The 55,645-nt window shown below is 63.9% G+C and carries 56 protein-coding genes and 1 pseudogene (2 of these 57 running past the window's edge); 29 read left to right on the forward strand and 28 right to left on the reverse strand.

Going from position 1 to position 55,645, the window contains the following annotated elements; all coding sequences use genetic code 11:
• The 6 genes from ACVMIM_RS29230 to ACVMIM_RS29255 form a co-directional block, all read right to left on the reverse strand.
• Nucleotides 1-471: the 5' portion of a DUF4142 domain-containing protein gene (locus ACVMIM_RS29230; protein ID WP_476116183.1), read on the reverse strand. Its footprint begins 90 nt before the window's first position; 471 of the gene's 561 nt are visible here — the first part of the coding sequence; the start codon lies at nt 469-471; its stop codon lies beyond the left edge, outside the window.
• Between the two features lie 79 nt (nt 472-550).
• Nucleotides 551-1,375 (reverse strand): carbohydrate ABC transporter permease, encoded by an 825-nt coding sequence (locus ACVMIM_RS29235; RefSeq protein ID WP_476116185.1) that lies wholly within the window; start codon nt 1,373-1,375, stop codon nt 551-553.
• Between the two features lies 1 nt (nt 1,376).
• Complete coding sequence (locus ACVMIM_RS29240; protein ID WP_476116187.1) at nt 1,377-2,291, reverse strand: carbohydrate ABC transporter permease; 915 nt, start codon at nt 2,289-2,291, stop codon at nt 1,377-1,379.
• Between the two features lie 23 nt (nt 2,292-2,314).
• Entirely contained in the window at nt 2,315-3,583 is a 1,269-nt protein-coding gene (locus ACVMIM_RS29245; RefSeq protein WP_476117408.1) for an ABC transporter substrate-binding protein, read from the reverse strand.
• A gap of 367 nt (nt 3,584-3,950) precedes the next feature.
• Nucleotides 3,951-4,505: a GNAT family N-acetyltransferase gene (locus tag ACVMIM_RS29250; protein WP_476116189.1), complete on the reverse strand. Its 555-nt coding sequence runs from the start codon at nt 4,503-4,505 to the stop codon at nt 3,951-3,953.
• Nucleotides 4,506-4,543: 38 nt separating this feature from the next.
• Entirely contained in the window at nt 4,544-5,551 is a 1,008-nt protein-coding gene (locus ACVMIM_RS29255; protein ID WP_476116190.1) for a transglycosylase SLT domain-containing protein, read from the reverse strand.
• A gap of 165 nt (nt 5,552-5,716) precedes the next feature.
• Between ACVMIM_RS29255 and ACVMIM_RS29260 the strand changes: the two genes are divergently transcribed.
• On the forward strand, nt 5,717-6,286 hold the full coding sequence (locus ACVMIM_RS29260; protein WP_476116192.1) for a methylated-DNA--[protein]-cysteine S-methyltransferase: 570 nt from the start codon (nt 5,717-5,719) through the stop codon (nt 6,284-6,286).
• A 108-nt stretch (nt 6,287-6,394) separates the two neighbouring features.
• On the opposite strand, the gene ACVMIM_RS29265 is transcribed toward ACVMIM_RS29260, so the two are convergent.
• The gene (locus ACVMIM_RS29265) at nt 6,395-6,721 is read right to left on the reverse strand and encodes a hypothetical protein (protein ID WP_476116194.1); all 327 of its coding nucleotides are present in this window, start codon (nt 6,719-6,721) and stop codon (nt 6,395-6,397) included.
• A 267-nt stretch (nt 6,722-6,988) separates the two neighbouring features.
• Here ACVMIM_RS29265 and ACVMIM_RS29270 point away from each other — a divergent pair, with 267 nt between their 5' ends.
• Nucleotides 6,989-7,201: a cold-shock protein gene (locus ACVMIM_RS29270; RefSeq protein WP_040996745.1), complete on the forward strand. Its 213-nt coding sequence runs from the start codon at nt 6,989-6,991 to the stop codon at nt 7,199-7,201.
• A gap of 322 nt (nt 7,202-7,523) precedes the next feature.
• Here the strand turns inward: ACVMIM_RS29270 and ACVMIM_RS29275 are convergent, their stop codons facing one another.
• The 3 genes from ACVMIM_RS29275 to ACVMIM_RS29285 all read right to left on the reverse strand — a co-directional run bounded on the left by ACVMIM_RS29275 (nt 7,524) and on the right by ACVMIM_RS29285 (nt 10,030).
• On the reverse strand, nt 7,524-8,132 hold the full coding sequence (locus tag ACVMIM_RS29275; protein WP_476116196.1) for a glutathione S-transferase family protein: 609 nt from the start codon (nt 8,130-8,132) through the stop codon (nt 7,524-7,526).
• A 123-nt stretch (nt 8,133-8,255) separates the two neighbouring features.
• Entirely contained in the window at nt 8,256-9,134 is an 879-nt protein-coding gene (locus ACVMIM_RS29280) for an EAL domain-containing protein (RefSeq protein WP_476116198.1), read from the reverse strand.
• Entirely contained in the window at nt 9,131-10,030 is a 900-nt protein-coding gene (locus tag ACVMIM_RS29285) for an EAL domain-containing protein (protein ID WP_476116200.1), read from the reverse strand. The genes ACVMIM_RS29280 and ACVMIM_RS29285 overlap by 4 nt, the downstream gene beginning before the upstream one ends.
• A 219-nt stretch (nt 10,031-10,249) precedes the next feature.
• On the opposite strand from ACVMIM_RS29285, the gene ACVMIM_RS29290 reads away from it, so the two are divergent.
• Nucleotides 10,250-11,452 (forward strand): pyridoxal phosphate-dependent aminotransferase, encoded by a 1,203-nt coding sequence (locus tag ACVMIM_RS29290; protein ID WP_476116202.1) that lies wholly within the window; start codon nt 10,250-10,252, stop codon nt 11,450-11,452.
• Between the two features lie 66 nt (nt 11,453-11,518).
• Here the strand turns inward: ACVMIM_RS29290 and ACVMIM_RS29295 are convergent, their stop codons facing one another.
• A complete protein-coding gene (locus ACVMIM_RS29295) occupies nt 11,519-11,914 on the reverse strand; it encodes a (R)-mandelonitrile lyase (RefSeq protein ID WP_476116204.1) in 396 nt (131 codons plus the stop codon).
• 290 nt (nt 11,915-12,204) lie between these two features.
• Between ACVMIM_RS29295 and ACVMIM_RS29300 the strand changes: the two genes are divergently transcribed.
• The 3 genes from ACVMIM_RS29300 (at nt 12,205) to ACVMIM_RS29310 (ending at nt 17,190) form a co-directional block, all read left to right on the forward strand.
• Nucleotides 12,205-13,734: a putative bifunctional diguanylate cyclase/phosphodiesterase gene (locus ACVMIM_RS29300; protein WP_476116206.1), complete on the forward strand. Its 1,530-nt coding sequence runs from the start codon at nt 12,205-12,207 to the stop codon at nt 13,732-13,734.
• A 221-nt stretch (nt 13,735-13,955) separates the two neighbouring features.
• Complete coding sequence (locus ACVMIM_RS29305) at nt 13,956-16,004, forward strand: elongation factor G (RefSeq protein WP_476116208.1); 2,049 nt, start codon at nt 13,956-13,958, stop codon at nt 16,002-16,004.
• Between the two features lie 688 nt (nt 16,005-16,692).
• The gene (locus ACVMIM_RS29310; RefSeq protein ID WP_476116210.1) at nt 16,693-17,190 is read left to right on the forward strand and encodes a methyltransferase family protein; all 498 of its coding nucleotides are present in this window, start codon (nt 16,693-16,695) and stop codon (nt 17,188-17,190) included.
• A 216-nt stretch (nt 17,191-17,406) separates the two neighbouring features.
• Here ACVMIM_RS29310 and ACVMIM_RS29315 read toward each other — a convergent pair whose 3' ends face one another.
• Both ACVMIM_RS29315 and trxB read right to left on the reverse strand, forming a co-directional pair.
• On the reverse strand, nt 17,407-18,303 hold the full coding sequence (locus ACVMIM_RS29315) for a LysR family transcriptional regulator (protein ID WP_040996765.1): 897 nt from the start codon (nt 18,301-18,303) through the stop codon (nt 17,407-17,409).
• A 72-nt stretch (nt 18,304-18,375) separates the two neighbouring features.
• Entirely contained in the window at nt 18,376-19,350 is a 975-nt protein-coding gene (gene trxB, locus ACVMIM_RS29320) for a thioredoxin-disulfide reductase (RefSeq protein ID WP_476116212.1), read from the reverse strand.
• Nucleotides 19,351-19,625: 275 nt separating this feature from the next.
• On the opposite strand from trxB, the gene ACVMIM_RS29325 reads away from it, so the two are divergent.
• Nucleotides 19,626-20,102 carry an Lrp/AsnC family transcriptional regulator gene (locus ACVMIM_RS29325; protein WP_476116214.1) on the forward strand — a complete coding sequence of 159 codons (477 nt, stop codon included), beginning with the start codon at nt 19,626-19,628 and terminating at the stop codon, nt 20,100-20,102.
• 68 nt (nt 20,103-20,170) lie between these two features.
• Here the strand turns inward: ACVMIM_RS29325 and ACVMIM_RS29330 are convergent, their stop codons facing one another.
• From ACVMIM_RS29330 to rfaE1, 3 genes are read right to left on the reverse strand one after another with little or no spacing between them, the layout of a single operon-like run.
• Nucleotides 20,171-20,803 carry a D-glycero-alpha-D-manno-heptose-1,7-bisphosphate 7-phosphatase gene (locus ACVMIM_RS29330; protein ID WP_476116216.1) on the reverse strand — a complete coding sequence of 211 codons (633 nt, stop codon included), beginning with the start codon at nt 20,801-20,803 and terminating at the stop codon, nt 20,171-20,173.
• Nucleotides 20,796-21,368, reverse strand: coding sequence for a D-sedoheptulose-7-phosphate isomerase (locus tag ACVMIM_RS29335; RefSeq protein WP_476116218.1), 573 nt, complete (start codon nt 21,366-21,368; stop codon nt 20,796-20,798). The genes ACVMIM_RS29330 and ACVMIM_RS29335 overlap by 8 nt, the downstream gene beginning before the upstream one ends.
• Before the next feature lie 7 nt (nt 21,369-21,375).
• The gene (gene rfaE1 / locus ACVMIM_RS29340) at nt 21,376-22,860 is read right to left on the reverse strand and encodes a D-glycero-beta-D-manno-heptose-7-phosphate kinase (RefSeq protein WP_476116220.1); all 1,485 of its coding nucleotides are present in this window, start codon (nt 22,858-22,860) and stop codon (nt 21,376-21,378) included.
• A gap of 265 nt (nt 22,861-23,125) precedes the next feature.
• Between rfaE1 and rfaD the strand changes: the two genes are divergently transcribed.
• From rfaD to waaC, 3 genes are read left to right on the forward strand one after another with little or no spacing between them, the layout of a single operon-like run.
• Complete coding sequence (gene rfaD / locus ACVMIM_RS29345; protein ID WP_476116222.1) at nt 23,126-24,076, forward strand: ADP-glyceromanno-heptose 6-epimerase; 951 nt, start codon at nt 23,126-23,128, stop codon at nt 24,074-24,076.
• The gene (gene waaF / locus ACVMIM_RS29350; protein ID WP_476116224.1) at nt 24,049-25,056 is read left to right on the forward strand and encodes a lipopolysaccharide heptosyltransferase II; all 1,008 of its coding nucleotides are present in this window, start codon (nt 24,049-24,051) and stop codon (nt 25,054-25,056) included. The genes rfaD and waaF overlap by 28 nt, the downstream gene beginning before the upstream one ends.
• Nucleotides 25,053-26,048 carry a lipopolysaccharide heptosyltransferase I gene (gene waaC / locus ACVMIM_RS29355; RefSeq protein ID WP_476116226.1) on the forward strand — a complete coding sequence of 332 codons (996 nt, stop codon included), beginning with the start codon at nt 25,053-25,055 and terminating at the stop codon, nt 26,046-26,048. The genes waaF and waaC overlap by 4 nt, the downstream gene beginning before the upstream one ends.
• Here the strand turns inward: waaC and greA are convergent.
• Nucleotides 26,041-26,514 (reverse strand): transcription elongation factor GreA, encoded by a 474-nt coding sequence (gene greA / locus ACVMIM_RS29360; RefSeq protein ID WP_040996779.1) that lies wholly within the window; start codon nt 26,512-26,514, stop codon nt 26,041-26,043. The two genes, waaC and greA, sit on opposite strands and share 8 nt — an antisense overlap.
• A 258-nt stretch (nt 26,515-26,772) precedes the next feature.
• The gene (locus ACVMIM_RS29365; protein WP_476116229.1) at nt 26,773-27,315 is read right to left on the reverse strand and encodes a tetratricopeptide repeat protein; all 543 of its coding nucleotides are present in this window, start codon (nt 27,313-27,315) and stop codon (nt 26,773-26,775) included.
• A 180-nt stretch (nt 27,316-27,495) separates the two neighbouring features.
• Here ACVMIM_RS29365 and ACVMIM_RS29370 point away from each other — a divergent pair, with 180 nt between their 5' ends.
• From ACVMIM_RS29370 to ACVMIM_RS29385, 4 genes are all read left to right on the forward strand, one after another.
• Nucleotides 27,496-27,921 (forward strand): DUF3775 domain-containing protein, encoded by a 426-nt coding sequence (locus ACVMIM_RS29370; protein ID WP_476116231.1) that lies wholly within the window; start codon nt 27,496-27,498, stop codon nt 27,919-27,921.
• Nucleotides 27,922-28,035: 114 nt separating this feature from the next.
• The gene (locus tag ACVMIM_RS29375) at nt 28,036-29,043 is read left to right on the forward strand and encodes an extensin-like domain-containing protein (protein ID WP_476117410.1); all 1,008 of its coding nucleotides are present in this window, start codon (nt 28,036-28,038) and stop codon (nt 29,041-29,043) included.
• Between the two features lie 138 nt (nt 29,044-29,181).
• Nucleotides 29,182-30,009: an extensin-like domain-containing protein gene (locus tag ACVMIM_RS29380; protein WP_476116233.1), complete on the forward strand. Its 828-nt coding sequence runs from the start codon at nt 29,182-29,184 to the stop codon at nt 30,007-30,009.
• Nucleotides 30,010-30,132: 123 nt separating this feature from the next.
• Nucleotides 30,133-30,840 carry an LssY C-terminal domain-containing protein gene (locus tag ACVMIM_RS29385; RefSeq protein WP_476116235.1) on the forward strand — a complete coding sequence of 236 codons (708 nt, stop codon included), beginning with the start codon at nt 30,133-30,135 and terminating at the stop codon, nt 30,838-30,840.
• A 15-nt stretch (nt 30,841-30,855) separates the two neighbouring features.
• On the opposite strand, the gene ACVMIM_RS29390 is transcribed toward ACVMIM_RS29385, so the two are convergent.
• Nucleotides 30,856-31,878, reverse strand: a complete 1,023-nt coding sequence (locus ACVMIM_RS29390) for a zinc-dependent alcohol dehydrogenase family protein (RefSeq protein WP_476116236.1) — start codon at nt 31,876-31,878, stop codon at nt 30,856-30,858.
• Nucleotides 31,879-32,001: 123 nt separating this feature from the next.
• Between ACVMIM_RS29390 and ACVMIM_RS29395 the strand changes: the two genes are divergently transcribed.
• The 5 genes and pseudogenes from ACVMIM_RS29395 to ACVMIM_RS29415 all read left to right on the forward strand — a co-directional run bounded on the left by ACVMIM_RS29395 (nt 32,002) and on the right by ACVMIM_RS29415 (nt 35,766).
• The gene (locus ACVMIM_RS29395; RefSeq protein ID WP_476116238.1) at nt 32,002-32,916 is read left to right on the forward strand and encodes a LysR family transcriptional regulator; all 915 of its coding nucleotides are present in this window, start codon (nt 32,002-32,004) and stop codon (nt 32,914-32,916) included.
• 75 nt (nt 32,917-32,991) lie between these two features.
• A pseudogene (locus ACVMIM_RS29400) lies at nt 32,992-34,303 on the forward strand (hemolysin family protein).
• Nucleotides 34,304-34,352: 49 nt separating this feature from the next.
• On the forward strand, nt 34,353-34,529 hold the full coding sequence (locus tag ACVMIM_RS29405; protein WP_476116240.1) for a hypothetical protein: 177 nt from the start codon (nt 34,353-34,355) through the stop codon (nt 34,527-34,529).
• 128 nt (nt 34,530-34,657) lie between these two features.
• Nucleotides 34,658-34,852 carry a hypothetical protein gene (locus ACVMIM_RS29410; protein WP_476116242.1) on the forward strand — a complete coding sequence of 65 codons (195 nt, stop codon included), beginning with the start codon at nt 34,658-34,660 and terminating at the stop codon, nt 34,850-34,852.
• Nucleotides 34,853-35,541: 689 nt separating this feature from the next.
• Nucleotides 35,542-35,766: a hypothetical protein gene (locus tag ACVMIM_RS29415; RefSeq protein ID WP_476116244.1), complete on the forward strand. Its 225-nt coding sequence runs from the start codon at nt 35,542-35,544 to the stop codon at nt 35,764-35,766.
• 261 nt (nt 35,767-36,027) lie between these two features.
• Here the strand turns inward: ACVMIM_RS29415 and ACVMIM_RS29420 are convergent, their stop codons facing one another.
• Complete coding sequence (locus ACVMIM_RS29420; protein ID WP_476116246.1) at nt 36,028-36,393, reverse strand: avidin/streptavidin family protein; 366 nt, start codon at nt 36,391-36,393, stop codon at nt 36,028-36,030.
• 196 nt (nt 36,394-36,589) lie between these two features.
• On the reverse strand, nt 36,590-37,195 hold the full coding sequence (locus tag ACVMIM_RS29425) for an NADPH-dependent FMN reductase (RefSeq protein ID WP_278049372.1): 606 nt from the start codon (nt 37,193-37,195) through the stop codon (nt 36,590-36,592).
• A gap of 90 nt (nt 37,196-37,285) precedes the next feature.
• Here ACVMIM_RS29425 and ACVMIM_RS29430 point away from each other — a divergent pair, with 90 nt between their 5' ends.
• Nucleotides 37,286-37,654, forward strand: a complete 369-nt coding sequence (locus tag ACVMIM_RS29430) for a winged helix-turn-helix transcriptional regulator (protein WP_476116248.1) — start codon at nt 37,286-37,288, stop codon at nt 37,652-37,654.
• A 169-nt stretch (nt 37,655-37,823) separates the two neighbouring features.
• Here the strand turns inward: ACVMIM_RS29430 and ACVMIM_RS29435 are convergent, their stop codons facing one another.
• Complete coding sequence (locus ACVMIM_RS29435; RefSeq protein ID WP_476116250.1) at nt 37,824-38,015, reverse strand: hypothetical protein; 192 nt, start codon at nt 38,013-38,015, stop codon at nt 37,824-37,826.
• A gap of 130 nt (nt 38,016-38,145) precedes the next feature.
• Nucleotides 38,146-38,541, reverse strand: coding sequence for an acyl-CoA thioesterase (locus tag ACVMIM_RS29440; RefSeq protein WP_042646168.1), 396 nt, complete (start codon nt 38,539-38,541; stop codon nt 38,146-38,148).
• A gap of 189 nt (nt 38,542-38,730) precedes the next feature.
• Here ACVMIM_RS29440 and ACVMIM_RS29445 point away from each other — a divergent pair, with 189 nt between their 5' ends.
• The 3 genes from ACVMIM_RS29445 to ACVMIM_RS29455 are packed head-to-tail and all read left to right on the forward strand — an operon-like array spanning nt 38,731 to nt 42,475.
• Complete coding sequence (locus ACVMIM_RS29445) at nt 38,731-40,347, forward strand: GMC family oxidoreductase (RefSeq protein ID WP_476116254.1); 1,617 nt, start codon at nt 38,731-38,733, stop codon at nt 40,345-40,347.
• Nucleotides 40,344-41,555, forward strand: coding sequence for a mandelate racemase/muconate lactonizing enzyme family protein (locus ACVMIM_RS29450; protein WP_476116256.1), 1,212 nt, complete (start codon nt 40,344-40,346; stop codon nt 41,553-41,555). Before ACVMIM_RS29445 ends, ACVMIM_RS29450 begins: the two co-directional genes overlap by 4 nt.
• The gene (locus tag ACVMIM_RS29455) at nt 41,552-42,475 is read left to right on the forward strand and encodes an NAD(P)-dependent oxidoreductase (protein ID WP_476116257.1); all 924 of its coding nucleotides are present in this window, start codon (nt 41,552-41,554) and stop codon (nt 42,473-42,475) included. Before ACVMIM_RS29450 ends, ACVMIM_RS29455 begins: the two co-directional genes overlap by 4 nt.
• 71 nt (nt 42,476-42,546) lie before the next feature.
• On the opposite strand, the gene ACVMIM_RS29460 is transcribed toward ACVMIM_RS29455, so the two are convergent.
• Complete coding sequence (locus ACVMIM_RS29460; protein ID WP_476116259.1) at nt 42,547-43,485, reverse strand: diacylglycerol/lipid kinase family protein; 939 nt, start codon at nt 43,483-43,485, stop codon at nt 42,547-42,549.
• Between the two features lie 837 nt (nt 43,486-44,322).
• Here ACVMIM_RS29460 and ACVMIM_RS29465 point away from each other — a divergent pair.
• Together ACVMIM_RS29465 and ACVMIM_RS29470 are read left to right on the forward strand one after the other, a co-directional pair.
• Complete coding sequence (locus tag ACVMIM_RS29465; RefSeq protein WP_476116261.1) at nt 44,323-44,838, forward strand: hypothetical protein; 516 nt, start codon at nt 44,323-44,325, stop codon at nt 44,836-44,838.
• A gap of 168 nt (nt 44,839-45,006) precedes the next feature.
• Complete coding sequence (locus ACVMIM_RS29470) at nt 45,007-45,489, forward strand: YegJ family protein (protein WP_476116263.1); 483 nt, start codon at nt 45,007-45,009, stop codon at nt 45,487-45,489.
• Nucleotides 45,490-45,492: 3 nt separating this feature from the next.
• Here ACVMIM_RS29470 and ACVMIM_RS29475 read toward each other — a convergent pair whose 3' ends face one another.
• The 3 genes from ACVMIM_RS29475 to ACVMIM_RS29485 form a co-directional block, all read right to left on the reverse strand.
• Complete coding sequence (locus tag ACVMIM_RS29475) at nt 45,493-46,218, reverse strand: DUF3137 domain-containing protein (RefSeq protein WP_476116265.1); 726 nt, start codon at nt 46,216-46,218, stop codon at nt 45,493-45,495.
• The gene (locus tag ACVMIM_RS29480) at nt 46,194-46,463 is read right to left on the reverse strand and encodes a hypothetical protein (RefSeq protein WP_476116267.1); all 270 of its coding nucleotides are present in this window, start codon (nt 46,461-46,463) and stop codon (nt 46,194-46,196) included. Before ACVMIM_RS29480 ends, ACVMIM_RS29475 begins: the two co-directional genes overlap by 25 nt.
• An 81-nt stretch (nt 46,464-46,544) precedes the next feature.
• Nucleotides 46,545-47,588 (reverse strand): CapA family protein, encoded by a 1,044-nt coding sequence (locus ACVMIM_RS29485; protein WP_476116269.1) that lies wholly within the window; start codon nt 47,586-47,588, stop codon nt 46,545-46,547.
• Nucleotides 47,589-47,725: 137 nt separating this feature from the next.
• On the opposite strand from ACVMIM_RS29485, the gene ACVMIM_RS29490 reads away from it, so the two are divergent.
• Nucleotides 47,726-48,976 (forward strand): hypothetical protein, encoded by a 1,251-nt coding sequence (locus ACVMIM_RS29490; RefSeq protein WP_476117412.1) that lies wholly within the window; start codon nt 47,726-47,728, stop codon nt 48,974-48,976.
• 15 nt (nt 48,977-48,991) lie between these two features.
• Here the strand turns inward: ACVMIM_RS29490 and ACVMIM_RS29495 are convergent, their stop codons facing one another.
• A complete protein-coding gene (locus tag ACVMIM_RS29495; protein WP_476116271.1) occupies nt 48,992-50,215 on the reverse strand; it encodes a clavaminate synthase family protein in 1,224 nt (407 codons plus the stop codon).
• A gap of 104 nt (nt 50,216-50,319) precedes the next feature.
• On the opposite strand from ACVMIM_RS29495, the gene ACVMIM_RS29500 reads away from it, so the two are divergent.
• From ACVMIM_RS29500 to ACVMIM_RS29510, 3 genes are all read left to right on the forward strand, one after another.
• Nucleotides 50,320-51,246, forward strand: coding sequence for a LysR substrate-binding domain-containing protein (locus tag ACVMIM_RS29500; protein ID WP_476116273.1), 927 nt, complete (start codon nt 50,320-50,322; stop codon nt 51,244-51,246).
• Between the two features lie 99 nt (nt 51,247-51,345).
• Nucleotides 51,346-54,459 (forward strand): excinuclease ABC subunit UvrB, encoded by a 3,114-nt coding sequence (gene uvrB, locus ACVMIM_RS29505; protein WP_476116275.1) that lies wholly within the window; start codon nt 51,346-51,348, stop codon nt 54,457-54,459.
• Between the two features lie 332 nt (nt 54,460-54,791).
• Nucleotides 54,792-55,645 carry the 5' portion of an ABC-F family ATP-binding cassette domain-containing protein gene (locus ACVMIM_RS29510; RefSeq protein ID WP_476116276.1) on the forward strand. Its footprint extends 673 nt past the window's final position, so only the first 854 of its 1,527 coding nucleotides appear in the window; it begins with the start codon at nt 54,792-54,794; its stop codon lies off the right edge, out of view.

Consider the following 55,645-nt stretch of genomic DNA (forward strand, 5'->3'; position numbering starts at 1 on the left):
GTCGTCGCCCGATTTGCCGTAGGTGCTGAACAAGGCGACCGCTTCCTTATGCGCATCCGTCTGCATCTGGATGTATTTCCGATCGAAATCCTTGCCGCTGGCGCTCTTCAATTCGTCGAGCATCTGCTGCTCCTTGGGCTGCAGCATGGAGCCGACCGGCTTGATCGAAGCGGTGGTCTGCCCCTGGCTGAGAGCGGCCTTGAAGTCCTCCCCGGCCTTGGTGTGGTCCGTGATCATCTGCTTGGCGAATTTCTTGACGTCGGCCGACTTGGATTTCTCTTCGGCCAGCTTGCTCGACTGGATTTCGAATTCGTTGGCGCTGGGCACGGTCTTGACGAAGGTTGGGGTGTCGACCTTGCTGTCGGCGGCCATCGGCGTCACCTTGGTCGAATCCGTGTCGCTCGATTGGGCAAATGCGGCCGGCGCGCCTGCAAGGAGCGCGATGGCGGCAACCGTTAGAAGCGTTTTCATTTTTAAGTCTCCGATCCGGAATGATCCCTCAGAGACTTCCAACGCTGGGTGGGCCAGCCGGTTGCGTCGGCGTCTGTGCCTATCCCTTCACCCCGCCGGCGGTCAGGCCGGAAACGATCCTGCGCTGGAAGATCAGCACCAGCACAACCAGCGGCACGGTGACGATCACCGAGGCGGCCATGATGTTGCCCCAGGGGATCTCGAACTGCGAATTGCCCGACAGAAGCGCGATCGCCACCGGCACGGTGCGCTGCGTGTTGGTGGAGGTGAAGGTAAGCGCGAAGAGAAACTCGTTCCAGGCGCTGATGAAGGCGAGCAGCCCGGTGGTGGCGAGCGCCGGCCACATCAGCGGCAGGAGGATGCGCATGAGGATCGTCCACGGCCCGGCGCCGTCGAGGATCGCCGCCTCCTCGATCTCGACCGGCAGGTCGCGCACGAAAGTGGTGAGCACCCAGACGGTGAACGGCAGCGTGAAGATCATATAGGACAGGATGAGCGCCAAGAGCGAATTGTAGAGATGCAGCGCCCGGATGATCTCGAACAGCCCGGCAAGCGCCGCAACCTGCGGAAACATCGACACCGACAGGATGGCGAGCATCAGCCCCGAGCGGCCGCGGAAGCGGATGCGCGACAGCGCATAGGCCGCGGTGACGCCGATGAGCAGCGAGATCGCCACGACCGCGCCGGAGACGATGAGCGAATTGACGAGATTGCGCAGGAAGGGACCTTCCGTCAGCACGTTGCGGTAATTGGCGAGGCTGAACGTTTCCGGCCAGAGCCTCGCCTGCAACAGCTCGGTTCCCGATTTCAGGCTGGTGACGATGGCGTAGTAGAACGGAAACACCGCGACGAAGACGATCGCCAGGAGCAGCAGATAGAAGGCGGCGCGCTTCAGCATTTTCATGTCAGCGGCCTCCGTCGAAACTCAGCCGTCCAAGCCGGATATAGGCGATGGTGAGCAGGCCGATGATCAGGAAAAGCAGCGTCGAGGCGGCCGAGCCATAAGCGAACTTGTCGAACTCGAACAGGTTCTCGCGCGCGAAGATCGACATCGATTTGGTCTGCACATTGTTCGGCGTCAGCACATAGATCAGGTCGAAGATGCGCAGCGCGTCGAGTGCGCGGAAGATCACCGCCACCATCACCGCCGGCCGGATGAGCGGCAGCGTCACGCGCCAGAAGATCTGCCATGGGCTCGCGCCATCGAGCTTCGCCACTTCCAGAATCTCGCGCGGCAGCATCTGCAGGGCGGCCAGGATCAGCAGCGCCATGAACGGTGTCGTTTTCCAGATATCGACGATCAGCACCGCGATCATCGCGGTGTCGGCGCTGGCGGTCCAGGCGATCTTGGTGTCGATCAGGCCGAGATTGAGCAGCACGACATTGATGATGCCGAACTGGTCGTTGAGCATCCACTGCCACATCTTGGCCGAAACGATGGTCGGGATCGCCCAAGGGATGAGGATCGCGGCCCGCAGGATGCCGCGCCCCGGGAATTCCGCATTGAGGGTAAGCGCGACGATCATGCCCAGCACCGTCTCGCAGGCCACCGACACCACGGCGAAGCGCACCGTGTTCCACACCGCGCGCCACCAGACCGGATTGACGAGCAACCCGTCATAGAGCACCCGGCCGCTCGGCAGTCGCAGCACCGAGAAATAATTGTCGAAGCCCACCCAGCGCCGGGCGTCGAGATCGGCCAGCGACGCATCGGTGAAGCTGTAATAGACCGTGCGCAGGAACGGCCAGCCGGCGACGACGGCGAGCACGAAAAGCATCGGCGTCAGAAACAGCCATGCCGTGCGAACGCGCCGGCGCATCAGCGGCGATCGCCTTGCCGCGCTCACCAGCCCTTGCCTTTCAGCCTGTTCAGCCTCGCTTCGAGTTCGGCCAGGTTGTCGGCGGCCGCTCCGTTCCCGGAGATCGTATTGTGCACGGCCGTCCAGAACTGGCTCGATGCCTCGTTATATTTGATCCTGGCGGTCGCCGAGGGACGCGGCTGCGCGTTGAGGAAGATCTCTTTCCAGCGCGGCACGATCGGCTGCTGCCGGGCGATGTCGGGGTCGTCGTAGAGCGCCGCGATGGTTGGCAGGTTGGACGTCTTCAGCGTCCGGTATTTCTGCATCTCGGGCGAGGCGATGAACTTGACCAGGTCGATCGCCGCATCGGGATGCTTCGAATATTTGGACACGGCAAGGTTCCAGCCGCCCAGCGTCGCGACCGGATGCCCGCCATCGCCGGACGGCAGGGGCGCCACGTCGAACTTGCCCTTGATCGGCGAATTCTCGCTGTTGCCGAGCGCATAGGCATAGGGCCAGTTGCGCATGAAGACCGCATTGCCGGTCTGCCAGACGCCGCGCGCTTCCTCCTCCTGATAGGCGAGCACGCCCGGCGGCGAGATGGTGCCGATCCAGCCCTTGACCCTATCGAGCGCCGCCGCCGCCTTTGGATTGTTGATGGAGATGCGGCCGTCCGGCTCGATGATCCCGCCGCCGCCATTCGACATCACCCATTCGAGCGCGTTGCAGGTCAGCCCCTCATAGGCATTGCCCTGAAAGACATAGCCCCAGAGATCCTTGTTGCCGGCGGCCCGCTCCCTGTCCATGACCAGCTTCGCGGTGTCCTGTAGTTCCGTCCAGGTGGTCGGCACCTTGGCGCCATATTTGTCGAGCAGATCCTTGCGGTAGTAGAGCGCCGGCGCGTCGGTGAAGATCGGCAGCGCGACCAGCCTGCCATTGACCGTTTGCGATTGGATGATCGACGGGAAATGCTCGCCCACCACATCCCTGGTCGCCTCCGTCAGGTCCACCAATTGGCTGGCAAGCTGCGGCGCCCAGATGACGTCGGTCTGGTAGACGTCGATGTCGCTGCTGCCGGCGGCAAGCCAGAGCCGGTATTGGCCGAACTGGTCGGTGGTCGAAGGCGGGATGACGACGATGTCGACCTTGTTACCGCTCTTCTTCTCGTAACGGTCGAGTATCTCGCGCAGCACCTTGATGCCGTTGCCGGTATCGCCCGACACGATCGATAGTTGCACGGCTTGCGCTTGAGCCGTGGCCAGCAGAACGGCGGCGGCCAAGGCAAGGAACGCTGAAACAAATTTCGTGGGGATGTGGACCTCCCTCGGCGTCCGGCGTCGCCGTCTCGGCGCCGCGGCTCATCAAGGCCCCTGCGTTGAATGCGCGACGTCGCTTAGGGTTCCCCGCGCTTGTGCGCGCTGACCAGCCCGGCGGGCGGAGAACCCGATCTCGGTCGGCTCGACCGCGTCGGTGCCTCAATCCTTCCATCTCGCTTCACGCAAAAGCGGACGGGCTCCGAAACCCCCGCCCCGGAGCCCGCCTGGGAGTGGCTGACGCATGCCGGCACAGCCGCCTCCGACGCCTTGCCAGCGTCGATCCGCCGATCGGCCGCCCGGCACGACGAGGCATTAGCATGCCCTAACGTCAGCCTATGTGAAAGAGTTCACAATGCCGGAGGCGTCAGCCTTCCCAGTCGATCGGGATCATGCCGAGCCGCTCGTAGAGCCTGAAGGCCGCGCTGTTCTTCACTATATTGGTCTTGAGATCGACATGGGCCGCCCCGCGCTCGCGAAACGTCAGGAACACATGCCGCATCAGCGCCTCGCCGATACCCTGCCGTCTCGACTGCGGATGGACGGCAAGGTCCTTGACGAAACCGGACGTCCAGCAGAGCGCCGCGCCCGCCAGCAGGCCCTTGCCGTCGATCACCAGGAAACAGAGAGCGGGATCGAATTCGGCGTCGCCCGCGATGCGCGGCCACCACTCGTCGAACGGCCCGTCGATGCCGTCATCGAACACTTCCTCCAGCAGCGCGTGGAGCGCCAGAGCATGATGCCGAAAAGTGTGAAGCGGTTTTCGGGCAACATCATGCTCCGTCGCTAACGTGTCGCGGTGTTCGAACGCGCGCATGCCGAAGCCCTCCGGCCAATGCGGCGCGGTGAGCGTATCGTCGAGCAGCTTGCGCAGGCGGATGTCGTTGGGAGCCGGCGGACGGGGCGTCGGGTTCTCATGCATGGCGCTGTCTCGAACGCCGCGCGACCTGACCCGTCGGCTCAGGCGTCGGGTTGCAAGCGGCGCCGCTTGCGGTCGGCGCCAAGGCCCGTCGCCTCGAGCAAGCCCTTGCGCTTGGCGTCGTAATAGTAGCCGGTCTGGTAGAGCGTGTCGGCCCGCTTGGCGTTGCCGCCCGAAACCAGCCAGGCGCCGCGCAGATATTTCACCGCATATTTGAGATTGGTCTCGGCGTCGAACAGGCCGGCCGCCGGTCCGTCATAGCCCATGCCACGCGCCGTCGCGTGCTTGATCTGCATCAGCCCCCAATGGCCGTGATTGTAGGCTTTCGGGTTGAAGGTGCTCTCGCGGTTGACGACATGGCGCACCAGCTCGACCGGCACTTCGTAGATCGCCGAATATTTCTCGATCAGCCGTTCGATCTCGGCGCGCGGACCGCTGGCATGCTGCTCGGGCTGGCCGGGTGCGGCAAGCAGCGCCGGGTTGTCCGGCGCGACATAGACAACCTGCTGGACGCCAGGCATGGGGGCGACTTTCGCCGATTGGCCGGTGACGGGCATGGCGACGCCCGCGGTTGTATAGACCGCAGCCTGCTTGATGGATGCCGCTTGCTTGATGGATCCGGGACCGGTCGGCGAGCCGCCGGCGGTCAGCACCGGCGGCGGTGGAAACTGGCCAGCCATCGGCGTCGCTCCGGCGAAGGCCGCGGGCTGAGCCAGCGCCGCGGCGGGCGCGCCGGGCTGGACAGGCGGCGGCAACGGCGCGCCTTGCGTCGCCAGCGCGCCTTGCGTCGCCGGCGCGCCGAGTATGGTCGCCATGGCGACGGCATCGCCGGCCAGCGCCGCGGTCTGCACTTGCGCGAGGCCCGACGGCTCCGGCAGCACGGCCACCGTTTCCGGCAGGGCAAGGGTCGGCGTGTCGTCCGCGACAGCAGGGGTCGATGCCTCCGCAAGCGCGGGTGCGGCCTTGATCTGCGAGGTCGAGGTGCAACCGCTGAGACCGGCTACTGCAACGAGCACGCCGAGCGCGGTGAATATGATTTTAGCTGGCAAGCCGTGTGGGTCCGGTTTGTCGGTTGTTAAGGAGTCCTTACACCAGCGATTCACACCCGGCAATCGGGGTCACCGCGCGGTTTTCGGGTGGCGATAACAGGGCGGAAATGCCATATTGTTCCGGATATGTACTCCTTTTTCACCGTTTTGCGGAGGGAATAGGCCTTGAAACCCGCATCTCAGATCACGGCCGGCCACGCAGTGTTAGAAACAGTGATCGGCTTCATGGGCATCGCCTGGAGCGAAAAGGGCCTGATCCGGCTCTGCCTGCCCGAGCGCAGCCGCGAAGCGGTCGAGCGCCGGCTGTTCCGCCACCCCGGTGTCTCAAGGTCGACAGATCAGCCGCAATGGGTGGTCGAGCTGATCACCTCGATCAAAGCCTACGCGGCCGGCGAGGATGTCGACTTTTCCGGCGTTCCGGTCGACCTCGACGGCGTCGATGACTTTCGGCTTGCCATTTACGATGCCGCACGCAAGCTCCGCTTCGGCGAGACCACCACCTATGGCGAACTGGCCAAGCGCGCCGGCCATGCCGGGCTCGCTCGCGAGACAGGTGCCGCGCTTGGCGCCAATCCGGTGCCGCTTGTCATCCCGTGCCACCGCATCCTCGCCGCGGGCGGCAAGATCGGCGGCTTCTCGGCGCCCGGCGGCTCGGCCACCAAGGAGAAAATGCTGGTCATGGAAGGCGTTCGCCTCGGCCCGCCGCCGGCCGCGCAGGCCTCGTTCGGATTCTGAGAGCACCAGAGCAATTCCAGGAAAAGTGCATAGCGGTTTTCCGTCCGGAATTGCGTCAGATAAAGAAGATTAGAGCGGTTCTGCGTTTCACGGAAACGCCGAACCGCTCTAATCTTGCAAGAACCGGCGGCGGAAGCGCCGCTCGAAATCTGGACGCTTGCAGACATAGACCATGCATGACCGGGTGTCGGCGCTCGGCACATAGGCGCGCGCCCTCACCTCGCCCGCGTTGCAGAAGCGCTCGTCGCGCACATAGCGGTCGTAGAGCGGCAGCCCCGGCACGCGCGCCGACTGGTAGCGCAGGATGACGGCGCCCTGTCTGGCGATCGTCGCCCGCACCCGGTCGCAGCTCATGCGCGTCGGATCATAGCGCGACACCGCTTGCGCCTCCGCAGCCAGCGACAGGAAGCAGGCGGCAAGCATGATTATCTTCATGGTTCCCCTCCTTGGAACGGCAAGCATCTCATCCCTTCACAACGTGTGGCCCCTGTCAAAATTTCCATTCGGTTGGGCTATCGTCGAGCGGCCTTCAGGCAATCCGTCTTGTTTTCTTGCTCAAACTATCCTATATCCGCAGCATTGAATTTGGCCGATCGATCGGGCCGCGATCTTCGCGTTTGCTGACGTCTATCTCCAAAGTTTCGATACCGCCGGCCGAACGTTGGTTCGGTCAAACAAAAGCAAATGCGAAGGGCATTCTATATGGCAACTGGTACGGTCAAGTGGTTCAACGCCACCAAAGGCTACGGCTTCATCCAGCCTGACAATGGCGGCGCGGACGTTTTCGTCCACATCTCCGCTGTCGAGCGCGCTGGCATGACCAGCCTCACTGAAGGCCAGAAGATCAACTTCGAGATCGAGCAGGACCGCCGCACCGGCAAGTCCGCCGCTGGGTCTCTGAGCAAGGCAGCCTGATTTGGCTTGAGCATTTTGCGGCCTGGCTTAACCGCCAAGCGCCGCGAAATGCGAGTGAGCAAGGCGCGCACTGGGCGAAGGTTCAGGGCGCGCGGCAAGTCACGGATGTACTGACGGTCGCGCGATAAGCGCGCCGGAGCGAAAAGAGCCGACAAGCTGGAACAGCAGATAGCTGCCAGCCCGGACCGAACGCTCCCGATCAGGCTACCGGCAACAGGAAGGCGGGCAATGCCCGCCTTTTTTGTTGTCTGGATTTAGGCGATTGGCCTCCTCCCCGTTCACGGGGAGAAGGGACGCTTTCGCTAATCCCCAACGTCGCGGCTCAAGGCACCCACTCGATCGGCACATGTCCCTTATCCGCCTCGACCCGCTTCAGCCAGGCGACGACGGCCGGATAGACGTCGAGCTGGAAGCCGCCCATCCCGGCGGTGTGGGTATAGGCGTACAAAGCTATGTCGGCGACGCTATAGGCCCTGCCGGCGAAGAATTCGTTCCGCTCCAGATGCTGGTTCATCACGCCGAGCGCCTTGTTGCCGCGCTCCAGCGTCAGCGCCAGCCGTTCCGGCGTGGCGTCCTTCGCCCGTTCCGGAAAAGTCAAAAGCGCCTTGCGCACCGCGATATAGGGCTCATGGCTGTATTGCTCGAAGAACAGCCATTGGTAAGCCAGCGCGCGTTCATATTTGTCGGCCGGCAGGAAGCGTGTGCCCTCGGCAAGATAAAGCAGGATGGCGTTGCTCTCGGCGATGCGCCTGCCGTCGTCGAGCTCGAGCATCGGCACCATCGCGTTCGGATTCTTGGCAAGGTAGTCGGGCCTGCGCGTTTCGCCGGTATGCGAGCTCACCTCGACCCGGGTGAAGGCAATGCCGAGCTTCGCCATCAGCAGCCGCGGCTTGTAGCAATTGCCGCTATCGGCCATGTCGTAAAGGATCATGCCTCTTACCTCTCGCGTCATGCCAGGAGGCTCTAGCGCAGGGGTCGGGCCTCATCCAATGATTTGTTTTTGAGAAGAACCATCAGCGGCGCTGATGCGTCTTTTGGCTTCTTTGGTGGGGCATCAGCGATGCTGATGCAGCGGCACAACCTTGTTGCTGGCGCCGAGCAGGGCGTCAATGGAGAGCGGTTCTTCGTTGAAGATCGTGCCGGCAAGCGCCGGACGGGCGAGATGGAAACCTTGCAAAAGGTCGACGCCGCCCTCGAGCGCGACACGCAAATGCCGTGCGTTCTCGATGCCCTCGACCAGCACTTTGGCGCCTCGCTCGTGCAGCATCGCCACCAGCGGCCGGAAGAAGCGCTCGGCGGCGGCGTGGCGGCAGAGCTCGCCGAACCAGGCGCCATCGATCTTGACGATGTCGGGCGCAAGCAGATTGATGCGGGCCTCGGTCGAATGTCCCGTGCCGAAATCGTCGATGGCGATGCGGATGCCGTCGCGCCGCATTTCACGCACCAGGCTGGCAAGAACACGGTCGTCCGCCGCCTGTTCGGTGATCTCGCAGACCAGCAGGCCGGGCTCCAGCTCGAAATCGCCGAGATGCCTGGTCATCAGCCGGATCTCGGCGAGCGCCCGTCCGAGATGGTCGTTGACGGTCGGGTTGTAGTTGAAGAACAGCGTCAGTCCTTCGGCGCCGATGTTGCGATAATTGCCGAGATGCAGCATCCGGCACATCGTTTCGACAAACAGCCGGTCGGACGCGGGAACGCGGTCGAAGAACATCGACGGGGCCATGGGCTCCGCGACACGCCGCGGCTCGATCAGTCCCTCGACGGCAATCGCCCTGAGCGCCTTGCCCTCCGGCGCGAAGATCGGCTGATAGGCGCTCCACAGCCGGAACTCGCCATAGACGCCGAACTGGAGGCCGATCTCGTCGGCGAAGATCGCCTCGGCGACGTTGCGCCGCCTGTCTGGTTGTTGGCTCCTGTCTGGTTGTTGGCTCATGGCGCGACCTTGCGCCCGAACACTCTTGCCGGCCGCCCCTGCGGCGCCGGGGCAGGGCTTGCGGCGACTTGCGCCTTGCTTGCCTCGGACGAGGGCTGCCGCGCGACCTTGCCGAAGACACGAAAGCTGGTGGGGGCAAGTTCCGGCCGGGCAAGCACATAACCTTGCACCATGGAGGCGCCTGACCTCTCGGCAAGCTCCAACTGCCAGCCTTCCTCGATACCTTCGAAGACGGTGCGGATGCCTTGGTTCTCGAAGCTTTGCACCATCGCCGTCAGCAGCGCGAAGCCGGCGCCGGACTCCATCAGATGAGTGATCCAATGGGCATCGAATTTGACGATGTCGGGCTTGAGTTCCTTGATCCGGGTGATGTCTGAATCATCGGCGCCGTAGTCATCCACCGCAATGCGGAAGCCATTGGCCCTCAGCGCCTCGACGAAGGCGTAAAGCGTTTCCTGCGAAGCCGATTTCTGCTCGGTGACCTCGCAGACGATACGGCGCGGATCGATGCCGGCTTCGTGCAGCACCAGCCGCATGTCGCGCAGCGCCTTGTCGGCGATGTGGCGATCGGTGAAGACCGAGGGGTCGAAATTGACGAAGATGGACGCCTCTTCCGGCAGACACGCGCCGGCGTTCAGAAGATGCAGCGTGCGCGTCAGCGCCTCGATATGTAGCCGGTCGGCCGCCGGGCAAGTGCCGAAAAACGTCGCCGGTGACTGCGGCTCGCCATCGCGGAACGGCCGGATCAGCCCCTCGAAAGCGGCGACCGAAAGCTTGCCCTCCCTGAAGGCGAAGATCGGCTGGAACGCGCTCTGCAGCGTATAGATGCCCCAGACACCCGTCGAGGTGCCGTCGTCATGACGGATGATGTGGGCAAGCCCGATGCTGCGCGACAAGGTTTCTCGCTCCGCGAATAGCGCAATCCGATCTGCGATCCTGCCAGCCAAGGGTTTACCGGCCGTTGATGAATTTAGCGTTGCCGCTCACGCAGGCTTGACCTTGGTCACGCCTCCTTGACCTCTGGCTCATCGCACAATGCTTGCGCTCCGCGCGATGATGCGACATGAGAGGCGCCGCGGCCGCTCCTGGCCGCTTTTCCTAGGAGACGTTTTGTCATGGCCTTTCTCGCCGACGCCCTTTCCCGCGTTAAGCCTTCCGCGACCATCGCGGTGACGCAGAAAGCGCGCGAGCTGAAAAATGCCGGCCGTGATGTGATCGGCCTCGGCGCCGGCGAGCCGGATTTCGATACGCCCGACAACATCAAGAACGCGGCGATCGAGGCGATCCGCCGTGGCGAGACCAAATATCCGCCGGTCTCCGGCATCGCGCCGCTGCGCGAGGCGATCGCGAAGAAATTCAAGCGCGAGAACAATCTCGACTACCGGCCGGAGCAGACCATCGTCGGCACCGGCGGCAAGCAGATCCTGTTCAACGCCTTCATGGCGACGCTGAACCCGGGCGACGAGGTCATCATTCCCCGCCCCTACTGGGTGAGCTATCCGGAAATGGTGGCGATCTGCGGCGGCACGTCGGTCTTCGCCGATACCTCGATCGACAACGGCTTCAAGCTGACGGCGGAAGTGCTGGAGAAGGCGATCACGCCGAAGACCAAATGGCTGTTGATGAACTCGCCGTCGAATCCGTCGGGCGCGGCCTACACCGAAGCCGAGCTGCGGGCGCTGGCCGACGTGCTTCTCAAGCATCCGCATGTCTGGACGCTGACCGACGATATGTATGAGCACCTGACCTATGGCGACTTCGTCTTCAAGACCATCGCCGAGGTCGAGCCCAACCTCTATGAGCGCACGCTGACCATGAACGGCGTGTCGAAAGCCTATGCCATGACCGGCTGGCGCATCGGCTACGCCGCCGGCCCGGTGCAGCTCATCAAGGCGATGGACATGATCCAGGGCCAGCAGACCTCGGGCGCCTGCACCATCGCGCAATGGGCTTCCGTCGAGGCGCTCAACGGCCCGCAGGACTTCATCGCCAAGAACAAGGCGATCTTCCAGGGCCGGCGCGACCTCGTCGTCTCGATGCTCAACCAGGCGCGAGGCATCGCTTGCCCCTCGCCCGAAGGCGCCTTCTACGTCTATCCGTCCTGCGCTGAGCTGATCGGCAAGAAGACGAAAACGGGCAAGGTGATCGACAATGACGAGGCCTTCTGCTCCGAGCTGTTGGAAGCCGAAGGGGTCGGCGTGGTGTTCGGCTCGGCCTTCGGCCTCGGACCGAACTTCCGCATCTCCTATGCCACGTCGGACGCCTTGCTGGAGGAAGCCTGCACGCGCATCCAGCGCTTCACCGCGTCACTGACCTGATCGGCGCAAGCCGCCAAACGAGAAAAACCCAGCTTCGAGCCGGGTTTTTGTTGAGCGCTAGTCTAATCAGCCCCCATATTGCTCGTCGGAAACTTGCTCCAGCCAGTCGGCGTGGACGCCGTCCAGCGCCTCCTGCATGGCGATGTGGGTCATGGCTGTTTTCTGTCCGGCGCCATGCCAGTGTTTTTCGCCCGGTGCGAAGGAAACGACATCCCCTGCCCTGATCTCCTGCACAGCGCCGCCCCAGCTTTGCGCTAGCCCGGCGCCGGCGGTGACATAGAGGGTCTGTCCGAGCGGATGGGTATGCCAATGCGTGCGCGCGCCGGGCTCGAAGCTGACCAGCGTGGCTCTCAGCCGCGCTGGCGCTTCCTTCTCGATGATCGGCGTCTGCAGCACCCGCCCCGTGAAATAAGTCTGAGGCGCAACGATCGTCGGCACGCCTCCGCACGCAATGATCTTCATCGTTCAGATCCTCGTCTAGTTCAAACGTCTGCTGCTAGCGCGGCATTGTCCAACGCAGTTTCATCCTCGCATCGCGAAAGCGCAACCGGCTTTGCAATTGTCGACGAAGGCAGGAGCGCGCGTTGGAAGGCCCTCTTCAGGGTGTCAGAAAACTGTCATAAATCGTTGCTTTTTAACCATAAAACCCGAGCAGGCAGCCAAGCTTTGTCGAATGCGGCGCGGCAGCGGTCGCGCTCAGTGTTTTTTAACGGCTGAGGTCCTAGCCATGGCGCGTGCTGTGGGGCGCGGACATGAGTATCTTGGCGACAATCAAGGATCACAGCGGCCGTATCTATCGCGGCATCCAGGCTTTGCTCGCAACGAGCATCGCCGCCACTGGCCTTGCCGCCTTCGCGCTGACGGAGAACACCTCCCGCACCGGCGCGCTGGCGGTGTCGGTGACGTCGACCTTAATGGCGCTTCTGGTGCTGATGTATATGCGCTCGAGCGTTGTCCAGCGCCTGCAATCGGCGGCGGACGCCGAGGCCGAGAAGCATCGCTTCCTTACTGTCGATGCCATGACAGGAGCCACGGCCCGGCGCTATTTCATCGAAGCGTTGGGCGACTGGTTGGGCGGCTTGCGCAACCGTCGCCAGGCGAGCCTGCTTTTGATCGACCTCGATCATTTCAAGCAGCTCAACGACACGTTCGGGCACCAGTTCGGCGATCTGGCGCTGGCCCATCTGGTCGCGGAAGCGCAGCGCATTTTCGAGGACGGCGTCATCGGACGGCTCGGCGGCGACGAGTTCGGCGTCATGGTTCCGCATGGCGATATCGCCCTCATCAACCGGGACGCGCGCCGGCTGCTGGATGCCATGCGCGCCGGCAAGAGGCATGAAGGCAAGATCGTCCCACTGTCGATCTCGGTGGGCGTCGCGCTTGCGCCGTTGCATGCTTCGAATGCAACCGAATTGATGCTCCTGGCCGACCTCGCGCTCTACGAAAGCAAGGCCGGTGGCCGCGGCCGCGTCACCGTCTTCGACGAGGAGATGCTGTCGGACAAACGTTATCGCCGGCTGGTGGAACGCGAGCTGCGCGCCGCGATCTATCTCGGCGAGCTGGAACTGCACTATCAGCCAATCGTCGATCCCGACGGCTCCGTCGAGGCGCTGGAAGGATTGATCCGCTGGCGCCATCCCGTGCGCGGCCTGATCTCGCCCGCGGAATTCATTCCGATTGCCGAGCGCTCGACGCTGATCGACATGATCGGCGAGTGGGTCTTCAAGCGCGCCTGCGCCGATATCGGGCATTTTCCCGGACGGCGCATCTCGATCAACGTCTCCGGCGAACAGCTGAAGCGCGACGAGATCGTGACGATGTGCGACCGGATCCTGCGCGAGACCGGCCGGTCGGCATCGCAATTCATCATCGAGATCACCGAAACGGTGGCGACGGCCGCGACGCCCGAGGTGCTGAGGCGCCTGGAGGCGCTGCGCGGCCTCGGCTTCCACATCGCGCTCGACGACTTCGGCACCGGCCATTGCGGCTTCAATTATCTGAAGTCGCTGCCCATCGACAGCGTCAAGATCGACCGCTCCTATATCCGCAGTCTCGCCCATGACCAGGTGGCGCAGATCTTCGTTTCCGCGCTTGCCCAGATCGCCCGCATCCAGGAAATCTCCATCGTCGCCGAGGGCGTCGAAACCGCGCAGGAATTCGCCCTCGCCCGAACGGCCGGCTGCAGCCGCTTCCAGGGCTATTTCTTCGGCAAGCCGGCGCCGCGCGACAAGGCAAGCGCGCTGTGTGTCGCCGCCCGCGAGCCGCTCGCCCTCACAGCCTGACGAACAGGAAATGGCGGCCTGCCGGACCCAAGCCGGCGAACATCCTATTTTTCTTGCCCTCCCGGCAAACCCGTGTGACGATGGTTTTGGGAAGAGGTGAAAACCCGCCCGCGACGGCCGAACAGGCCGGCCGCCGCTCTGCATAGGGTGCGATCGGACGCAAACCGGTTTCCACTTTTGCTGATCGCTCTCTTGGGAAACGCCTGAGTGGAGGTTCAGCCATGGGTACTCGCGCCGGAGGACGACGCACGGGACCGAAATGCATCGCCATAGTCGGTCCCTTTGCAAGCGGTAAGACGACACTTCTCGAAGCAATTCTCGCCCGCACGGGCGCCATTCCCCGCCAGAACCCTGTCTCATCGGGCAACACCGTTTCCGATCATTCGCCAGAGGCCCGCGCCCACGCCATGAGCGTCGAGGCGACCTTCGCCACCACCGATTTCATGGGCGAGCAGTTCACCTTCGTGGACTGCCCCGGTTCCATCGAATTCGCCTTCGAGGCCGAACCCGTGCTTGCCGCCTGCGACCTCGCGGTCGTTGTCGCCGAGGCCGACGAGAAGAAGATCCCGGCGCTCCAGCTCATCATGCGCAAGCTCGACGATCTCGCCATTCCGCGCATCCTGTTCCTCAACAAGGTCGACAAGGCGACCGCGGGGGTGCGCGAGACGCTGAAGATGCTGCAGCCCACAAGCTCGGTACCGCTGCTGCTTCGCCAGATTCCGGTGCGCAAGGACGGTATCGTCATCGGCTCGATCGATCTGGCGCTGGAACGCGCCTACATCTATCGCGAATACGCCGAAAGCCAGGTCACCGAGATCGCGAACGACGACAAGGCGCGCGAGCTGGAAGCGCGTTTCTCCATGCTGGAAACGCTCGCCGATCACGACGATCACCTGATGGAGCAGCTGCTGGAGGAGATCGAGCCGCCGAAGGACGCGATCTTCGACGATCTCTCGGCCGACCTGCGCGCCGGCGCGGTGACGCCGGTGCTGATCGGCGCGGCCGAGAAGGGCAATGGCGTGCTGCGCCTGTTGAAAGCCATCCGCCATGATGCACCCGATGTCGAGGCGACGAGGAAGCGCCTTGGCGCGCCGGACGGCCAGACGGTGGTGCAGGTGATGAAGACCATCCACACCGCTCATGGCGGCAAGCTTTCGGTGTCGCGCGTGCTTTCCGGTCAATTGGCCGACGCGGCCGAGCTTTTCCTCTCCAACGGCGACACGGCGAAAGTCTCAGGCATCTACAGGATGCTGGGCAAAGACCAGATCAAGCAGACATCGGCCAAGGCCGGCGACACGGTCGCGCTCGGCAAGCTCGACAACGTCAAGACCTGCCAGACGCTGAGCTCGGCCAAGGGCGGCATCCGACCACTGGTCACGCTGGAGCCGCCGCAGCCCGTCTTTGCCTTCGCGCTTCGTCCCAAGGAGCGCAAGGACGAGGTAAAGATGTCGGCTGCGATCCAGCGGCTTGCCGAGGAAGATCCATCGCTCAGCCTGCGCCACAACCAGGACTCCGCCGAAACCGTCCTGTCTGGTCATGGCGAAATGCATCTGCGCGTTGTGCGCGAGCGCCTTGAGGGCAAGAACCAGATTCCGATCGAGGGCCATGCTCCGGCGGTGCCTTACCGGGAGACGATCCGCAAATCGGCGCAGCAGCGCGGCCGCCACAAAAAGCAATCCGGCGGCCACGGCCAATTCGGCGACGTGGTGATCGAGATCAAGCCGCTGCCGCGCGGTTCCGGCTTCCAGTTCTCCGATACCATCACCGGCGGCGTAGTGCCGAAAACCTATATCCAGTCGGTGGAAACCGGCATTCGGGACTATCTGAAGACAGGCCCGCTCGGCTTTCCGGTCGTCGATGTCGCCGTCAACCTGTCGGACGGCTCCTACCATGCGGTCGATTCCTCCGACATGGCTTTCCAGATGGCGGCGAAGCTGGCGATGAAGGAAGGCATGGCCGCCTGTTCGCCGGTCCTGCTGGAGCCGATCATGAAGGTCGAGATCGTCACGCCCTCCGACGCGACCTCGAGGATCATCGCCCTGATCCCGCAGCGGCGTGGCCAGATCCTCGGCTATGACGCAAGGCCCGGCTGGCCGGGCTGGGACGTTGTCGAGGCGACCATGCCGCAGGCCGAAATCGGTGACCTGATCATCGAGCTGCGCTCGGCGACCGCCGGCGTCGCCAGCTACAAGGCCACCTTCGACCACATGGCCGAGCTCACCGGCCGGCTGGCCGACGAGGCGATGAACGCCAACGGCAAAGCCGCCTGAGCAGGTCGGCCTGCTTGACAGACTTTCTGTTGAAAATATGAAAACGGCGTCCGGATGATCCGGACGCCGTTCCTATTGCGGACCGTTTTCCTGGGAGGCAACGGCTGGTCCGCCGCATCCGGAAAAATGGTTCGGACGCGGTAGCTGCCTGAGCCCGGTCTTCCGAGTGATGCCCCCATCTCCCGAACCGACCAACCGCGTCCTATCGTCTACTTAAACCATAGACTGCGTGTGCAACATGTTACCCGATGTTACATGTCACTGTTACGTGGTGGATGCAGTCGTTTTTTTGCCGGCTCGGACGCATGCGGGCAACAAAAAAGCCGGATCAATAAAGATCCGGCTGAGTTTGATTGGAAGTGCCGATTAGGGCTAACCTCCAGAGGGGAACACTCGAGGGCGCTAATGGGAGGAGAACGCGCCCTGGAGATGCCACTATATATGTGCTCATCATGCCCAAGAAACAAGCATCTATTTTGCAACACACGCATGCAAAAAGACGCAGGCTGTGGTCCAACCCATTCCGTGAGGCCATAGGACCAGAAAAATCGCCGCTTCCGATGCGTTTCCGGTCTTGAAGCGACTGCTTAAATGCAAAATCGAACCGGTTTTTGCTCGAAAACAGGCGAGTCGGCGAAATGATGTCGATTTCGGCAACCGAGTTTATTTTAGCGGCAGGAGACCGATGATGCGAACTTTTTCAGCAGTCGCCGGCAGCGCGCTGTTCCTGGTCGCGGCACCCGGCATTGTCGCCGGATTGGCGCCCTGGCTTTTGACCGACCATTATCGCAAACCTCTGTCGGCGGTGCCGGGCTTCGCGTCTGCGGGCTCGATTCTCGTGATCGCGGCGGCCGCCATCCTGCTTCATGCCTTCGCCCGCTTTGCCCTCGAGGGCCTGGGCACCCCCGCTCCCGTGGCGCCGACCGAGAAACTGGTCGTCGGCGGCATTTACCGCCACGTGCGCAACCCTATGTATGTGGCCGTGCTGGCGATTATCCTTGGCCAGGCGTTGATATTTTCGAGCTGGCCGGTGCTGTTTTACGGCCTCATCGCCGCAGCAGCGATGATCTCCTTCGTCAAGCTCTACGAAGAGCCCACACTCGCCAACCATTATGGCGAGGAATACGAAGTCTACCGGCGCGCCGTGCCCGGCTGGCTGCCTCGGCTGACGCCATGGCGCGGATAAACCGCGCCGAGGGTGCGCCGAGATTCAGGTCAGGCCGAGTCGAAAATGGTGGTTTTCTGAGAACCGGCCCACGCCGGCCGTACCCTTCATGAGCGGAGATACCTATCAGGGCTTCGGCCGGCGAAGGCCGGAGCGGGGAGCACCTGAAGTACGTGAGCATCGGAAGCGCAAGAAGCCGCCATTTGCAGGCCGGCCTCACCTGAATATCGGCGCACCCTAATAAGACCAGCTGCGCGCCTTGGCGATGATGAAGTCCCGAAACACGTGCAGCTTCGCCTGGTTCTTCATCGCGTCGGGATAGGCGAAATAGGTGTCGAAGGAGGGCACCTCGGTTTCCGGCAGCAGCTGCACCAGGTTCGTATCCTTGTTGATCACGTAGTCCGGCAGCATGGCGATGCCGGCGCCGCCCTGCACCGCGCGCTTGATCGACAGGATGTCATTGATCTGCAACGTCGGCACACGCTGCGCGCCTTCAAAATCGCCCACCGTCTCAAGCCAGTTCAGCTCCGACAGATGCGACGGCACCGGCACGCCGAAAGTGACGATGCGGTGGTTCCTGAGCTCGGCGATCGAGGCCGGCTTGCCGAACTTGGCTATATAGGACGGCGCGGCATAGAGGTGGAAATGCACCGTGAACAGCCGGCGCTGGATAAGGTCCGGCTGTTGCGGCTGGCGCAGCCGGATCGCGCAATCGGCCTGGCGCATGGTGAGGTCGAGTTCCTCATTGGCCAGGATCAGCTGCAGGCTGATCTCGGGATAGAGCTCGATGAATTCCTGCACACGTTCGGTCAGCCAGCCGGCGCCAAGGCCCACCGTGGTCGTCACCCTGAGCACGCCCGAGGGCCGGTCCTTGGTCTCGGTGAGCCGCGTCTTGATGGTTTCCAGCTTCATCAGCACGTCATGCGCCGTGCGGAACAGCATCTCGCCCTGCTCGGTCAGCACCAGACCGCGGGCATGGCGGTGGAACAGCGCGACGCCGACATCATGCTCCAGCGCGCTGACCTGCCGCGAAATGGCCGATTGCGACAGATGCAGCGTCTCGGCGGCATGGGTGAACGACCCAGCCTCCGCCGCTGCGTGAAATACGCGTAATTTGTCCCAGTCCAGCGCCATGATTCCCCTCGCGTTGCGTTTGGCGTCTGAATGAAAAATCAGGCTTTTAAACGGCTTTTTTCAGCCGATCTGTCATTCCGCCGCTTCGCGGTGAGCCTCGATGCCCGCCAGATATTTTTCCGCCTCGAGCGCTGCCATGCAGCCCAGCCCGGCCGCCGTCACCGCCTGGCGGTAGACGTCGTCGGTGACGTCGCCGGCGGCGAACACGCCGGGCACGTCGGTGCGCGTCGAATCCGGCGCCGTCCACAGATAGCCGTTCGGCTTCTGCTTCAGCTTGCCGACGAAGAGCTCGACGGCCGGCGCATGGCCGATCGCGACGAACACGCCGTCGACCGGCAGCTTCGATTCTTGGCCGGTCACGACGTTGCGCAGCGTCAGGCCTTCGACGGAAGGCGGCAGCGGCGCCTTTCCGGGGCGTCCGGTGATCTCGTCCACCACCGTGTCCCAGATGACGCGGACATTGTCCTTCGCAAGCAGCCGCTCGCGCAGGATCCGCTCGGCGCGGAAATCGCCGCGCCGGTGGATCACGGTGACGCTCTTGGCGAGGTTGGACAGATAGAGCGCTTCCTCGACCGCGGAATTGCCGCCGCCGATAACCGCGACGTCCTTGCCGCGATAGAAGAAGCCGTCGCAAGTGGCGCAGGCCGAAACGCCGAAGCCCATGAAGGTCTGCTCCGACGGGATGCCCAGCCACTTGGCCTGCGCGCCCGTGGCGATGATCAGCGCATCGGCGGTGTAGACCGTGCCGGAATCGCCGGTGGCGCGGAACGGCCGCACATTGAGGTCGACCTCGGTGATGATGTCGTTGATGACGTCGGTGCCGACATGCTCGGCCTGCGCCAGCATCTGGCTCATCAGCCAGGGGCCTTGAATCGGATCGGCGAAGCCCGGATAGTTTTCGACATCGGTGGTGATCATCAATTGGCCGCCCTGCTGCAGGCCGGCGACCAGCATCGGCTTCAGCATGGCGCGGGCGGCATAAATCGCCGCCGTGTAGCCGGCCGGGCCGGAACCGATGATAAGAACGGGCGCATGTTTCGTGTTCATGAAAGTCCCCTGCGGCGCACAGCCGTGGTTTGTCGCGCGTAATGTAAGTGTTGCCCGTAGGACCAGCAAGGCAAGTTGGCCTTCGTCCCCGGAAAGCTTCGTGCCCTGCATATCCGGCCATATCGCCGCCCGTCACCAATGCATTTAGCTCGGAGGCGTGCGCGGCACAGCGATCACGGCATGCGTCCAAACGAGAGAAAATCATCGCAAAGGGATGGCCTCCGAGGCGAAACCAAATTACAAAATCGTGAAAGATTGTTGCGCGAAAGCCCCTCATGCCGCTCAAAGCCGATCTCGACGCCATCGACTGGAAGATCCTGCGCGAACTTCAGGGCGACGGCCGCATGACCAATGTCGAATTGTCCAACCGGGTCGGCATCTCGGCGCCGCCTTGCCTGCGCCGTGTCCGGCGGCTGGAAGAGGCCGGTATCATCCGCGGTTACCGCGCGCTGCTCAATGCGCCGGCGCTCGGCATGGATGTCGTCGCCTTCTGCCTGGTCGGCCTGCATCATCAGGCCGATGCCGAGCTGAAGACCTTCGCCGAACGCACGCGCGGCTGGCCGATCGTGCGCGACGCCTGGATGGTCTCGGGCGAATCCGATTTCCTGCTGCATTGCGTGGCAAGCGACCTCGGCACCTTCCAGACCTTCGTCATTGAGGAACTGGCTTCGGCACCGAATGTGGACACCGTGCGGACCGCCTTGACGATCCGCCGCGTCAAGGACGAAGGGCTGGTGGCATTTCAAACTTAATGTGCCGGCTTCCGACAATTCGCCAGCTCAAACAAAGGTTTGGCACCAGCTTTTGAATCAATCCGCGATCAGAGCGACTGTATCGCGGCAAGCAGCTCCTCAAGGTCTGTGGCGTCGCGCAACGGCGAAACCGAAAACCCGCTTATCGTCGAGGCTTCGTCATCGACAAGCCAACCCCGCGCAAGGCCGGCGCGCTGACCGGCTTCCATATCGGCGGCCTTGTCGCCGATGATCAGTGATCGCTTCAAGTCGAGGCCGAGCCGTCGACCAGCCTCCAGCAGCATGCCCGGATTGGGCTTGCGCATCGGGTGATCGGCAACCGCGAGCGGACCCTTGCCGGCTTCGTGATAGGCGCAGGCAAGCACCATGTCGACAAACGCGTTTTGTTCAGCCAGCAGCTCAAGCACGCGCCCGTTGACCCGCGCGAACGCATCCCAGCCGAAATAGCCGCGCGCGACGCCGGACTGGTTGGTGACGATAACGACCGGAATGCCGCATTGGTTCGCAGCCTCGATAATCGGCGCGATGCCGTCACGCAGCACGACATCCGCCGGATCGCCGGGATATCCGGTATCGACATTGATCGTGCCGTCACGGTCGAGGAACAGCGCCGGCCGGCAGGCTGGAAACTCCGTGGAGCCAATCTGCTCGACCCACAAGCCCGGCTCGGCGAGCGGTAAGGCACCGGTGCCGTCAGCCATTGCTGAGACGCGCTTCCACCGCCTCGCACAGATGATGATAGAGGCACAGATGCCCCTGCTGGATGATCGGCGTCGAGGCCGACGGCACGTTGAGCAGGATGTCGGTCAGCGGCTTGAGCTTGCCGCCGGTCTCGCCGGTCAGGCTGATCACCGTCATGCCCATCGCCCGCGCCTGCTCGGCGGCAGCAAGGATGCTGGGCGAATTACCGCTGGTCGAAATCGCCAGCAGCACCGCGCCTTTCGATCCATGCGCCTCGACCTGGCGCGAGAAGACGGTGTCGAAGCCGTAATCGTTGCCCCAGGCGGTCAGCACCGCGGCGTTGGCCGGCAGCGCGATGACGTTGTAGGCCTTGCGCTCCTTCAGGAAGCGGCCGACCAGCTCGCCGGCGATGTGGATGGCGTCGCTGGCCGAGCCGCCATTGCCGCAGATCAGCAGCGCCTTGCCTTGCGAGAGCGCCGTCACAACCGTGCTCACCGCGCGTTCCATCTCTCCGGTCAGGTCGCGCTCGACCATCGCCGAGATCGCCGCCGCGGAGCGGACCAGGTAGTCGTTCAAATCGGACATGACACCCTCAGTTTGCGGCACGCAGCTTGCCGATCATGTTCGTCGTGCTCTTGCCGGCGACGAGATCGACCAGCACCACGCGCCCGCCCGCCTTCTGCACGACATCGGCACCGACCACGGACTCGATCGTGTAATCCGCGCCTTTGACCAGGATGTCTGGCAGCAGCGCCTCGATGAGTTGGAGCGGCGTCTCCTCCTCAAAGACGACGACGGCATCGACCGAGGCAAGTGCTGCGAGCACGCAGGCGCGATCATGCTGGTTGTTGACCGGCCGCCCCGGCCCTTTCAGCCGGCGCACCGAGGCGTCGCTGTTGAGGCCGAGCACCAGCCGGTCGCACTGGCTGCGCGCGGCATGCAGCAGGCTGACATGGCCGGCATGCAGGATATCGAAGCAGCCATTGGTGAAGCCGACCGTGAGGCCCTCTTCCTTCCAGGCCGCCACCATCCTGGCCGCGCCATTGAAATCGAGGATGGCATCCTGGTGACCGGTCGGCCCATGTGAGCGGAACAGCGCGCCCGACAATTCCTCGACGTTCAGCCGCGCCGTGCCGCGTTTTCCCACTACGACGCCGCCGGCCGCATTGGCGATGACGGCGGCATGCACCCGGTCGGCGCCGGCGGCGAGCGACAGCGCGAAGCTTGCGATGACCGTGTCGCCGGCACCGGAAACGTCGAACACCTCGCGCGCCTGGGTGGAGATGTGGCGGGCATCCTCGGCGGAGATGACGCTCATGCCCTTCTCGCTGCGTGTAGCGACGATGAATTCGAAATCGTGAGCGGCGATCAGGTCGCGCGCCGCGGCGACGATCTCGTCGTCGCCGAACACCTTGCGCCCGACCGCCTCGCCAAGCTCCTTGCGGTTCGGCGTCACCGCGGTCGCGCCGGCATAGCGCGCATAATCGAGCCCCTTCGGATCAACTAGCACCGGCTTGCCGGCGTCACGGCAGATCGCGATCAGCTCGCCGGCGACGCCGTCGAGCAGGATGCCCTTGCCGTAATCGGAGAGGATGACGATGTCGGCGCGGCCAAGCGCGGCCTGGAAATGGTCGATGAGCTTCGCCCGCTCGGCGGAGGTGAGCGGCTTGATCTCTTCCTCGTCGAAACGCAGCACCTGCTGGTTGAGCGCGCTGAAGCGGCTTTTCGACGAGGTCATGCGGTCCCGGCGCTGAAGGAGCCCGCCGGTATCGACGCCGATCTCACTGAGCATGCGGATCAGATTGTCGCCGGCCTGATCGGCGCCGATTACCGACACGGGAATGGCCGCAGCGCCCAGCGAAACGATATTGGAGACGACATTGCCGGCGCCGCCCATGTTCAGCGTCTCGCCACGTCCATGCAGCACCGGGATCGGGGCTTCCGGCGAGATGCGCTCGATCACGCCGCTGACGAAACGGTCGAGGATGAAATCGCCCACCACCAGCACGGTGACGTCGCCGAACCGGGCGATGGTGCGGTGCAAGGGTTCCGGAGAAGGCGGATTGTGCTTGATCATCTTACTGGCGCGCCTGAGGGCGGATCTGGTCGGTTTGAAGCGCCGAAATTGCAGCGCCTGTCATATTTGCGATGCCGATATACCGCAATTCGGGCTTGCGCAACGGCAGGCTGCGAACCGTGGCGGCGGAACGGGCGCGAGTGAAGCGGGAGCTTTGCGGCGCGACTATGGCCAAGCACTGCCGGCTTTGCCTTCGAACGAGCTTTATCGACACTCCGGCCCGCCTCCCCTATAAGAGCCGGAATCGTAAGCAGCAGAGGGCTTCATGATCATCGTCACGGGCGGCGCCGGCATGATCGGCTCCAACATCGTCGCCGCGCTCAATGCCGAGGGCCGTGACGACATCATGGTCGTCGACGATCTCACCGACGGCCACAAAATAGCCAACCTCGCCGACCTTCGCATCGCCGACTATCTCGACAAGGACGATTTTCTCGCGCGGCTCGAGGATGGCGGGCTCGGCCGCATCGAGGCCGTCTTCCATCAGGGCGCCTGCTCGACCACCACCGAATGGAACGGCAAGTTCATGATGGAGGTGAACTATGCCTATTCGAAGCAGCTCTTGCATGCCTGCCTGAAACTGCGCGTTCCCTTCCTCTATGCCTCGTCGGCTTCGGTCTATGGCGGCGGCAGCGAGTTCCGCGAGGAGCCGGACTTCGAGCGCCCGCTCAACGTCTACGCCTATTCGAAGAAGCTGTTCGACGATTATGTCCGCCGCAACGTCTTCGATACCGATCATTCGCAGGTGGCGGGACTGCGCTATTTCAACGTCTACGGCCCGCGCGAAGCGCATAAGGGCACCATGGCCTCGGTCGCCTTCCATCTGTTCAACCAGGTCGAGCGCGGTGAGAATCCGAAACTCTTCGGCGCTTATGGCGACTTCGGCCCAGGCGAGCAGAGCCGCGACTTCATCCATGTCGGCGACGTCGCCGAAGTCAATCTGTGGCTCTGGAAACGCGGCTTGAGCGGCATCTTCAACTGCGGCACCGGCCGCGCCCAGCCGTTTCGAGCGATCGCCCAGACGGTGATCGACACGCTGGGCAAGGGGGAGATTGAATTCATCCCCTTCCCCGACCATCTCAAGGGCAGCTACCAGAGTTTCACGCAGGCTGATATGTCCCGCTTGCGCGCGGCCGGCTACAATGGCCAATTCCGCACAGTCGAAACCGGCGTCAGGGACTATGTCGAATGGCTGAAGGCCCAACGATCCTCGTGATCGGCCCACGCTGGGTGGGCGACATGGTCATGGCGCAGTGCCTGTTTGCGGCGCTGAAGGAAAAACATCCGAATGCGGCCATCGACGTGCTGGCGCCGGCCTGGGCGGCGCCCTTGGTCAGGCGCATGCCCGAGATACGCAGCCAGATCGACTTTCCGTTGATGCCGGGAGCGCTCGAATTCCGCAGCCGCAGACGCTTCGGCCGTCTGCTGCGCGGCCGCTACGATATGGCCTATGTGCTGCCGGGAAGCTGGAAATCGGCGCTGATCCCGTTCTTCGCCCGCATCCCGCGCCGCGTCGGCAATTTGCGCGAGATGCGCTACGGCCTGCTGACCGACATCGTGCCGCTGCCCGAAGCCCTGAAGCGGCGCACGGCGCGCGCCTATTTCAGCCTCGCGCGCGGCGGCACGTTTCGCGCCCCGAGGCTCACCGTCGACAACGCCAATCAAGCCGATCTGCTGGCGCGGTTCGGGCTGACCGGCCGGAAATTCGTGGCGCTCATGCCTGGCGCCGAATTCGGCCCGGCAAAACGCTGGCCGGGCGATCATTATGCCGGGCTTGCCCGCGACATGATGGCCAAGGGGTTGGGCGTCGCACTGCTCGGCTCGAAGAACGATGCCGACGTGACCGGTGAGATCGCAGCACTTGCGCCGGGCGCCATCGACCTTGCCGGCAAGACGCGGCTGGAGGACGCCATCGATCTGATCGCCGCGGCAAAGCTTGCGGTGTCGAACGACAGCGGGTTGATGCATGTCGCGGCCGCCGTCGGCACGCCGATCGTCGCCGTCTACGGTTCGACCTCGCCGGAAAACACGCCGCCGCTCAGCGAGCGCTCCGAGCTGATCTGGCTGCATCTGTCCTGCTCGCCCTGTCACAAGAAGATTTGCCCGCTCGGCCATCTCAACTGCCTGAAGACGCTCGATGTCGCCCGCGTCACCGCCGCGGCCGACCGTTTGCTTGAAGTTCCGGCAGCGGCATGAAGGTGCTCATCGTCAAGACATCGTCGATGGGCGATGTCATCCACACATTTCCGGCCGTCGAGGACGCGCTGCGCAATCGCCCCGATATCATCTTCGACTGGTGCGTGGAGGAGCCGTTTGCTGGCATCGTGGCGCTGCATCCGGCAATCGGCACCATCCATAACGTGGCTGTGCGGCGTTGGCGCAAGAGGCTTCTCCATGGCGAAACCTGGCGCGAGATGGCGGGACTGCGCAGAGCGCTCCGCGCCTGTCGCTACGATCTTGTCATCGACGCGCAAGGCCTGTTGAAGTCGGCCCTGGTCGCCATTCAGGCCGACGCGCCGATTGCCGGATTCGACCGAGCGAGCGCCCGCGAACCTTCGGCAACGCTGCTCTATCAAAGCAAATACGCCGTGCCGCGCGACCTGCACGCCATCGAGCGCACCAGGCGATTGTTCGGACTGGTCCTGGGCTACCAGCCTGACCTATCGACCCTGGAGTCCGGCATCGTGCCGCCGGCGGGCAATCTGCCCGGCCTTGAAGGCAGAGCCGCTTTCCTGCTGCACGGCACCAGCCGCGATGACAAGAAATGGCCGGTCAAGGATTGGATCGAAATCGCGCGCGGACTGGCCGACCGGCACTTCACGCCGGTCGTCACCTGGTCGAATGATGCGGAAAGGAAAGTGGCGCAAGCCATTGCCGCGGCCGTACCAAGGACGGTGCTGGTTCCAAAATCGCCGCTCGCCGATATCGCCGCGATCCTCGGCCGTTCGACGCTCGTCATCGGCGCCGACACCGGCCTCACCCATCTTGCCAGCGCCTTCGGCCTGCCGACGGTCGCCATCTTCCTGGCGACGGAACCAGGTCTCACCGGCCCGCAAGGACCGTTCGCATCGACCTTGCTTGCGCCAGCCGGTCGCAAGGTCGCGCCGGCCGACGTGATAGCGGAGGCCGAGAGGCTGCTGGCACAGCGTGCTATCTCCCCCACAAAGGGGGAGACAAAAGTTAGATAAACTGCACCTCGACGATCTCGTAGCCGCGAGCACCGCCCGGGGCGTTGACCTCGATGGCGTCGCCGACTTCCTTGCCGATCAGCGCACGCGCGATCGGCGAGGAGATCGAGATGCGGCCGGACTTCACGTCCGCTTCCTGGTCGCCGACGATCTGATAGGTCTTCTTTTCCTCGGTGTCCTCGTCGACGAGCACCACCGTCGCGCCGAACTTCACCTTGTCGCCCGAAAGCTTGGACACGTCGATGACCTCGGCGCGCGCGATCAGATCCTCGAGCTCGTTGATGCGGCCTTCATTGTGGCTCTGCGACTCCTTCGCCGCGTGATATTCGGCATTTTCCGACAGGTCGCCATGCGAGCGCGCTTCGGAGATCGCCTCGATAATACGAGGACGTTCCTCCTGCTGGCGCCAGCGGAGCTCTTCCTTCAATGACGCGAACCCCTCGCCTGTCATCGGGACCTTGATCATCTGCCTGACCTTTCCTGCCGCCGCCCCCGTCTTCGGGGGTGGCCTTGTCGATAGGTACAAAAAGAAAACGGTCCGGCAGCCTCGGGCTAACGGAACCGTCTCACCACAATTTCCCTGAATATAGCAATCTTCGCGCGATTTTCACGCCCAAAAATGAAATTCGGCAAAATGATCACCGCTTTCGCGGGTACACGGCCCGGCAAACGAAAAACCGGCCGCGATTGCCCGCAGCCGGTTCGAGGAGCCTCGAAGCCCTGTTCAGCTCCTCAGGAAATGATCGATCTGCTCGGACAGCATGCCGTATTCGCGCGAGCCCTTGCCGGTCCGCTTTTCGATTTCCTGGAGCTGCTGTTGCGCGCCGGCAAGATCGCCGATCTGCAGATGCGCCTCGCCCAGATATTCGCGCACCAGCGTGTAGTTCGGGTCGATGCGCAGCGCTTCCTCGTAATAGCCGAGGCCGACCGTGATGCGGCCCGAATGGCGATGCGAATAGCCGAGATAGTTGAGGATGCGCGGATCCTGCTTGTTGGCGGCAAGCGTCAGCACCGAGATCGCCTCATCATAGCGCCCGGCCATCGCCAGATCGTGGCCGGCCTCATAGATGCTGTCGTCGTCCAGCATGCCATATTGCGGCACGACGCATTTCTTCTTCTTCTTGTCCCAGACCTCGCCCTTCTTGCAGGTGCTGGTCGTCTGGCCGCCGCTGCTGCCACCGCCACCCTCACCCGCCGTGAACGCGGGCGCAACGAACAGCGGCAGCGCCGCAACAGCCATGACCTGAACAAGCAAACGTCTGCGCATCGAAGCCTCCATGAGCGTGACAATGGCAGATTAACGCCGCTCCGGCGCGGTTTCATCCCGAAATGCGGGCGGCTGCCGAACTATTTTCGACGGCCGGAAAGAAGCATTTACCTGCGGACGTGACGCGCGCTTTAATTCCGCTATCATCGGGGCCAAGCGCATCACGTGGGAGAAAGGCCAGTGCAGCAGCGCCTCGAGAAGGAGTGGGAACTTTCGATCGATCCGGACACGGTGCGCCTGTTCATCCTCAAGGCGAAAGCGCTGAGCGCCGCCGTCAACGAGGACTATGACGACGGCGCCGAGCATGAGGTCGAGTTCGACGGCGACACGCATGCCAGCCACCACCATGATGGCCTTGTCGAGGAAGCCTCGGAAAACCTCACCGAGGAGGAATTCCGCGAGCTGATCAACGATCTCAACATCGACGAAGCGGCCGAGCTGATCGCGCTCGCCTGGGTCGGGCGCGGCGACTATGACGCATCCGAATGGGCGGATGCGGTGGCCGCCGCCAGGGAGCGCCCCAGGAAGCGCGCGGCCAAATATTTGCTTGGCCTGCCGATGCTTGCCGACTGGCTGGAGGAAGGCCTTGAGGCCATCGGCGCGTAACGCGCCGGTAACCGATTGTGATCGGCAAGGCCGCCGACGCAGGCAACTTCGCAACGCGACTGCCGTTTCGGGGCGATGGCAACGCTAAGCCTTTCACGACTTTGCAGACTGGCGCTGCCTGTGGCGGCCGCGATCCTGCTGGTTTCGCCGGCCCTGGCCAAGCATCACCACCGGCACAAAAGCCCCGTCCCGCCGGCCGGCCAAAGCGCCGCGCCGGCACCGGAAACGCCTCCGCCAACCCCGGTTCCGGGATCGCGGCCGCAGGATATGGAGAACGGCGTCGACAAGTCCGGGCAAGGCAAACGCCGCCTCGACGGCAATGACGACTTCCTCAACCAGGAGAAGTCGCATCCGAAATGGGACGCTCGCCCGCCGCGCTCGAAGGGCGCTCGATCCGAGTCTCGGACGGACTCCGAGCCTGAGACGCCGGACGTGGTGCCGACGCCGCCGCAGAAGCCCGCCGAACTGGAGCCGGAGCCGCCGGAAACCGCGCCGCAACCGCCGGAAAAACCCGAACCGCCGGGCGAGGAAAAGATGCTTCCCGATCCGCGCTCGGCCGAAATGCCCGCCGACAAGATGCCTGCGGAAGAAACCGCATGCCGGGAGCGGCTGAAGGCGCTGGGCGTCGAGTTCGAGGAGCACAAGGCCGAGCACGATGAGGAAATCGGCTGCTCGATTCCCTATCCGATAATTTTGAAGACGCTCGGCAAGTCCATCGGCATCAGTCCCGGCACCGAGCTCAACTGTTCGATGGCCGAAGCGGCCGCGCGTTTCATGGCCGATGTCGTCCAGCCTGCCGCAAAGGCTGAACTCGGCGCCGACCTGAAATCGGTCAAACAGGCCTCAGCCTTCGTCTGCCGCCCGCGCAACGGCACCCGCAAACTGTCGGAACACGCCTTCGGCAACGCGCTCGACATCGCCAGCTTCACCCTATCGGACGGGAGGCGGATCGAGATCGGGCCGGCGCCGCCTGAGAAGGACGCGAAGTTCCTCGACGCGCTGCGCAAGGCTGCCTGCGGGCCGTTCAAGACGGTGCTTGGGCCGGGTGCCGACCCCGACCACGAACTGCATTTTCACCTGGACCTGGAACCGCGCCGGCACGGCGGCACCTTCTGCCAGTAGGCACGATCTCGAAAGTTTCGGGTTGCGTCCCGGCAAGAACAGCGCCGCAATTCCGCCCCATGCATGAATGTCGGCGCTGATCTTTCCTTTACTGTTGAGGGTTAACCTTGTGCCATTCGGGGACAAGGACGCCTCTCAATGGCTGGAAGACTTGGCGCTGTGCTGGTGGCGGCGCAACGGAACAAGTGCGCACGGATCGCGATTGTCGGGCTGGCCGCGGGCGCCATCGCGACGATATCGGCCTGCACGACCGGTGACGTCTTTGCGCTGCAGCCAGCCGTCGATGTCGGCAGCCAGACGGCGGCCGTGCCGCAGCCCGACGCGCCGCAATATTCCGGCATGCAGCGGCTCGTTCCGTCCAACCCCTATATGATCCAGGCCGCGTATCCGCGCATGGATGAGCCGATGTCGCCTCTCGAGCAGATGCCGGCCAGCGAGATCGACTGCCGCAACGAGCTGAAGCGGATGGGCGTCGTCTACCAGGACATCCAGCCGATCCATGAAGGTCAGTGCGGCATCGATTTCCCCGTTAAAGTCTCGGCGATCGGCAGCGTCGCCATGAAACCGGCGGCGACGCTGACCTGCAATATGGCCGCCACCTTCGCCGCCTGGACGAAGAACGAGCTGCAGCCGGCCGCGCGCTGGCGCTATTTCTCCGGCGTCAAGGCGATCCACCAGGGCTCCAGCTATTCCTGCCGCAACATCGCCGGCGAAGGTGTTTTGTCCGAGCACGGCAAAGGCAACGCCCTCGACGTGATGAGCATCGAGCTCAACAATGGCGACGACATCGACGTGCGCAAGCCCGGCCTGTTCGCTTTCCGCACGCGCGGCTTCCTCAACAATGTGCGCGCCGACGGTTGCGAGTATTTCACCACCGTGCTGGGTCCGGGCTACAATTACGATCATCGCAACCATTTCCACTTCGATATCAAGAACCGCAAAAGCGGTTACCGCGCCTGCCGCTGATTTGAGGCGATCACCGAGGCAACCCGCTTCGTCCTCATGTCGCCAGCCTGGCTCCACAGGCCTCTGCCCCAAACGGCCAACACGGCATAAAATGGTCGCGCGAGGATTTGGGAGCGATTTGTCGTGGGTGAACGAAGCCTGAGGCGGCGCGCGGCGATCTGGCTGGCGGCCATCTGCGCCTTCTATTTGGCGCTCGCCTATGTCGCCGCGCCGGAATTCTGGACCTGGCGGGAGCGCGGCTTCCGCACCCGCCCCTTCGAGATGGTGACGCATACGCCGCAGGGCATTCCCGGCGATCCGATCAATGTCGGCCTTATCGGCACCGAGAAGGAAGTCGTCCATGCCTTCGCGGTCGCGGGCTGGGACACGGCCGATGCCGTGACACTCAGGACCGCGATCGACATCGGTGAAAGCGTTTTGTTTTCCCGCCCCTACCCCGATGCGCCGATGAGCCGCCTTTTGTTCGAGGGTCGCGGCCAGGACCTTGCTTTCGAGAAACCGGTCGGCGGCAGTGCCGACCGGCGCCATCACGTCCGCTTCTGGCAGACGGACGCGGTCGGCGACGACGGCCGCCCGCTCTGGTTGGGCGCCGCGAGCTTCGATCGCGGCGTCGGCTTCAGCCACGACACGGGCGCCGTCACCCATCATATCGGCCCCGACATCGACGCCGAGCGCGACTTTCTGATCGGCGACCTGAAGGCCGCCGATCAGCTCACATCCACCAGCGAGATACCGGGAATCGGCGCCACCAAGACGGGACGCAACGGCGGCGGCGATCCCTATTTCACTGACGGCATGGCCGTGATCGGCGTGCTGAAGACGCTGCGGTGATCTCACCACGCGCCCTCAGGTCGTGGTGATCACGATCTTGCCGAACGGCCCCTGTTCCAGACGCTGAAGCGCCTGGGGCACCTCATCGAAGCCGTAGACCTTGTCGACGACCGGTCGGATGCCGAGCGCCTCTATCGCCTGGTTCATGCGCTCGAAGGAGCGGCGGTGGCCGATGGACAGGCCTTGCACCGTGATGCGGTTGCGCATGAGAGGCAGGATCGGAAAGCTGATCTCCATCGCGCCGAGCAGGCCGATGACGGACAGCCGGCCATCGGCGGCAAGGGCGTTGAGCGACCGGCGCGCATTGTCGCCGCCGACCATTTCCAGCACATGGTTCACGCCAAGCCCGTCCGTGATGGCGCGAGCGGCCTCGTCCCATGCCGGCTGGGCGCGGTAGTTGATCGTCCGCCACGCGCCGAGATCCTTGGCACGCTTCAGCTTCTCGTCGCTGCTCGATGTGACGATGGCGCGCAGGCCGAAGGCGGCGGCGAATTGCAGCGCAAACAGCGACACGCCGCCAGTGGCCTGGATAAGGATGGTCTGGCCCGGCACCGGCCTTGTCGCCTCCGTCATCGCAAACCAGGCGGTCAGCGCCGCGATCGGCAGCGTTGCGGCCTCGACATCGCTCAGCGAGGCCGGTGCCGGCACCGCCGCGTCCTCACCGAAGACGACATATTGGGACAGCATGCCTGAAAGCGAGGAGCCCAGCGTGTGCCGGTGGAGCACCGCCGGTGCGTCGCCGTCAGGCCAGTCGGTGATCACTTGTCCCAGGACCCGCTGTCCGACCTTGAAGCGGCTCACCGCGCCGCCGACCGCCACGACCTCGCCCACGGCGTCCGAAGTCGGCACGAATGGGAAGGACAGGTCGGGGATGAGCACGCCGTCCACGATCATCTTGTCCTTGTAATTCAGCGACACGGCTTTCGTCCGTACCAGAAGCTGGTGTGGCCCCGGCTTGGGCACGTCCCCTTCCACCGGCTTCAGTTTGGAAAGGCCGAACCCGCTCATTTGCCAGGATCTGTTGCTGTCGGTGTCCATGCATCGCGCTCCTTGGTTGATGGTGCGCGAGAGATTTATGCGATCCGACTATGGAAAATAGTGCCGCAATGCGGGATATTCGGCAACAAATTGAAGAGTTCAAATCTACAATAGGGAATCGATATGGATCCGGCTGACCTCCAGGGCGTCGTCGCATTCGTCAACGCGGTCGAAGCCGGCAGCTTCACGGGCGCCGGCGAGCGGTTGCATGTGACGAAGTCGGCGATCGGGAAGTCGGTCGCGCAACTGGAGCAGCGGCTGGGTGTGCGCCTCCTCAACCGCACCACGCGCAGCCTCAGCCCGACCAGCGAAGGCATGAGCTACTACGAATCCTGCGCGCGGGCGCTTGCCGAGATCGAGGCCGGGCAGGCGTTGCTCGCCTCGCGCCGGCAGGTCCCGTCGGGCAGGCTCCGGGTCGATGTGCCGCTCGCCTTCGGTCGCCGATGCGTCGCGCCCGTGCTGTTCGACATATCCAGCCGGTTTCCGGACCTGACGATCGAGATCTCCTTCAACGACCGGCGCGTCGACCTGATAGAGGAAGGCATCGACCTTGCCGTGCGTATGGGCGAGCTCGACGATTCTTCGTCGCTTGCCGCACGCCGCATCTATGCCCAGCGCTCGGCGATCTGCGCCTCTCCCGCTTATCTTGAACGGTATGGCCGCCCGCAATCCGTGGACGATCTCGCCCGGCACAGCGTCATCGGTTACGGACGTGAAGGCGTCGTCCGGCCCTGGGCCATACGCGACGGCGCCGGTCACCTCACCACTTTCGTGCCCAAGGCGCGGCTTGTGCTCGGCCATGGCGAGCCGATGCTGGACGCCGCGCTCGCCGGCTGCGGCATCGCCTTCCTGCCTACCTGGCTTGCCGGCCAGAGCCTGAGGCGCGGCGCGCTCGAAATGGTTCTGTCGGATCATCTGGTGGAGCACATCGCCGTCCATGCCGTGTGGCCCCTCACACGCGCGCTGACGCCGAAGGTTCGCGTGGTCATCGACGCGCTTGTCGGGCATTTTTCGGCGCCGATTTGGGATGCCGCCTGAACACTACGCCTGTCATCTGCCAAAAATACCGGCAGGCTATTTTCGAATGCACTGCAGCAATGCTATTGACCGCCGATGCTTTACGTTGAAATCGCCGTCGTTGCCGTCCTCATCTTGGTGAACGGCCTTTTGTCGATGTCGGAGCTTGCCATCGTCTCGTCGCGGCCCGCCCGCCTCAAGGCGATGATCGACCGCAACGTCAAGGGCGCCGGCCGTGCGCTGGCGCTGGGCTCGAACCCTGGCAAATTCCTGTCATCGGTGCAGATCGGCATCACGCTCGTCGGCGTCCTGTCGGGCGCCTTCTCGGGCGCGACGCTCGGCGAAAGGCTGGCGCAATATCTGGCCTCGGCCGGCATCCGCGAAAATATCGCCGACCCCATCGGCGTCGGCATTGTCGTCGCTTTGATCACCTACGCCTCGCTGATCGTCGGCGAATTGGTGCCGAAGCAGATCGCGCTGCGCGATCCCGAACGCGTCGCTGTCCGCGCCGCGCCGGCAATGACCATCCTTGCCACCGTCTCGGCGCCGCTCGTCTTCCTGCTCGACGTTTCCGGCCGCGCCGTGCTGTGGCTGCTCGGCCAGGCCGGCGAGGCGGAAGAGAAGGTCACCGACGAGGAGATCAAGATGCTCGTCGCCGAGGCCGAGCATCACGGCACCATCGAATCCGACGAGCGCCGCATGATCGCCGGCGTCATGCGCCTTGGCGACCGTGCTGTGCGTGCCGTGATGACGCCGCGCACCGAGGTCGACTGGCTCAACCTGCAATCCGACGAAGCCGCGGCTCGAAAGCTCTTGATGGAAACCCAGCACTCGCGGCTGCCGGTCGGCGACGGCAATGTCGATGCCATGGTCGGCGTCATTCAGACGCGCGACGTGCTGGCCGCCCTTCTCGCCGGCAGGGTGCTTGATCCGCGCCAGCATGTACGCGCCGCCCCCATTGTGCATGACCAAGCCGACGCGCTCGACGTCCTGCAGAGGCTCCGCGAGTCCGACGTACCTATGGCGCTGGTCCATGACGAATACGGCCATTTCGAAGGCATCGTCACGCCGGCCGACATCCTCGAAGCCATCACCGCGCGTGTTCCGCTCCGACCTCGAGGCCGGCGAGGAGGAGAACGCCGTCAAGCGCGAGGACGGCTCCTGGCTGCTCGCCGGCTATATGCAGGCCGACGAGATGGCCGAAGTGCTCGGCATCGACCTGCCGGAGAACCGCGACTACGAGACCGTCGCAGGCTATGTGCTATCGCATCTCCATCATCTGCCGACGACCGGCGAATGCGTCGACGCGCAAGGCTGGCGTTTCGAGGTTGTCGACCTCGACGGCCGCCGCATCGACAAGCTGATCGCCACCCGCCTGCCCGACGGGCATCGGCAGGTCGTGCGCTGAGCGGAACTTTGATCGCCTGCTTGCAGTTTCAGGGCATGGGGAAAAATCCATGGCCGAAGACAAGCAAGAACGCGATGCGCGACTGAAGGCGGAGAAGGAGTTCCGGGTCCGGTTTCTCGTGAAGGAGACCGGCATCACCGAGACCCAGGCCCGCGACCTTGTCGACATGATCGGCATCGATGCCGGTTCGCTTCTTCGGGAGGCGCGGCTCTTGAAGAAGAAATAGCGAGGCTGTGAATTGACTCGCAACGGTCACATTTCGAGCATACTATTTGTCCGTCGTCCGGACCGGACAGAGGCAAACGGACGTCTGAAAGCGGCATTATGCTTTCGCCCTGTCCAGGGAGGCAAGCGTTGTCAGCGTACGGCGTGGCGGATCCCGCCCAGCTCGATATTCTCGCAAAAGCCTTGAACGATTACTGCGCAAGGCACCACGTTGCCGACAAGGATGAGCGCGAACGGATCGCGGTCAAGGTAATGGCGCTCTTCGGCCAGGGCGTTTCCGACTCTATCCGGCTTTCGGCGGAGCTTGAACGCGGTTCCGCCTGATTGGCTTCGGCGCGTACGCGGGCTATCGCGTGCGCGGATTATCGGTTGTCAATGTTAGCCGCCAGGGGCGAAGCTAACGATGTGTTGCCCTGGTCGGCCAAGCCGCGGGGCAAGGTCCGGCCCGCAAAATCCTGTGTCACCATGATAAGCGGGCCGGACCGCCTGGGTTCCGCTCGCCCCTCCCACCCGCGGCTGCCGTCCTTCCCGGCTGCATGCTCAAGTCAAAATATATATAATTTACCCAACTTATATTCAAGGTACTAACGTTGCTTTAAATTAACGGCGAGAAAGGTAAGTAATCTACAATTAAACCTCAAGATAGGAATGAAGCACCGGCTTAATCTATTGACGGTTTGTTTCGGCGTGCGCTGCCCACATCGCATGATTGGCGGCAGCGGGGCATAGGCTTATGAGAGCGAGCGGCCGGCACGATTGGGCGCATTCGCGGCGGGACGCTGCCGGCGGGGGTCAGTTGCCTCGCCCTGGCTTGCCTGCTCTCGGGCACGGCCTCGGCCATGACTATTCGTCAGCAGCGAGACGGACCTGCGTAACGCCATTAATCTGGCCAATGGCGACGGCGATCCCAGCCGGCGACGATAGGTCGAACAAGGCAACCAGCGGTCGCTGGTAACCATCCGACATCCATAGGAATTTAATCTTGGATGGGGCGATTCTCGCAGGAGGTCGCGGTGGTTCGGCGCAACAAGGCAAAGCAATTATCTGAGTCAGAGCTGGAGCGGTTCATCATGGCGGCGGGAGCGCTGCACAGGAGCATCGTGGACCCGCTGATATCGACACAGTGCGATCATTACCGCTCCATGCAGGCCTTGCATCAAGCGCTGTTGAAAGCGGTGAAGGACATCACCGGGAAGGATGCCGCCTTTATCCGCTGGTTTGGGGCGGGGTCGCAGTAGACTGCTTCGCCCGCAGCACTTCCGGTCTGCACAATGCGCCTCCGGCGGCGGCGCCTTCGGCGTCACGTTGCGCAGGAACGGCACCAGCGCGGTGGCGATGACAAAAGCCGCCATGATGACCAGGAAGGCGTCGGCTCAGGCTATGGTGGAAACCTCGCGATGGGCAATTTGCCAGAGCTGCTTCAGCCATGCGGCATGGCCCTCATGGACGGCGCCGTTGCTGCCGTCAGAGGCGAAGGGCATTCGGTCCCGCTGGCTCGGCTATTCCTTGATGAAGGTGTCGAGACTGGTGCCGAAGGCACGCCAAGTTCCTACCTGCTTGCGGGAAGCGGTTTCGCCTTCCTTGCCGGTGATGGTGCTGCCCGCCACGGTCAGCCACATCGTCTCCAGTTTGCCGTCCCGCAATATGCCGGTGTAGCTCACCGCGGCGGGGCCGGCCGTACCCTCGCCGGCGGCTGTGACTCCAATCACGTCGCCATGCGCGATGCCGGATATCGGCACCGTCTGTCCATAGAAGCTGCTGTCTTCGAGTGCCGTGCGAAACGTGCCTTCGATCCGGCCGCCGTCCTCGCCGGTTATGTCGAGGACGGACCCATACTGATTACGCCATCTGCCAAGCCAAGGCATTCCGCTCCTCCACGACTATACGTCTTCGTCTTCGGCCGATTCGGGCCTGCATCTAACGCGCCGTTCTGGGCGGTCAAGTCACCGCCAAGATGTGGTCGGGACCAGGCAAGGTAGCCAGCTTGGGTTCCCGCAAATTGAAAAGGGGCGGCGCTGGCGCCGCTCCTTTCGCACTGGGAGGATAAACTCTATCGACCGTTCAAGCGGCCTGCGCTTCGCCGGCGATCGCGTCGGCGGCACGGGCTGCCTTCAGCACTTTCGCCCACCAGGCGACGTCGTTGATGAGCGCCGCGGCAGCCTGGTTCAGATGCTCGATGTCCTCGAGCTTCTTCTCGCCTTGGCGAACCGCAAGGAAATCGCCCCAGGCGATATGCACGGCCGACTTGACCGGCGCCATCTGCAGCTCGACGGCGATCAGGCGGAGTTGCTCGACCGCGCGCGCGCCGCCGACCGAGCCATAGCCGACAAAGCCGGCCGGCTTCTTGTTCCATTCATTGGCGGCGTAATCGATGGCGTTCTTCAGGACACCAGTCGGCGCGTGATTGTATTCGGCGGCGGTGAAGATGAAGCCGTCGAACTCGGCGACCTTCTTCTGCCAGCGCTGCGCCACTTCGTTCTGCGACGGCGCCCAGGCGGAGGACGCGACTTCGTCGAAGAAGGGCAGCGGCCAGTCGCGCAAATCAACAATCTCGACGTCGATATCGGCATGGGTCTTGGCGATCTTGGCGATCCACTGCGTCGGCACGTCGGCGAAGCGGGCGGCGCGCGTCGAACCGACGACAATGGCAATTTTGGGCTTGGACATAAGGGGCTCTCCTTGCGGGAATTTCTGGTATCGTTTGGATACCGGCGCTATATGTGATACTGACAAATCAGCGCGCAAGGAGGCACATTTTTGTTACTGAGGCACCCGCATATCACCGAGGACTGCCGAGCCGTGTCCGAAATCCTGCAGCGGGTCGGCGACAAATGGACCGTGCTCGTGGTCGGCAAGCTGGGTGACGGTGCGATGCGCTTCAATGAATTGCGCGCCGCCGTCGGCGGCATTTCGCAGAAGATGCTGACCACCACCTTGCGTGGTCTGGAGCGCGACGGCTTCGTCACACGCAAGGTGTTTCCGACCATTCCGCCACGTGTCGATTACGAGCTGACCGAGCTCGGCCACGAGCTGCTTGTGCCGGTCGCCGCGCTCGGCGAATGGGCCCGCAAGAACACCAATCGGGTCCGTGAGGCGCGCGCAAAATTCGACAGCCGGCAGACCTGAAACCCTTATAGTTCAAAGATTTCTGAACCATTGGATGAACCCTGCGGCCCGGCGCCGGGCCTGTGGTGCCTTCCGGCTTTGACCGGATCCGCTGCCGCCCGCAGCCAGCCTCGCTGATGTGTCCGCGCAACCGTCTCAACAAGGATGACGGTCTTCAGCCGGCCACAGATCAGGCGCTTCGGATGGTGCTGCCGCAGCACGTCGTCGAGCAGCTCTCCGGCTGCGCAGCCTTTTTGTCGATCGCCTTCGGGCCCCTCATACAGGCGATGCGTGGAAGGTCTTTGCTGATCTCCGTATAGGCCGTTATGCCGAGCAGGCAGACCAGAGCGATAAGGGCTGCCACGAGCCAGCCGTTCAGCATATGTTGACGCATTGTTTCCCCCCCCCCGCGCCCTCAAACTGGAGCGCGAAGGCAACCATTGGATGCCGCAGAGCGCATCTTCCGCGCAGGTGTTGTTACAAAACGGCAGACTTGGGAGAATCGGAGCCCGTCAGCTCTCGGCCGGAACCGGCTTCGGCTTGCCTTCGCCGTCGAGCGCCACCATGACGAAATCGGCATGGGTGACCTTTTCCATCAGGTCGGAAAGATAGCGCTGCGCCCAGGCCTCGACTTTGAGCACCATCGAGGTGCGGCCAACGCGCTCGACATGGGTGTAGATGCAGAGCGTGTCGCCGATCTTCATCGGCTTGGCGAAAGACATCTCCTTCACAGCCGCCGTCACGACGCGGCCCTTGGCGCGCTCGGCCGCCCGGATGCCGCAGGCAAGGTCCATCTGCGCCATCACCCAGCCGCCGAAGATATCGCCGGCGGCATTGGCGTCGGACGGCATGGCGAGCGTCCTCAAAGTGAGATCGCCGAGCGGCTTTCCGTCCGCGTAATGCACCATGGAGAAGTCCTTCAGCCGCTGTTCTCCTGAACCCGTACCAATGCGGTTGCGATGTCGCAAGCTCTGCTGTCAGCGAAAACCAAGCGCGCGGCGCGGTCGCTTTTTTCACAAGCCATGCCGGAAGCCACGGCGACGCCGCTAGCCGGCAATGTCTAGGGTAAGCCCACATTGCGGAGCCGCCCTTCCACCATGCAGACTTATGATTTCATTATCGTCGGCTCGGGTTCGGCCGGTTCGGTCGTTGCCGACAAACTGTCGGCTTCGGGCCGCTTCTCGGTGCTGGTGCTGGAGGCCGGCGGAACCGACCGGCGCTTCTACGTCCAGATGCCGCTCGGCTATGGCAAGACCTTCTTCGACCCGGCCGTCAACTGGAATTATAAGACCGAGCCCGATCCTGGCCTCGCGGGCAATGCCGACCACTGGCCGCGCGGCAAGCTGCTCGGCGGCTCCAGCTCGATCAACGCCATGGTCTTCATTCGCGGCGCGCGCGAGGATTTCGATGCCTGGGCCGCCGCCGGCAATCCCGGCTGGGCCTATGACGATCTTCTGCCCTCCTTCAAGGCGATGGAGGACAATGCGGCCGGCGCCGACCAATGGCGCGGCGTCGGCGGCCCCTTGCATATCACCGACTGTTCGCGCGCCGTGCACCCGCTGACCAAGCGCTATCTCGCCGCTGCCCAGCAAGCCGGCCTGCCGCTCAACCCAGACTTCAACGGCGCCTCCCAGGAAGGCGTCGGCGTCTACCAGATCACGACCAAGAACGGTCGCCGCATGTCGGCCGCCCGCGCCTTCCTGCGGCCGGCGATGAAGCGCGGCAACGTCCGCGTCGAAACCGACGCGCTGGCGACGAAGATCCTGTTCGAGGGCCAGCGCGCCGTCGGCGTCGAGTATGAGCAGAACGGCAAGAAGAAAACCGCGCGCGCCGGCCGCGAGGTGATCCTGTCGGGCGGCTCGGTCAACTCGCCGCAGCTGCTGCAGCTCTCCGGCGTCGGCCCTGCGGCGCTGCTGACCGGCCTCGGCATCCCGGTCGTCCACGCCAACGACAATGTCGGCGCCAATCTGCAGGACCATGTCGGCATCAACTACACTTTCAAGGGCAAGCTGCCGACGCTCAACCAGATCCTGCGGCCGTGGTGGGGCAAGCTGCTGGTCGGCATGCAGTACATCCTCTTGCGCTCCGGTCCGCTGTCGCTGTCGATGAACAATGCCGGCGGCTTCTTCCGCACCGACCCGTCGATGGCGCGGCCGAACATGCAGCTCTATTTCCAGGCCTTCTCGACCGTCATCCCGAAGAGCGGCGAGCGCCCGATCCTGACGCCCGACCCGTGGCCGGGTTTTTCCATCGGCCTTTCCAACTGCCGCCCATCGAGCCGCGGCGAGATCATGATCCGCTCGAACAATCCGCGCGACTATCCAAGGATCACGGCCAACGCCTATTCGACCAACGCCGATGTCGACGAGATGCTGGCGGCGGTGAAGTTCGTGCGCAGGATCGCCGCAATGCCGGCGATGGCGGAGATCATCGAGGAAGAGGTTCTGCCTGGACCGTCGATCCAGTCGGACGCCGACCTCATCCAGGATTTCAGGAAACGCTCGGGCACCGTCTACCATCCCGTCTCGACCTGCCGCATGGGGCCGGACGCCGCGCGCGCCGTCGTCGATCCGCGGCTGAAGGTTCATGGACTGGAAGGTCTGCGCGTCATCGACGCTTCGATTTTCCCCGACAACATCACGGGCAACACCAACGCCGCCTCGATCCTGACCGGATGGAAAGGGGCCGACCTGGTTCTGGAGGATCAGAAATGAAAGTCACCGACGTCAAGACCTGGGTTGTCGGCAATCCGCCGCCCGGCATCGGCGGCAAATATTTCATCTTCGTCAAGCTCACCACCGATGGCGGCGTGGTCGGCTATGGCGAGGCCTACAACGCCACCTTCTCGGCACATGTCACGGCCAAGATGATCGAGGACATGGCCGAGCGCTATCTCGTCGGCCGCGATCCGCACGACATCGAGAACCTGTTCCGGCGTATCTATTCCTCCGGCTTCACCCAGCGCCCCGACGTTTCCGGCATGGGCTGCTTCTCGGCGCTCGAAATGGCCTGCTGGGACATCATCGGCAAGGAAGCCGGCAAGCCTGTCTACAAGCTGCTGGGCGGCCAGGTACATGAGACGCTGCGCTCCTACACCTATCTCTATCCGCACAGCGGCAGCGTCCATTCGGAAGATGCGCGCGGCCAGAATGTCTATAACGACCCCGATATGGCCGCCGCCTGCGCGCTCGAATATGTCGAGCAGGGCTTCAACGCCGTGAAGCTCGACCCGGCCGGCCCCTACACCGCCTATGACGGCCACCAGCCGCGCTTGATCGACATCGACCTCTCGGCGCGCATGATCAAGGCGATCCGCGAGGCGGTAGGAACGCGCGCCGACATCCTATTCGGCACGCATGGCCAGTTCACCGCATCCGGCGCGCTGCGCATGGCGCGCGCGATCGAGCCTTACGATCCGCTCTGGTTCGAGGAGCCGGTACCGCCGGATATGCCCGAGGTGATGGCGCAGGTCGCCCGCGGCACGTCCATTCCCGTCGCCACCGGCGAGCGGCTGACCACCAAGTCCGAATTCGCCCGCGTCATCGAGAATCGCGCCGCGACCATCCTGCAGCCGGATCTCGGCCGCTCCGGCGGCATCCTGGAGACCAAGAAGATTGCCGCCATGGCCGAGGCCTACCACATCCAGGTGGCACCCCATTGCTATTGCGGCCCGATCGTCGGAGCCGCCAACATCCAGCTCGCGGTGACGCTGCCCAATTTCCTGATCCTGGAATCGCTGAAGCAATGGGATGGCTTTCACGCCACGCTGCTCAAGAAGAAGATCGAATGGCAGGACGGCAACGTCATCCCCTCGAAGGAGCCCGGCCTCGGCGTCGAGCTCAATGAGGACGTCTGCGACGCGCATCCCTATAGTGGCAAGGACCTGCATCTGCAGATGATGCAGACGCCGCTGATGCCGTGAGCGCGCCCCCCGCCTACGCCTTCATCGGCCTTGGCCATCTCGGCGGCAACCTTGCCGCCAGCCTGCTGCGCAACGGCTTTGCCGTCACCGTCTTCGACCGCGACCCGGCGGCGATCGAGCGCCTTGTCGCGCTCGGCGCCACGGCGGCAAATAATCCCGCCGAGGCCGCTTCCCGCGCCGGCAACGCGATCACCTGCCTGCCTTCGCCAAAGGTCAGCGAGATGGTGCTCGCCGGCCCAGACGGATTGCTCCAGGGCCTGCCCGCGGGCGGCACCTGGATCGAGATGTCGACCAATGGCCGCGACGAGATATTGCGGCTTGCCGCGCTTGCTTCGGCAAAAGGAATCGAGACGCTGGAATGTCCGGTGACCGGCGGCGTGCATTTGGCCGCAGCGGGCAAGATCACGGCTCTCGTCGGCGGCGACGCTGCGCTTTACGAGCGACATCGGCCGGCCATCGAGGCGATGTGCGCGAAATCCTTCCTGATGGGTCCGGTGGGCTCGGCCGCGGTGATCAAGGTCATCACCAATATGCTGGCGTTCATCCATCTCGTCGCCGCCGGCGAGGCGCTGATGCTGGCCAAGCAGGGCGGGCTCGACCTCGCGCAAGCCTATCACGCCATCGTCGCCTCCTCCGGCAACAGCTTCGTCCACGAGACCGAAAGCCAGCTCGTGCTCAACGGCTCCTACGACATCGGCTTCACCATGGACCTGGCGCTGAAGGACCTCGGCTTCGCGCTGGCCATGGGCAGGGATTTCGGCGCGCCGCTCGATCTGGCGTCGCGCGTCAACGCGATCTTCGAGGAAGGCAAGCGCGCCTATGGCGGCGACGCCTGGTCGACCAAGATTGTCAAGCTGCTCGAGGATGCGGTCGGGACGGAGCTTCGCGCGCCGGGCTTCCCGGCCAGACTCGAACTGTAACCCCGCAATATTTAGCCAGCTGTTTCAAGCGTCTGGCGGTACCGGCTAAATCAAACTCTCAGCCGGTTGATTCAACCTCTCAAGGTCAGCGCGCCGGGCAGGATCTCGAAAGTCGCGGGAATCCGCCCCGGCGACTCGCCGTCTATATCGACCAGCGCTCCGTTCTTCTCCGCATCGCCAAGCGGCTCGACCAGCACCTTGCGGCCGCGCAGGATGGTGATAGCTGGATGATTGCGGTGACGCCCGCCATAAAGCAGCCGGATGTCGCGGATCAGCCCGAGCTTGTTCGTCGCCCCCACGATGACGATGTCGAACTGGCCGTCGGCGAGCTCGGCATCGGGCGCGATCATCATGCCGCCGCCGAAGAACTTGCCGTTGGCGACCGCCACCAGCGCCATGCGCGCCTCGACCGGCTCGCCATCGTCTATGGTGATCCTGACATCCTGGAAGCGGTAGCGGAGGAACTCCACCACCGTGCGCCAGAAGAACAGCGCCTTGACCGAGACCCGACCCTTGCGCTTGTCGGCATTGACGGCGCGATCCGTTTCTCCGGACAGGCCAAGGCTGGCGATGTTGATGAAGTGGCGGCTGGCCAGCTTGCCCTGGTCGTCGATGTAGCAGATCCGACCGGCGTCGATCTTGCGGCCCTTGGCATCCGCCATGTGCTTGACCGAGGCGTCTATGGAGTGCGGCATGCCGAGCCCGCGCGCGAAGTCGATGCCGGTGCCGCAGGGCAGAAGTCCAAGCGCGCTTTCGTGGCCGGTTTCGGATTGCGCCTGCAGCAGCCCGTCGGCCACCTCGCTGGCGGTGCCGTCCCCGCCGGCCGCGATCACCAGCCCGCATCCGCCGGCTGCGAGGTCGATCGCCAATCGTTCAGCGTCGCCGCCGGCTTGCGTCTCGCGCAGCTCGAAATCGCCGAAATTCGCCTTGAGCGACGCCGCCGCCTCCGGCCAATGCCGCTTGAGCCTGCCGCCGCCGGCTATGGGATTGAGAACCACCCCGACCTTCAAGCCGACCCTCCCCCGAGGCACGTCGCGCAAATGCGCGGTGAAGTCCGCGCCGGCCCAAAGTCTTTTGCCGGCCCAAACTCTTTTGCCGACATTGAAACGCGGACCGGGCAGCGGAGCAAGGCTCTAACATCCAAGGTCGCTAAAAAAGCGGGGGCAGGCTGTCTAAAGGATTCGGCCGCCGAGTTCCGAGGCTATTGCCGTTGGTCCCCGATAACCCCGCTATCCACAGGCGCCCCGTTATTCCCTGAACCCCTTACCCGGCGTACATTTAACTCATCTCAGGCGGCTACCGAACGCCCCAGCCGAAAGGCAAAAGCGCAAGGCGGATTTCCTGAGGCCCGCACGGCCCAGAACGAGAGCAGGTTTCGCCTGTTGGAGGGACGGATGCCTACGGGTGCCGCGGAAAGCGTGCCAACGCCGACGGCGGACCGATGCTGCCATGAAGGCCGGAAAAGACCTTCGATGGCACGCTGGGCGAAGCCCGCAAGGGTGGAGGTCGGCGTGGTCTGGAACGGGCGCTGCCTTCGGGTGGTGACTGGCAGGACCGTCAAAATCAAGGCCGGCCTGGCGCGACGACTTTACGGAAGTTGCTGCCTTAACCGGTTCCTGATCTGACAGGGAGGCGCTGGGAGAAATCCCAGCGCCGACTGTCTTTTTGGGCTGTGCACCGCACCTGCCCGGCGTCGGCTACTGAGGCTTTCCGGCCACAGTCGCCGGTCGAGCAACCTTCGGAAACGTCCCGTCATCCACATTTCACAATCGCGGCCAAATCCCGCCTCGTTCGGCGCGGATTGATGCAGGCGGGGTGAAGAGGGGCAATTTCGAAGGGACAAGACCGTGATCAAGACCGCCCTTGTCGCCATGACCATTGTCGGCTGCGACTGCGACGCCAAGCTGTGCGAATATATCGGTGAGACACCGGCCAAATGGGCTACGATCGCCGACTGCGAAGCGGCGATGAGGAGCCAGATGCTGCACCAGCGCAATTTCAACTATCCGCTGGTTTCAGGCATCTGCCGCGTCAAGGGCTCGGCCTCTACCTCGGAGCTTGCCGCGAAAGCCTCCAGGCCGGATCTGAAGCCCAGGAACCGCGTCATCGAAACCATCGCCCCGCTGCCGCCCGAACTCGACCATCGCCCGAGCGTGCCGGTCGGCGCAACGGTGACCGCCAGCGAAACGGAATCGGCGAAGCCGGTTGCCTTCGACAGGTCGGTCGATGGCGGCCGCGCAGTGCTTTACCGCACCAAGGCCGGCTATGCCGTGGTCAAGACCGACCTCAGCCGCGCGGCCACCGCAACCGTGGACGCGGCCAAGCGGTCGGCGAGCTGGCTGGCGGGACTGACCGGGCTATAAGCCAGTCCGGGGTGTTTCGATGTTCAGGTGGGCCGGCCTCACCTGAATATCGTCGCAATGGCAAGCGTGCGCCGGCGACTTTGGTGGCTTGGTGACGAGCCGGGCTTCGATTGATAATGCCGACCTAGTACAGGAAGATAGTGGCCTGGACCGGGGTTGGAGGGTGTCATGACAATTGCCGTTCGTATCGCGCTATGCCTGTTGCTGGCGCTCGCTCCCTTGCATGCCAGAGCAGAAGGCGACGACAAGGCCATGATGATCGCCTCCGACGACGCCGAGATGGCGGCGGCGATCGAGAAGGCGCGATCCAGCCTGGATGAATTCCTGGCCTTGTCCGACACGCCGCCGCCGGGAACCGACAAGTTCAAGCTGAAGGTGATGATCACCGATGGGAATGCGACCGAGCATTTCTGGGTCATCCCCTTCAGGCGGACCGAGACCGGCTTCGTCGGCATATTGGCGAACGAGCCGGAAATCGTTCAAAATGTCGTCCTCGGCCAGAACATCGAATTCACCAGGGACGATATTTCTGACTGGGGCTACACCAGGAACGGCCGCCAGGTCGGCAGCTTTACCGTCTGCGTGATGCTCAAGAAGATGTCGAAGGAAGAAGCCGAGTACATGCGTACCCAATACGGCTTCGACTGCTGAGGTCTATACGCCCACTCCATCCCTCGCGCCGATCTTGCGCACCAGCGCAGCGGTGGCCAGCATGGCGCCGAGATCGGTGATCATCGGCGCGACATGCCTGTTGTAGTCGATCGGCTCGGAGATATCCGGAAGCTCAAAGAAGTTCTTCGAGCGCGGCATCAACAGAAAGCCGTCGCTGCCGCTGAGCGCCACCCGCGCCTGGTCGTAGGGCCATGTCTCGCGCAGCCAGGTCAGCGCTTGCGCCATCCGGCCGGTCACCAGCGGCCGCGCCGCCTCGATATTGTCGGTGCGGAATTCATAGATATCATCGAGGTCTTCGACGCCGCAGGGCAGCTCCTGCATCTTGCCGGCGAACATGCCGCGGAAGACATGCACCACCTTGCCGGCCTTGCGCGCCGCGACCAACGTTCCCGGGAACGGCTCGATGGTCTCGAAGGCGATGATGATGCCCTTGAAGGCGATCGTCTCGCTTTTGCCGGAGCCTTCCCAGAGCCTTGCCTCGTAGAGCTCGAAGGGGAAATCCTCGTAGCGCCCGGAAATAATGTCGTCGAAGCTTTGGCGGCTGAAAGCGCCGACCGTTTCGCGCGGCATCCTGTCGAAGGAGTTCGGCCGCGTGCCATGCTGGTAGTGCACGTCCCGCACGAAGCCGAAGATCATCGGCAGCAGCGTGTCGCGGAAAGATCGCTGCAGCCGGGTCGCCGGCCTCAGCGCTCGGAAATAGGCAAGCACCGCGACGGCGAGGCCGCCGATATAGAGAAAGACATGCGGCGTCGAGAGCCCTGTTCGTGAGGATCGGCGGCGGGGTTGAACAGCCAGGCTATCAGCGCGACGAAGACGACAACCAGGCCGACGAACACCGGCAGCCGCCAGCGGACCTGTCTCTGGGCCGACGCGCGTTTCGCCTCATAGTCCTCGATGCCGCGCCTGATGCCCGCAATCACCGCCTCGCTCGGCATGAAATCCGCTGCTTCCATGGCCACCCCCGGCCGCCGCTGAGATGCGGCCATCAGAGCGGCTTTTACGTGAAAGTCGCCTGCGCTCGATGCGGTCGGGAGCTAGCTGTCCGAAGCGGGAAAAATCGCCTCCAGCCGGGCTGCGACCTGATGCTTGAGCCGGCCGTCCAGAGCCTCGACCGGGATCAGCCGCTCATGGCCTTTGTCGGCGAGGCGCATGAAGAAATGCTGCCGGTAGCCGGCGATCATGCCGCGTGTGGCGGCATCGGCGCTGACATCGACAATAAGGATGGAGCCGATGCGCCCGGGCCATGGCTGTGTGGCCAGGGCGGTTCCGAGGAAGTCGCCAAGGCCATAGGCAATCACGCTACCGCCGATGCGCTCGATAGGTTGCACGACATGCGCGTGATGCCCGGCGATCAGCCGGACGCCGTGATCCGCCAGCCGCCTCGCCAGCGCCCGGGTCTGCGGCCTCGGAAAGTGCCGGAACTCCCAGTCCCAATGCGGCACGGCGCAAGTGAGATCGATGCCGGGAACAGCCTCGCGCGGCCATTCGGCGGCACGCATCGAGATGCGTTCCTCGAAGGGCGTGGCGTCCGTGTTGCGCCAGAGCGTGAAGGCCGCGAAGCCGATCGTCAGCGATCCGGCTGCATGATTCTGGACAGGCCCGCCGGCAACCGTGCCGATGGTTCCGATCTCGAGCCGTTTCAAGGCCGCCAGCGTTTCCTCGAAGCCGGCAATCCCCTGGTCGAGCACATGGTTGTTGGCCAGGGATAGAACGAGCCTGTCGCGCGCGATACCGGCGGCTGCGAGCGCATCGGCCAGGAAACGCTCACTCATAGCGTGATGCGTGCCGAGCCATGTGCCCATGATCGCGCGTGGCCGCTCGACGATCGGGCTTTCGCAATTGCCGACCACGAGGTCGGCGGAAGAAAGCAGCGTCGCGATTGTCGGATCGCATTCTGGCCTGTCGCGATTGGCGACCGCAGAGATGTCGCCGACGAAGGCTAACCGCACCGTCTGGAGCGGCAGCGGGTCGATGAGCACCGCCGCAGACGCCGCGAAACCGTTCCTGTCGCCGGCAAGCGACGGTCTCAGCAGGCGCGGCAGCCACGACAGTTTGTAGGCAAGCGGATAGTTCGACACGGGCCCGTCCATTTTCGCCCTGTGTAGACTGTCTGACCGGCCGGTTGAAGCGGGTCGCCGCGATCCCGCGGGCAGGCATCTCGGCCTGATCGAAATACGTGTATGCTCGCCTTGCCATGAAGCGGAGGGCGATGACGATGCTTAGAGCGATCCTTGCAGCAGTCTTGTTTGCAGTCCTGCGGGCGTCCTTCGCCTGGGCGGAGATGCCGGACGCAGCCAAGTCCATGTTCGAGGCGAAGAGCGTGGCCGACCGGAACACGGCGCTGTCGACTTTGGAGGCGGCAGCGGCCAGGGACCCGGCCTCGGCCTATGCGGCCGGCGCCGGCGAATTCTTCACCGCGCTCGAGCTCCTCGCCGGCGGCCTGCATCGCCACGGTTTCGAGAGCCCGAAATCGTTCATGCTGCCGCTGATGCAGTTGCCCGTGCCCGACAATCCTAACCCGCAGCCGCTGACCTACGAAGAATTCCGCGCCATCCTAGTCGCCTTCCGTGACCGGCTCGAAAGATCCGCCGCCACGCTCGGCTCGGTCCCGGCCAATGCCGACATCGGCATGGCGGTCGACCTCACCCGTCTCGGCATCGATCTCAACGAAGACGGCGCGATTGCGCCGGACGAAAGCTTCGCCGCCATCATGGCGTCGCTCTCGCGCGGCGGCATCGACATGAGCAATGCCGCGCCTTCGCTTACCTTCCGCTTCGACCGCGCCGACGGTTTCTGGCTGCAAGGCTATGCCGAATTCCTGATGGCGCAGGCCGATTTCTGGCTGGCGCATGATTTCCGCAACGCCTTCGATGGCTCCTTCCACATGCTGTTCCCGCGCGCCAAACTGCCGCTGCAGGATGCGCTGGTGCCGCTGGACGGCGGCATGAGCGGCAACATATTCGCCTCGGAATGGCGCTTCGCCGACTTCATCTCGCTGGTGCATCTCGTCAACTGGCCGGTGATCGAGCCGGAACGCCGCCAAGACGCGCGACGCCACCTGCTGGAGATGATCCGGTTGTCGCGCGAAGACTGGAAGTCGATCCTGGCCGAGACCGACAATGATCGGGAATGGTTGCCGGGACCGCAGCAGAAGGGCGTCAACCCGCTCACCGGCCTCGAGGTCGGCGAGGAGCAGGTGCGGGCCTGGCTCGCCACGCTGACGGTGGCCGAGGATCTTCTCGAAGGCCGCGTGCTGCTGCCGCATTTCCGCATCACCGGCAAGGGCATCAACATGAAGCGCTTCTTCGACGAACCGAAACCTTTTGACCTCGTCCTGTCGATCACCGGCCCCGGCATTGCGCCCTATCTCGAAAGCGGCAAAATCCTCACCAGCGACGATTTCGACCAGATCCAGCGCGAGTTCGGTGGCGCCGGCTTCTTGACGTTTGCGCTGTGGTTCAATTGAGGACCTATCCCACAGCTAAAGAATAGCTCCCTGATAAAGCACCGCTTCCGCCTCCTCCGGCGCGAAGCGCCGCGCCAAAGTGCGAAAGGCGCTGTGGACGCCATCGCGGTCGAGGTTGCAGCTTCTGAGATGGCGGATGGCCAGCGTCGGATCGAATTCGGTGCGTCCGTGCAGGACCCGCTGATTGTCGAAGACCAGCACCTCGCCGGGCTGCAACTGGTGCTGGAACTGGTTCGCTGGATCGCAGATCAGCCGCGTCAGTTCGGCAAGCGCCGCGATCAGGCCATCGACCTTATCGCTGGGTCCGGCCTGCGGGGCCAGGCAGCGGTCATTGTAGCGTATGCCGGTGACCGCGCCGCTGGCGTCGAGGCTGATGACATGCGCCTCGGCGCTGAAGAACACTTCACCGGCATGCTCGCGATGGAAGGTGACGCCATGACGGGTCAGCAGGTCGAAGAGCTCCGGTCTGTTCCTGCGCATCCGCTCGGCGACTTGGAAACCGTCGACCATCAGCGACGTGCCGCCGCTGCCGGCGCCGGTCCTGATGGCGTGGAAGAAGATGAAGCCCGGCGGGGAATAGCGGAACGGCTCGTCGGTATGCGGGATCTGCGCGCGCGCCGTCTCTCCGGCCACCCGCGCGTCCGGTCGTGAGATGAGATCGAACACCTTGCCGTAGCTGGTCTCGCGCACGGGGCCGTAGCGGCCGGCGACACGCAGCGTCGCCTCCGGCTCAGCCGGAACGCCCGTCAGCATGGCGATGCCGTGATCGCGCAAAGCGCGCAGGGATTGGAACAGCACCTCGTCGTCCTCAACCACCGCATCGAAGGCGAAACGGCGGAGCCGAGCCGCGAGGTCGCTGCTCCATAGGTCTGGCCGAAAGCGTGGTGCGCCAAGGCCTGCGGCCTGCCCGGCATGAGCGGCCAGAAACTCCGCCGCGAAGCGCGAGACATGACTGTCCTGCCAAACCACGTCCATCGTCCCGGCGGACGAGATTTCGATCGACGTTGTCCGGATATCGGCGGGAACGTCCGCCGGCGTCAGCCAGCGCTTGCCCGAGGCGGTATCGCCGCATATCCCGCATTCGCAGGCAAGCCGCAGCCACCGCATCGACAGCCGGCCGGCGCTGCCGTCATCGAATTCCACCGCGATGCGTGTTCCTTCGTTGCGCATCGCTCGCAAGGAGCGCGGTGCCCCAAAAGCCCGACCGGCGGGGACAGACTGCGTTTGCATATCGAGCATTGTAATGGCTTTCCTGGATTGAGTTGCCTTCAACAACGCTAGGCCGTGGCCGACTTTTTCTGCAAACGAGTTTGCTTTCCCAAGTTTTGAGGTAAGTTCAATCCATGACGTTTCTTCGCGACCTTCCGCTGTCGGCTTTGCGCGCGCTGGCCGCTGCCGCGCGCACCGGCAGTCTCACCCGCGCCGCCGAGGAGCTTGGCGTCACGCCGGGGGCTGTCGGCCATCAATTGCGGCAGCTGGAGGATCGTCTCGGCGTCAAGCTGGTCAGGCGCGAGGGTAACGGCATCGCGCTCACGCGCATTGCCGAGGCGGCGCTGCCCGACATCGACCGCGGCTTCGACGCGCTGGCCTCCGGCTTGCGGCGGCTGCGTTTCGAGCGCCGCGCCGATACGTTCACCATCGCGGCCGATCCCTCCTTTTCCTCGCTATGGCTGGCGCCGCGTCTTGACCGAGTCCGCGCGGCGCTCGGCAAGCTGGACGTGCGCATCGTCGTGTCGATCGCCTTGGACTCGATGCTGGAGGAAGGCGTCGACCTCGCCATCAGCTACCGGAACAGCTCGGCAAGGCACCTCGCATCGGCCGACCTCTTCACCGAAAGGGTGATCCCGGCCTGCGCCCCGGCGGTGATCCGCAACCGCGCCGATCAGGACGGCGCCGAACTGCTCGACCGCCTGCCCCTCCTCCACATAGACCAGACGATGGGCGACGACGTTTACCCCACATGGGCAAACTGGTTCACCGCCGCCGGCCGCCAGCGCAAGAACATCGACCACGGACCGCGGTTCCCCTTGACCGTGCTGGCCGCGCAGGCGGCGATCTCCGGCATGGGCGCGCTGCTTGCCAGCGAACTGGTGCTGAGGGAGCATCTCAGCTCCGGCCAGCTCGTCGAGATCGCCCGCGAGATTCCGGCATTGACCATCAAGCGCCGTCTGGTCTGGCCGGTGGACGGACCGAAGGCCCGCCGCGCCAGCGCCGTCGCCGCGACGCTTGCCAATGCGGACGCGGACAGTCTCAGGCCCATCGTGTCATGACGCCTCTCCTGACAGCCTTCTGTCAGCAGCGTCCATGCCCGGCCGGAGCCCTCTCACTCGGCTCTTTCCATTTCGGCCGAGTCCACCCATATTCGGGCCATGGCCAGACATCCTGACAAGAAGACGCCTTCGCAAGACGGCGCGCCGAAGCGGCGCAGTCCGCTCACCGAATTCCTCGATGCCGCCGAGCCGTTGCAGCCTGGCGGCTTCGCCGAGGCGCCGCAGGCCGAGTTTTCCGGCGCGCCGCTGACCGGCTCGATCTCCGATTGGGCCGGGCAGATCGGGCGCGAGGCGGAAAAGCAACCGAAGGCGAAAGCCCCGAAGAAAATCCCCGAACGCTCGTCGGCGCCGGGGCGCACCGCGCGCGGCACCTCGATGGGCGGCGCCGCTTCGGCCAAGGAGCGCGCGGCCGCCGGCCTCAACCCGGTGGCCGGCCTCGACATCAGCCTGGAAGATGCCGAGTCAGTTTCGTCCAGCGGCGTCACTGCGACCGTCGCCGCACTGTCGAAACTGATCGAATCCGGCAATCCGCTGCACAAGGACGGCCAGCTCTGGACGCCGCATCGTCCGGCCCGGCCGGAAAAGTCCGAAGGCGGCATTGCCATCAAGATGGTGTCGGATTTCGAGCCCGCCGGCGACCAGCCGACCGCCATCAAGGACCTCGTCGAAGGCGTCGAGCAGAACGACCGCACCCAGGTGCTGCTCGGCGTCACCGGCTCGGGCAAGACCTTCACCATGGCCAAGGTGATAGAGGAGACGCAGCGCCCTGCCCTGATCCTGGCGCCCAACAAGACGCTGGCCGCGCAGCTCTATGCCGAGTTCAAGAAGTTCTTCCCGGACAACGCGGTCGAGTATTTCGTCTCCTACTACGACTATTACCAGCCGGAAGCCTACGTCCCGCGCACCGACACCTATATCGAGAAGGAATCCTCCATCAACGAGCAGATCGACCGCATGCGCCACTCGGCGACGCGCTCGCTGCTCGAACGCGACGACGTCATTATCGTCGCCTCGGTCTCCTGTATTTACGGTATCGGCTCGGTCGAGACCTATACGGCGATGACCTTCCAGATGCAGGTCGGCGACCGGCTCGACCAGCGCTCGCTCCTCGCCGACCTCGTCGCCCAGCAGTACAAGCGCCAGGACGTCAACTTCGTGCGCGGCTCTTTTCGCGTGCGCGGCGACACGATCGAGATCTTCCCGGCCCACCTGGAAGACCGCGCCTGGCGCATATCGATGTTCGGCGACGAGATCGAGGCGATCACCGAATTCGATCCGCTGACCGGCCAGAAGACCGGCGAACTGAAGAGCGTCAAGATCTACGCCAACTCGCATTATGTGACGCCGCGGCCGACCTTGAATCAGGCTATCAAGTCGATCAAGGAAGAATTGCAGCATCGCCTGCAAGAGCTTGAAAAGGCTGGTCGTTTGCTGGAAGCGCAGCGGTTGGAGCAGCGCACGCGCTTCGATCTCGAGATGCTGGAGGCGACAGGCTCCTGCGCCGGCATCGAGAACTATTCGCGCTATCTCACCGGACGCCGGCCGGGCGAGCCGCCGCCGACCTTGTTCGAATATGTGCCGGACAATGCGCTGATCTTCATCGACGAGAGCCACGTCACGATTCCGCAGATAGGCGGCATGTATCGCGGCGACTTCCGCCGCAAGGCGACCCTGGCGGAGTACGGTTTCCGCCTGCCCTCCTGCATGGACAACCGGCCGCTGCGCTTCGAGGAATGGGATGCCATGCGTCCTCTCTCCGTCGCGGTTTCGGCGACGCCTGGAGCCTGGGAACTCGAGCAGTCCGGCGGCGTCTTCGCCGAGCAGGTCATCCGCCCGACCGGTCTGATCGACCCGCCGGTCGAGGTGCGCCCGGCCAAGAGCCAGGTCGACGATGTCGTCGGCGAAATCCGCGAGACCACCAGGCTGGGCTACCGCACGCTGGTCACCGTTCTCACCAAGCGCATGGCCGAGGACCTCACCGAATATCTGCACGAGAACGGCATCCGCGTCCGCTACATGCACTCCGACATCGACACGCTGGAGCGCATCGAGATCCTGCGCGACCTGCGCCTCGGCGCCTTCGACGTGCTGGTCGGCATCAATCTGCTGCGCGAAGGCCTCGATATCCCCGAATGCGGCTTCGTCGCCATCCTCGATGCCGACAAGGAAGGTTTCTTGCGCTCGGAGACCTCGCTGATCCAGACCATCGGCCGCGCCGCCCGCAATGTCGACGGCAAGGTCATCCTCTATGCCGACCAGATCACTGGCTCGATGGAACGGGCGATGGCGGAGACCAACCGTCGCCGCGAGAAGCAGATGGAGTGGAACGCCGCCAACGGCATCACGCCGGAATCCGTCAAATCGCGCATCGCCGACATTCTCGACTCGGTCTACGAGAAGGACCATGTCCGCGCCGATATCTCGGATTTCACCGACAATGCCGGCGCCATGATTGGCAACAATCTGAAGACCCATCTCGAGGCGCTCGACAAGCAGATGCGCGATGCCGCCGCCAATCTCGACTTCGAGAAGGCCGCCCGCATCCGCGACGAGATCAAGCGGCTGCGCGAAATGGAGCTTGCCATCTCCGACGATCCGCTGGCGCGTGAGGTGGAAAGCCAGAGCCCCGCATCGGGCCGCGAGAAGGGCAAGCACAACAAAGGCGTGGCCAGACATCGCACGGCCGAGGAACAGGAGCGTTTCCGCCGGCTCGACGAAGCGCGCGCCGCCGAGGAGGCGGCCAGGGCGTCCCGGCCCAACATGTTCCGCAAGCCGCATCTGGACGAGATGGGCGCCGACGGCGCCGTGCCGGTGAAGAAGCCGCTCTTCGCCAAGCCCTCGCTCGACGACATGGGCCCCGGCACGGACATGGCGACGCCCGCCGGCGCGGTGTCGCGCTCGCTGTTCAAGAAGCAGACGGCGCAGGAAGCGCATGGCTCCGATTTCGGAATTCCCGGCGACCGGACCAAGCCCTTGTTCCGGAAGAACTCGCTCGACGAGATGACGGTGCGCCGCACGGAAAAACCCGTCGAAGGAAAAATGCCGACGAAGCCAAGGCCAATCTCGGGAGTTGGCGAGGCGGACCGGGGCGCGAAAGAACGCGACGACAAGCCAATTGTCCGCCAACGCTCAGGCATCGGTTCCTACGAGGACCCGGCCGACGAGCGCCGTCAGAAACGGCGGCCGAGCAAGACAGGGCGCCCGGGGCAGTAGCGCCTTTCCTTCTCCCCTTGTGGACCCACAAAGGGAGAAGGAAAGTACTCCACCGCCGCCCCTTGCCTTCTGTCCCTCTCCCGGTGTACCCAATCTCTCGTCTCGAACATCTGGAAAGGAGGGCTGCGTGTCTATCGATCACCACCGTCAGCGCGGCCCTGTCTGTGCCCTGCGAGCTTGCTTGCAGGGCTGACCAGGGACGGTCCGGGGTTTTCTCCGCTTCGATTTTTGGTCTGCCCTTCGTGGTGCCGCTGAGCCTGGCCTGATGGCCTGCCGGCGCGCCGTCAAAGTGCATCAGCCCGAGTTCCTCCGGGCAGACCAGAGAAATCGACATGGCCCTGATCAGCCTCAAATCCCTCGGCGTCACCATGAGTGCGCCGCTCTTCTCCAACCTCGACCTCATCATCGGCTCCGGCGAGCGGCTGGGCATCGTCGCCGCCAATGGCCGTGGCAAATCCACGCTTCTCAAATGCCTGGCCGGCGAATTCGAACCCACCGCCGGCGACATCACCCGCTCGCGCGGCCTGCGCGTCGGCCATGTCGAGCAATCCGTTCCTGACGCATTGCTCGATCTCAGCTTCCATGACGTGGTCGCCGACTCCTTGCCGCGCGAACAGCGCGAGAGCGAATTCTGGCGCGTCGACGTGGTGCTGGATTCGCTCGATGTGCCGGACGAACTGCGCGGCCGGCCGATGCGCGCGCTGAGCGGCGGCTGGCAGCGGCTGGCGCTGATCGCCCGTGTCTGGGTCACCGATCCGGACGTGCTGCTCCTCGACGAGCCGACCAACCATCTCGACCTCGCCAGGATCAGCCAGCTCGAGGCATGGCTCAACGCGCTGCCGCGCGACGTGCCGGTGATCGTCGCCAGCCACGACCGGGCCTTCCTCGATGCCACCACCAACCGCACGCTGTTCCTGCGCTCGGAAGAATCGCCGGTGTTCGCGCTGCCCTATTCGCGCGCCAGGCGGGCGCTCGACGAATTCGACGCCTCGACGGCGCGCAAGTTCGAGCGCGACATGAAGATCGCGCAACAGCTGCGCAAGCAGGCCGCCAAGCTCAACAATATCGGCATCAATTCCGGCAGCGACCTTTTGACCGTGAAGACCAAGCAGCTCAAGGAACGGGCCGAGAAGATCGAGGATGCCGCCGTACAAGGGCATCGCGAGCGCTCGGCCGGCGTGATCCG

The organism is Mesorhizobium sp. USDA 4413 (genome assembly GCF_056280365.1).

Coding starts and splice junctions, on each gene's coding strand:
- ACVMIM_RS29235 (WP_476116185.1), bottom strand. CDS start 1,375: ATGAAAATGCTGAAGCGCGCCGCCTTCTATCTGCTGCTCCTGGCGATC.
- ACVMIM_RS29240 (WP_476116187.1), bottom strand. CDS start 2,291: ATGCGCCGGCGCGTTCGCACGGCATGGCTGTTTCTGACGCCGATGCTT.
- ACVMIM_RS29250 (WP_476116189.1), bottom strand. CDS start 4,505: ATGCATGAGAACCCGACGCCCCGTCCGCCGGCTCCCAACGACATCCGC.
- ACVMIM_RS29265 (WP_476116194.1), bottom strand. CDS start 6,721: ATGAAGATAATCATGCTTGCCGCCTGCTTCCTGTCGCTGGCTGCGGAG.
- ACVMIM_RS29270 (WP_040996745.1), top strand. CDS start 6,989: ATGGCAACTGGTACGGTCAAGTGGTTCAACGCCACCAAAGGCTACGGC.
- ACVMIM_RS29275 (WP_476116196.1), bottom strand. CDS start 8,132: ATGATCCTTTACGACATGGCCGATAGCGGCAATTGCTACAAGCCGCGG.
- ACVMIM_RS29280 (WP_476116198.1), bottom strand. CDS start 9,134: ATGAGCCAACAACCAGACAGGAGCCAACAACCAGACAGGCGGCGCAAC.
- ACVMIM_RS29290 (WP_476116202.1), top strand. CDS start 10,250: ATGGCCTTTCTCGCCGACGCCCTTTCCCGCGTTAAGCCTTCCGCGACC.
- ACVMIM_RS29295 (WP_476116204.1), bottom strand. CDS start 11,914: ATGAAGATCATTGCGTGCGGAGGCGTGCCGACGATCGTTGCGCCTCAG.
- ACVMIM_RS29300 (WP_476116206.1), top strand. CDS start 12,205: ATGAGTATCTTGGCGACAATCAAGGATCACAGCGGCCGTATCTATCGC.
- ACVMIM_RS29305 (WP_476116208.1), top strand. CDS start 13,956: ATGGGTACTCGCGCCGGAGGACGACGCACGGGACCGAAATGCATCGCC.
- ACVMIM_RS29310 (WP_476116210.1), top strand. CDS start 16,693: ATGCGAACTTTTTCAGCAGTCGCCGGCAGCGCGCTGTTCCTGGTCGCG.
- ACVMIM_RS29315 (WP_040996765.1), bottom strand. CDS start 18,303: ATGGCGCTGGACTGGGACAAATTACGCGTATTTCACGCAGCGGCGGAG.
- trxB (WP_476116212.1), bottom strand. CDS start 19,350: ATGAACACGAAACATGCGCCCGTTCTTATCATCGGTTCCGGCCCGGCC.
- ACVMIM_RS29325 (WP_476116214.1), top strand. CDS start 19,626: ATGCCGCTCAAAGCCGATCTCGACGCCATCGACTGGAAGATCCTGCGC.
- ACVMIM_RS29330 (WP_476116216.1), bottom strand. CDS start 20,803: ATGGCTGACGGCACCGGTGCCTTACCGCTCGCCGAGCCGGGCTTGTGG.
- ACVMIM_RS29335 (WP_476116218.1), bottom strand. CDS start 21,368: ATGTCCGATTTGAACGACTACCTGGTCCGCTCCGCGGCGGCGATCTCG.
- rfaE1 (WP_476116220.1), bottom strand. CDS start 22,860: ATGATCAAGCACAATCCGCCTTCTCCGGAACCCTTGCACCGCACCATC.
- rfaD (WP_476116222.1), top strand. CDS start 23,126: ATGATCATCGTCACGGGCGGCGCCGGCATGATCGGCTCCAACATCGTC.
- waaF (WP_476116224.1), top strand. CDS start 24,049: ATGGCTGAAGGCCCAACGATCCTCGTGATCGGCCCACGCTGGGTGGGC.
- waaC (WP_476116226.1), top strand. CDS start 25,053: ATGAAGGTGCTCATCGTCAAGACATCGTCGATGGGCGATGTCATCCAC.
- greA (WP_040996779.1), bottom strand. CDS start 26,514: ATGATCAAGGTCCCGATGACAGGCGAGGGGTTCGCGTCATTGAAGGAA.
- ACVMIM_RS29365 (WP_476116229.1), bottom strand. CDS start 27,315: ATGCGCAGACGTTTGCTTGTTCAGGTCATGGCTGTTGCGGCGCTGCCG.
- ACVMIM_RS29380 (WP_476116233.1), top strand. CDS start 29,182: ATGGCTGGAAGACTTGGCGCTGTGCTGGTGGCGGCGCAACGGAACAAG.
- ACVMIM_RS29390 (WP_476116236.1), bottom strand. CDS start 31,878: ATGGACACCGACAGCAACAGATCCTGGCAAATGAGCGGGTTCGGCCTT.
- ACVMIM_RS29395 (WP_476116238.1), top strand. CDS start 32,002: ATGGATCCGGCTGACCTCCAGGGCGTCGTCGCATTCGTCAACGCGGTC.
- ACVMIM_RS29405 (WP_476116240.1), top strand. CDS start 34,353: ATGGCCGAAGACAAGCAAGAACGCGATGCGCGACTGAAGGCGGAGAAG.
- ACVMIM_RS29420 (WP_476116246.1), bottom strand. CDS start 36,393: ATGCCTTGGCTTGGCAGATGGCGTAATCAGTATGGGTCCGTCCTCGAC.
- ACVMIM_RS29425 (WP_278049372.1), bottom strand. CDS start 37,195: ATGTCCAAGCCCAAAATTGCCATTGTCGTCGGTTCGACGCGCGCCGCC.
- ACVMIM_RS29435 (WP_476116250.1), bottom strand. CDS start 38,015: ATGCTGAACGGCTGGCTCGTGGCAGCCCTTATCGCTCTGGTCTGCCTG.
- ACVMIM_RS29440 (WP_042646168.1), bottom strand. CDS start 38,541: ATGGTGCATTACGCGGACGGAAAGCCGCTCGGCGATCTCACTTTGAGG.
- ACVMIM_RS29445 (WP_476116254.1), top strand. CDS start 38,731: ATGCAGACTTATGATTTCATTATCGTCGGCTCGGGTTCGGCCGGTTCG.
- ACVMIM_RS29450 (WP_476116256.1), top strand. CDS start 40,344: ATGAAAGTCACCGACGTCAAGACCTGGGTTGTCGGCAATCCGCCGCCC.
- ACVMIM_RS29470 (WP_476116263.1), top strand. CDS start 45,007: ATGACAATTGCCGTTCGTATCGCGCTATGCCTGTTGCTGGCGCTCGCT.
- ACVMIM_RS29480 (WP_476116267.1), bottom strand. CDS start 46,463: ATGGAAGCAGCGGATTTCATGCCGAGCGAGGCGGTGATTGCGGGCATC.
- ACVMIM_RS29490 (WP_476117412.1), top strand. CDS start 47,726: ATGCTTAGAGCGATCCTTGCAGCAGTCTTGTTTGCAGTCCTGCGGGCG.
- ACVMIM_RS29495 (WP_476116271.1), bottom strand. CDS start 50,215: ATGCTCGATATGCAAACGCAGTCTGTCCCCGCCGGTCGGGCTTTTGGG.
- ACVMIM_RS29500 (WP_476116273.1), top strand. CDS start 50,320: ATGACGTTTCTTCGCGACCTTCCGCTGTCGGCTTTGCGCGCGCTGGCC.
- uvrB (WP_476116275.1), top strand. CDS start 51,346: ATGGCCAGACATCCTGACAAGAAGACGCCTTCGCAAGACGGCGCGCCG.